This window comes from Solidesulfovibrio alcoholivorans DSM 5433 (assembly GCF_000702665.1).
Classification (GTDB): Bacteria; Desulfobacterota; Desulfovibrionia; order Desulfovibrionales; family Desulfovibrionaceae; genus Solidesulfovibrio; species Solidesulfovibrio alcoholivorans.
Window position 1 is genome coordinate 339984 of record NZ_JNJA01000002.1, and the last position, 56092, is coordinate 396075.

A 56092-nucleotide genomic window follows, 5' to 3' on the forward strand; every position below is an offset into this window, starting at 1 on the left:
TCCCGCTGTCCGTCGTGCCGGAGTTCGCCGAATTCCTGGAGGACTTGAACCTCCACTGCATCGCCCATGCCTACCGCACGGCCCTGCAAAACGCCGGCCGGCTGCCCGGCATCCCGGCTTCGGACGAATTCATCGCCATGGAGCTGGAATTTTGCGACCGCGTGCTGCGCGGGCGCATCACGGGCCGGGACCTGTCCGACTCGGAAGTGGAGATGCAGACCTACTACTTCTTCACGGACCTCGCCGCGCGCTATCCCCGGCTCAAGGACCGCCTCGCCGCCATCCACGCCGACCTTGCCGCCACGCGCATCGAGGTGGCGAGCCACATGCACGCGGGCGACGGCAACTGCCACGTGAACATCCCGGTCAATTCCAACGACCCCGAGATGATGCGGCAAGCCTGGGAGGCGGCGGAAAAGGTCTTCGAGAAGGTCACCCAGCTCGGCGGCGCGGTCTCGGGCGAACACGGCATTGGCATCACCAAGATCGCGTTCCTCGCCGAGGCCAAGATCGAGGCCCTGCGCGCCTACAAGAAACGCGTGGACCCCAAGGGCCTCATCAACCCGGGCAAGCTGACCACGCGCGAGTTGGCCGTCGAGCCCTACACCTTTTCGTTTAACCGCTTGATCCGCGACATCAAGAAGACGGCGTTACCCGACAAGGATACGCTGATTTCGATTCTAAGCGGCATCCAGTTCTGCAACCGCTGCGGCAAGTGCAAGCAGGTCTGCCCGATGTTCGCGCCGGAATACGGGATGCTCTATCATCCGCGTAACAAGAACATCGCCCTTGGCGCGATTATAGAGGCCATCTACTATTCCCAGATCGCGCATGGCGAGCCCGATCCGGCGCTGCTCGACAAGCTGCGCGGCATCATCGACCACTGCACGGCCTGCGGCAAGTGCACGGGCGTGTGTTCGGTGAAGATCGAGTCCGGCAAGGTGGCGCTGGGGCTGCGCAATTTCCTGGACCAGCAGGGCTGCGGCGGGCATCCCATCAAGCACAAGGTCCTGTCGTACCTGGTCGAGGACGTGTCCGACCGCGCGCCCAGGGCGGCCAAGCTCGCGGCCTACGGCCAGCAGTTCCACAACAAGGCCATGCCGCTTCTGCCGCGCTTCTGGCGCGACCGCATCGAGAACCCGGCCCTGCGCGGCCCCAACCCGTCCATCGGGCTGCGCAATCTCTCCGAGCGGCTGGACCTGGACAAGGGTTCCATCTTCATCCCCAAGGAGGGGCGCGAGGCCCCCGAGACGGTGCTCTATTTTCCGGGCTGCGGCGCGTCGCTTTTTTCGAGCGCCATCGGCATGGCGGCGGTGCATCTGCTGCTGCGGGCCGAGGTGGCGGTGCTCATCCCCCACCGGCATCTGTGCTGCGGTTATCCGCTGCTCGCCGCGGGCATGGGCGAGGAGTATCGCCGCAACCGCGAGCGCAACCGCGAGGCGCTGCGCGCGCTGCTCGAAGAGGCGGAGCAACTGGGGCTTTCGCCTTCCCACTGCCTGACGAGCTGCGGCACCTGCCGCGAGGCGCTGGAGGAACACGAACTCAAGACGTTGCGGCCGGACCTCGCGCACATGGATGTCACGCAGTTTCTGCTCGGCCGTCTGGATTTCCCGGCGTCGGGGGACACCACGCCGATCCTCTACCATGCCGCCTGCCACTGCGAGTGGGCCGACGTGCCGAAGAACAAGGCCACGGGTATGTACATGGCGGCCCTGCGCAAGGTCACGGGCCGGCCTGTGGAGCTTTCGCCCAACTGCTGCGGCGAGTCCGGCATGGGGGCGATGACCACGCCCGCCATCTACAACCGGATTCGCGAGCGCAAGCGCGTCACGCTGGCCGAGAACCTGGCCGACGCGCCGGAAACGATGCCGATCCTGGTCGGCTGCCCGTCGTGCAAGATGGGCATCAACCGCATCCTTGCGGAGCTGCGCGACAAGCATCCGGTGCTGCACACGCTCGAGTACCTGGCCGAGGCGCTGGACGGCCCCAAGTGGAAGAAACTGCTGAAAAAAAATGTCAAGGACGCCCGCGTGCGCGGCTAGGCGAACGCGGACATCGCTCCCGTTCGTCAGGCCTTTTCAGGAAGCCCCCTTCGTTGGAGGGGGCTTTTTTTTTTGCGCTGCGGCACGCGCCGCGTATCCTGGTGAGATTCCATGGTAAAATATAAATTAAAATATATTGATTCTTGCCATGCCGCCTGCGATATATCGCATTGTAGAAGAGTGTGGGAAACTGGTCAGTACAGGAGGTGGAACATGGGCATTTTGGAAAAAGTTCTCATAGTCCGCAACGTGGCCAAGAGAGATATGTCCGAACCCTTTGCGGTGGCGGCTGCGTCGCGGCATGCCGCAACGCGCTGGGGCGCGGGATTCGAGACAATGGCCGCTCCGGCTGCGGTTTCGGCTCCTCCGGAGTTGCGGCTGGACACGGCCACGCTGACGCCCAAGGAGATCCTGGATTCGAGTCGGGGACCGGATGTCGTGGGCATCGCCCCCCCCATGGCCACGATGCTCGTGCGGCCCGTGACGGAAAGCGCCCCCGGGCCGGTTTGGGGGCTCGACGCCGTCGGCGCGACGCGGTCGGCTTATACGGGCAAAGGCGCGGTGGTCGCGGTGCTCGATACGGGGATCGACAAAAGCCATCCGGCGTTTTCGGGCGTGGCCATCGAGGAAAAGGATTTCAGCGGCTGCGGCAACGGCGACGTCCAGGGCCACGGTACCCATTGCGCGGGGACCATTTTCGGCGGCTCGGCCAACGGCGTGCGCATCGGCATCGCGCCGGGCGTGAAAAAGGCCCTTGTCGGCAAGGTGTTCGACGACAGCGGCCCGGGTTCCACGGAGATGATCGTCGAAGGGGTGCTTTGGGCCCTGCAGCAAGGGGCGAACATCATTTCCATGTCCCTGGGCCTGGATTTCTCGGGCCAGGTCGCGCATTACGTCGCCGCGGGCATGCCCGTCGAGGCGGCGACCTCGAAAACCCTCGAAGCCTACCGGGCCAATGTGCAGCTGTTCGACAACCTGTTCGCCCTGGCGGTGGACAACGCGGTGTGGGACCAGGGCACGCTGTGCATCGCCGCAGCGGGCAACAGCAGCGACCGCCCCCGTTACGTCATCGGGGCCGGACTGCCGGCGGCCGCGAAGAACATCATCAGCGTCGGCGCCGTGGAGCAGGCCGAGGGGGGGAAATACGCGGTGACGTATTTCTCCAATACGTATCCCCAGATTGTGGCGCCGGGGGCGCAGGTGACCTCCGCCGTACCCGGCGGCGGGCTCGGCGCGAAAAGCGGGACCAGCATGGCCTGCCCCCATGTGGCCGGCGTGGCGGCGTTGTGGTGGGAAACCCTGGCGCAGGGCATGCCTTCCGCGCTGCGGGCCAGGATGGTGCAGGCCAAGCTCCTGGGCACGGCCCGCGGCAACGTGTTCGCGCCGGGCGACGATCCGGCCGATCTGGGCACGGGCCTTGTGACGGCGCCCTAGCGCGCGGCGTCCCGGAGCGCGGCAATGAAGCGGCGCGCCTTTCGCGGGCGCGGCACGCGCGGTGCGGCGGTGTTCCCCCTGGCGGGCGGTCGCGGTTCCCGATGCCAAACGGCACGCGCGTGCCCGGCATCGTGCCGGTGCACGGACAAGGAGAACGATCATGGCTGATTATGCGCAGTTACGGAAAGACTACGCCCATCTCGACAGCCTCACGCAAGCCCAGTTGCAATCCTTCAAGGCGGAAGCCACGGGCCTTGGCGTGCAAGCCGCCATCGCCGGCACCCGGACGGCGGCCTTGGGGTCGGGGCCGCGTCTGGTCGCCGAAGGGGATTCCTGGTTCGACTACATGCCCGGCACGGATTTGATCGATTGCCTGCGCTACTACCACGGCTACGACATCAAGAATTTCGCCCAGGCCGGGGACACCCTGGAGAACATGGTCTACGGCAGCAAGAACACCGGCAGTTTTGCGCCGCGCCCCTGCCAGTTCGAGCTCGTCGCCCAGGCCCTGGCCAAGTACAAGCCCAAAGTCTTCCTGTTCTCGGGCGGCGGCAACGACATCGCCGGGGACGAGTTCGCCGCCTACCTCAACCATACCGCCTCCGGGGACGCGTCCTTTCTCCGTCTGCCTGTCGTGGACTACATGTTCGCGTACTTCGAAAGGATTCTCGTGGCATTGATCGGGAAGGTCAAAGATGCGAGCCCTGGAACCCACATCGTCATGCACGGATACGGCTGCCCCGTCCCGACGGGCAAGGGGGTGGGCATCTTCGGGTTCTGCTTCGCCGGGCCATGGTTGCGCCCGGCTCTGGCGAGCAAGAGGATCGATGTGCAAAAATACGGTTGCGCCATCGTGAAGACGCTCATCGATCGTTACAATACGATGCTCGCGAAGCTCGACGCCGATTGCGCCAACTTCCACCATGCCGATGTGCGGGATCTGGTGAATCCCGATACGGACTGGGAAAACGAGCTGCACCTGACGAATAGCGCCTACGCCCGCGTGGCCTACCGGATCCACGAGATCATCGAGGCGTTGCCGTAGGCGGACTGCGCGCCAGGAGCGCTCTGCCGTCGCCTTGCAAGGGGAAGGGATGTCGCGTAGGTCTCCGTGACCCCTTGCAAGGCGCTGCGGCGTCGCAAGGACGGCAGCCGGCCGACCGGCGGCTGCTCCCGGAAAGCCCCATGCCGCGAATTCTCGCCATAGACTACGGACAGGCCCGCGTCGGGCTCGCCGCGACCGATCCCGGCGGGACCGTCGTCTTCGCCCTGCGCACCGTCGCCTGGGAAACCCGCGAAGCCTTGTTTCGCGAGCTGCTTGACGTTATCACCGAGGTGCGCCCCGCATGCATCGTCGTGGGCTACCCCGCGCGCGCCGGCGGCGACGAAGGCCTCACCGGCCGGCAGGTGCGCAACTTCATCGAACGGCTCAAACGGCGCACGGACATCCCCGTGGACTGCGCCGACGAGGCCCACTCCACGGAAGAAGCGGCCGAACGGCTGCGAGAGGCCGGACTTTCCGGCCGCGAACTGGCGGCCCGGCTCGACGCCGAAGCCGCCGCCGTCATACTGGAGCGCTACCTGCGCGGCGGAGCATTATGCTGCGATCCCTCCTCCTCGGCGTCTGCATCCTCCTGATCGGCCTCGCCGGCCTGATCGGCTACAAGGCTTACGAATTTCTCACCATCCCGCCGGCCAGGCCGGGTGAAACCAAGGTCGTCTTCATCGAGCCCGGCCAGTCCTTCGAAACCACCGCCAAGATGCTCGTGACCGAAGGCGCGCTGCGCGACGCCGACGGTTTCCGGCTGCTCGCGCGCGTCACCGGCAAAGGCGGCAAGGTAAAGGCCGGCGAATTCGAAGTCAGCACCGGCTGGACCCCGACCCAGCTCCTCGACTACCTGACCACCGCCAAAGGCGTGCAACACAAGCTCGCCGCGCCCGAAGGCCTCACCATGCGCCAGATCGCGCGGCTCGCCGAAGAGGCCGGCCTGTGCTCGGCCGGCGCGTTCCTGAAAGCCGCAAGCGACCCCAAGCTCCTGGCCAAATACGACATCCCGGCCCAAAGCGCCGAAGGATTCCTCTTCCCCAACACCTACCTCTTCACCCGCAAGCGCGGCGACGACGGGACCTACGTCGTCGAGGCCATGCTCAAGGAATTCTGGAAACAGGCCGAAGCCGTCTGGCCCGGCGACACCCATCCCAAGGGCAAGGACCTCCTCGCCGCCGTGACGCTGGCCTCCATCGTGGAAAAGGAAACCGGCGTCGATGCCGAACGCCCGCGCGTGGCCGGCGTGTTCGCCAACCGCCTCGCCAGGGGCATGCTGCTGCAAACCGATCCCACCATCATCTACGGCCTCGGCGAAAAATTTGACGGCAACCTCACCCGCGCCAACCTCGAAGACACCGCCAACCCCTACAACACCTACGTGCGCCCGGGCCTGCCCCCCGGCCCCATCTGCTCGCCGGGGCTCAAGTCCCTGCAAGCCGTGACCGCGCCCGAAGTCCATGATCTCTACTACTTCGTGGCCACGGGCGAAGGCGAACACAAGTTCAGCAAGACCCTCGACGAACATATCAACGCCGTGAACAAATACCAGCGCAAGCGCGGCAAGAAGTAGAGAGGGGAGAGACGGGAGAGTAGGGGAGAAGAATGCCTCCGGCGACCTGGAGGGGCCGAGGGCCCCTCCAGGACCACCCCGGTAGGGGGAGGGGCTGGTGCTATGTGGCCGTGTGCACAGGGCATGCGGGGAGGGACGCCATGGAAGGGATCGTTGCGGACATCATGGCCTGGATGGCCGACCGGGCCAACAACGCGCTGTGGCCGGGCTCCGGGCTGCCCGCCTTCGATGCGCCGCTGATCGGCTTCGCCGCGGGCGCGGACCCGCTCTTTGCGTTCCTGCGCGACGACATCGGCCCGGACTTCTACTGGACGCCCGAGGCCGCCTTCGCCGACGCGTTCCCGGACGCTTCCGCGCCGGCCGAGGAACTTTCCGTCATCGCCTGGGTGCTGCCGCAGACAGCGGCCACGCGCGAGGCGCACAGGCAGTGCCGCGAATTGCCGAGTCTGCCCTGGAGCCAGGCCAGGCACTGGGGCGAGAAGGTCAACGAGGCCCTGCGCCGCTTCGTCGTGGACCGGCTGGCCGCACAGGGTGTCGCCGCAACGGCCCCGGTCCTGTCGCCGCAATGGGGACGCGCGCTCTCGCCGCGCTACGGCTTCGCCTCGCGCTGGTCCGAGCGCCACACCGCCCACGCCTGCGGCCTGGGCACGTTCGGCCTTTCGGACGGGCTCATCACCCCGGCCGGCAAGGCCGTGCGCGTGGGCAGCGTGGTGGCGCGGGCGGCCTATCCCCCCACGCCGCGCCCCTACGCCCGCCACGACGCCTGGTGCCTGCGCGCCACGGGCGTCCCCTGCCGGGCCTGCATGAAACGCTGCCCCGTCGGGGCCATCAGCGAAGCCGGCCACGACAAGACCCGCTGCAAGGACTACATCCGGGGCGTCACCGCGCCCTACGTGGCCACCGGGCAGATGCCCGGCATCCCGGTCAACAGCTGCGGCCTGTGCCAGGTGGGCGTGCCCTGCGAACACCGCGACCCGACCGCCCGCAAACGCGAGAAGGCGGCGAGGGAGTAGGAGCGAGGGTGAGGAGAAACGGGGAGAGTGGTGGCGAGGGGGGAGAAACGGGGAGAGTGGTGGCGAGGGGGGAGAAACGGGGAGAGTGGTGGCGAGGGGGGAGAAACAGGGAGAGTGGTGGCGAGGGGGGAGAATGCCTCCGGCGGCCAGGAGGGGGTGACCCCCTCCTGGACCTCCTCGAAAGGGGAGCGGAGTATCGCGCGGGCTTGAAGAGAGAGCGGCAGGCTTGGGAAGGAAGCCGCGAGCGTGGCGGGGCTCAGCCGCCCTGGGACGGCAGGCCGCACTTGTGCTTGTAGTCGATGGCCTTGCGGATGAAAATCGTGGATTCGGCGATGTTGGCGCACTGGTCACAGATGCGCTTGAGGCTGTGGGCCACGAAGGACTGCTGCACCGCGCGTTCCACTGGCCGGGACTCGCGGATCATCTCGCTCGTCACCTCCCGGAAGATGCGCACGTTGAGGTCGAGCGCCGCGGCGTTTTGCGCGATAATCGCCACGGCCGCCTCGGCATTGAGGTCCATGTAGCAGTTGATGCAGGCGCGCATGAGCTCCAGGGCCAGGTCGGCCAGGCGGCGCAGGTCCTCGTGCATGGGCTGGCGCGGCTCGGTGGTGAGGACGACCACCCGCTCGGCGATGTTGACCGCCTCGTCGCCCAGCCGCTCGATGTTGACCAGCATGCGCATGGACCCGACGATGAAGCGCAGGTCCTTGGCCACGGGATGGTGCAGGGCCAGGATTTTCAGGCTCTCCGAATCGACCCGGCACTCGTAGTCGTTGATCTCGCGGTCCGCGTCGATGACTTCGCGGGCCTTGGCGGCGTTGTGCTCAAGCAGGCTGGACACCGCTTTTTTCACGGCGTCCTGGGCCAGATGCATCATTTGCAGGACATCCACCTTGAGCGAATGGATGGCGTTGTCGAGCGGGGTTTCCACGTCACACTCCGGGTTTTCCCCAGGCTTGGCGGCCTTGGGATCGCGATTCCGTCAACCCTTTTCGTCCCTTGTTACGGGCGACAGTGGTGTGACAGAATTGTGACGATTCGGACAAGGCGTGTCAACAAGTCCCGTGGGCGCGGCCAGCCGGGTAATGCTGCGACGTCTGCGTTACGACAAGGTGTCGCGGTCCCGCACGCCGACCAGGTAGAGGATGCTGTCCAGGCCCAGGGTGGAGATGGCCTGTCCCGCGCCTTTTTTTACCACGGGCTTGGCGTGGTAGGCGATGCCGAGGCCCGCGATGCCGAGCATGGGCAGGTCGTTGGCCCCGTCGCCCACGGCGATCACCTGTTGCAGGGAGAGTCCTTCCCTGTCGGCCAGCATGCGCAGGATGTCGGCCTTGCGCGTCGCGTCCACGATGTCGCCGAGCACCTCGCCCGTGAGCTTGTTGTCCTTGATTTCCAGCTCGTTGGCGAAGACGTAGTCGATGCCCAGCCGTTCCTTGAGGCGGTTGCCGAAATAGGTGAAGCCGCCGGAGATGATGGCGATCTTGTAACCGAAGCGCTTGAGGTTGGCGATGAGCCGCTCGGCCCCGTCGTTGAGCGGAATGCGCGCGGCCACGGTCTCCAGGGTGGCGGCGGGAAGCCCCTGCAACTGGCGCAGACGGCGGCGCAGGCTTTCCTTGAAGTCGATCTCGCCGCGCATGGCCGATTCGGTGATGGCGGCCACGGCCTCGCCCGCGCCCGCCGCCTTGGCCAGTTCGTCGATGACCTCGGCGGCGATCAGCGTCGAGTCCATGTCGAAGGCCACGAGCCGGCGGTTGCGGCGGAAGGCGTTGTCCTCCTGGATGGCGATGTCCACGCCGAGCGCCCCGGAGATGGCCAGGAATTCGCTTTTGAGCGCCGTCAGGTCCTCGGGCGTGCCGCGCACGGAAAATTCCACGCAGGCCATGCGCGGCTGGTTGGCGCCGGAAAGCGACGCCCGGCCGGACAGGCGGGTGATGACGTCGATGTTGAGCCCGTTGTCCGCGATGACGCCCGTGACCGCGGCGATCTGCTCGGCGGTCAGCCTGCGGGCGAGCAGCGTGACGATGCGCCGGTCCTTGCCCTGCGCGTCCACCCAGGACTCGTAGCTCGCCGCGTCCACCGGGGTGAAGGACAGGTTGACCCCGAGCTTGTGGCCGCAAAACAGCAGGTCCTTCAAAAAGGGCGTGGATTCGCCGCCGCTCGGGGCCTTGACCAGGATACCGAGGGAAAGCGTGTCGTGGATGACGGACTGGCCGATGTCCAGGACGTCGGCTTTGTGGCGGGCCAGTTCGGCGGTGACGGCGGCGGTGAGGCCGGGCTTGTCCAGGCCGGAGACGCGGATGAGGATGATTTCAGGCTCGTGCATCGGGAGCCTATAGCGCCCGGGCGCGCGGCGGGCAAGATGGAGCGGGCCGGATGGCGGCGTGCGGTCGCGGACGCTTTTGCCCTTTCCCCCCTCAGCGCTTTCGGGTATAGTCAATACGAGGCGTCGTTGCCTCCGATGAGGCGTCGATCCCGTCGCCTTGGCCGTGGGTCGGACGACCCCCGCCGGACACCATGACACAGGAGGAGAAGTGGCCAAGAACGCGTATACATTCGCCAAGAGAGCCAAGGAACTGGCCAAGAAGAAAAAGAAGGAAGAAAAACAGCAGCGCAAGACCGAGCGCCCGGACGTCGAGGAAGGGCCGTACTTCGACGAAGCCACCGGACAGGTCGTCTATCCCGAGGCCCGGTCCGAGTCCGAAGATGATGCCGTTGCGCCCGGGGCGAATGCCGCCGCGGACGAGAAGGCCGGCTGACCGGCCGGCGCCAGCCTGACGCCCGGCCCGCCTTTTCCGCCACCCGTGCCGTCTCCCGGGTTTCGCCGGACGCCGTCAGGGCCGCACGCCCTGGCGACGCCTGTTTGCTTCTTTCCGGCGACCGCGACGAGGCCCGCACGGGCGGCCGGCCCGGGCCGGTTACGGCAACAGGAACGACGGCGTTTTTTGCCGCATGGTGCGAAAATCCTGCCGTCCCGAAACCTGGGTCAGGCAGTCGTTGCTCTGGCGATCGAGAATGCGCTCCAGCTCGCCCGTGGCCACCGGCGCGCAGGCGGCCAACAGCAGGGCGAGCAGCGCGACCAGTATGCGTGGCATGGCGCGAGCCTCCCTTGGGGGGCGATTTTGCCGCCCCGACGCTATAATGCAGCATCCGTGCCCGCCCGAAGCTCCCCCGGCCCGATTGCCCGGCTCCGGCTTTTGCCGTAAGGTCCGCACCTCACCGCAATAACGGAGAAACATGCCATGCCTGACGCCCCGTTTCCCGAATATACGCTTTTCATCACCGGCCCGACCTACGTCCGTCCCGAAGTGCGCGCCGCCGGGGCCTGGCCCGAATACGGCCACCGCGACAGGGAAAACGCCAAACGCTTCGAGCCGATCTTCGCCGACCTCGCCGCCATCGCGGCCCTGCCGGACGACTACAGGACCATCCTTTTCCTGGGCTCGGGCTCCACGGCCATGGAAGCGGCCGTGCGCTCCCTGGTCGCCGACGGCGAGACCATACTGCACGTGTCCATGGGCGCGTTCGGCGACCTGTGGCACAAGATTTCGCTGGAAAACGGCAAGAAGGCGGTCCTGCTCGCCGTCGAGCCCGGCCGCGCCGCCACGGTCGAAGCCGTGGAAGCGGCCATGGACGCGCACAAGCCCGCCGTGGTCGCCGTCACCCACAACGAGACCTCCACGGGCGTGACGAACGACGTCGTGGCGCTCGGGCGCGCGATCAAGGCCCGGGGCGCGCTCGCCGTGGTGGACGGAGTGAGCATCTTCGGCGGCGCGCCAAGCGGCATCGCGGCGTCCGGCTGCGACATGTACTGCACCGCCACGCAGAAATCGCTGGGATTAAACGCCGGCTTCGGCATCGGCTTCGTGAGCCCCGCCGCCATCGACAAGGCGCATCACGTCACGGCCCGGGGGCATGCGTCCGACATCCTGGCCCACCTCGGCCGCGCGGCCAAGTTCCAGACCCAGTCCACGCCCAACGTCAGCCTCGGCAACCAGATGTGGCTGCAACTGGAATACATCGTGAAGGAAGAGGGCATCGAGGCGCGGTTTTCCCGCCACATCGCCATGCGCGAGCAGACCGAGGCTTTTGTGCGTTCGTTGCCCGGGTACGGCCTGTTCGCCGAGGAAGGCCACCGCTCGCCCACCGTGACCACGGTCGTCGTGCCGGGCGGCATGACGTTTTTCGATCTCAAGGCCGTCAAGGAAGCCATGCGCGCCAAGGGCTACCTGTTCGACCCCGGCTACGCCAAGCTCAACGAGGATTTCGAGGCCGTGGGCAAGCGGCCGATCTTTCGCATCGGCCACATGGGCGACATCACCCCGGCCATGCTCCAGGGCTTTCTCGACGCCCTGGGCGAGGTCCTGTCCAAACGCTAGAAAACGCTAGATCGCCGCAGGCCGGCGCGTCACGCGCCGGCCTTTTCCACGAGACTGCGGATGCGGCACACGCCGCAGACCTCCGCCGACGACGGATAGCCGCACCGCGCGCAGGGCTGCAATATCGGCCCGGCGTCGTTTCCTTCCCCACGAAAATACTGCCTGCCCTTGGCCAGAAACGCCTCGTAAAAGGCCGTTTTCTGGCCGGGGCTCGTGTATTCCAGGTCGGACAGGAGCCGTTTGTGGCTCGTGAAGCTGGCCCCGCCGGAGTAGGGGCAGGCCGCCTTCCAATGGTCGATGCCCTTTAAGAAGCAGTAGGCCGCGGTTTCGAATTCGGTGAGCCGGTAGAGCGGCTTGATCTTGCGCACGAAGCGCCCCTCGGCCGGCAGCGACGGCCCCTGCCCGCCCAGGTAGGCCTCGTCCCAGCGCAGCACGTTGGCGAAAAGCCGCGCCGTCTCGTCGTCCAGGTTGTGCCCCGTGGCCAGGGCGGCATAGCCGCTTTCGTAGGCGAACCGGTTGAAATAATGCCGTTTGATCTTGCCGCATACGGCGCAGATGGGGCGGTGCACCGCGTCTTTGACCTTGGGGATGGCAAGTCCCAGGTCCGCCATGCGCAGCACGTGGAGCGCAAATCCGTTTTCCCGGCAGTACGCCTCGGTGCGCGCGCACACCGGGTCCGAGGAGTCCGGGATGCCCAGGTGCACGTGCAGCCCGGCCACGTCGTGGCCGAGGTCGGAGAGTACCCGCAAGAGCGCCAGCGAATCCTTGCCGCCGGAAACCGCCACCAGCACCTTCTCGCCCGGCGCGATCATGGCGTGGCGCCGGATCGCCGTCTCCACCTGGCGCTTGAAGAACAGCTCGAAACAATCGGGGCAAAACCCGGCATGATGGCTCGGCAGCTTCACCGCCGCTGTCTCGCCGCAGCGTTTACATTTCATAAGATCCTTTGAGGGAGGGCGAGGAGAACCGGGGGGGAAACCCCTTTTTGAAAAAAGGGGTTTCCTCCCCCGGACCCCCACCTTCCCCAAAAATTTTTAAAGGGAGGACAGGTGTTGCTTCTTAGCATACTGTCCTGGTCGGAATATTTAAGCCTTCCCCCCCTTACGGGGTGGTCCAGGAGGGGCCCTCGGCCCCTCCTGGCCGCCGGAGGCATTCCTCTTTCTTCTCCCCTTTCTCCTTCACCTTCCCTATCCGCGCGACACGACGGGGCGGATGGCGACGTGGTCGCCGGGGCGCAGGTGGCGGTCCGGGGTGAGCAGTTCGCCGTCGCGGATGACCAGGGCGTCGTTGACGCGCAGGTGAAGTTTGTTGAGCAATTGGAGGACGGTCTTGATTTTTTCGAAAGTGGCTGGCGTGTTGTTCGTGCCCAGTGTTACGGTGATCATGGGCCGCAGGTGTAGCCTGCGGCGCGGTTGGAATCAAGGCGAGATACCGGGGAAAACGGTTGACCCGGCCCGGGCTTTTCAGCATAACCTTGAAGTCGAAAGACGCGTGCATTCGATCACTTTATGCCGTGGTACAAGGAGTTTAGCCATGAGCGGGAAGATTTTGGTCGTCGACGACGAGAAACATATCCGGATGCTCTATCAGGAAGAGCTCGAAGGGGAGGGCTACGAGGTCGTGACCTCCGACGGCGAGGAAGAGATTCTGCCGCTGATGGCCCGGGTGTCGCCGGACGTCGTGGTGCTCGACATCAAGCTCGGCGGCAACCGCTCGGGCCTCGACCTGCTCCAGGAGATACGCGGCAAGGACCAGAGCATCCCCGTGATCCTGAGCACGGCCTACGACAGCTTCCAGCACGACCTCAAATCCATCGCCGCCGACTACTACGTGGTCAAGTCCGTGGACCTCGGGGAACTCAAGAACAAGGTCGCCCTGGCCATGGAAAAAGCCGGCTGAGGAGCCGCCGTTTCACGGACATGCGCCCCGGACGCCCAGCCGGCTCCGGGGCGCGCCGCCAGGCCGTCTCCGGCCCGCCGCCCTTGCCCCCACCAGCCGTTCGTGCTAGCCGCCTTGCCCATGTTTCCAGAAATTTCCCAGACCATGCAGGAGATCGCCCTGCTCGTGGTGCCGGTGCTCATGGCCGTGACCTTCCATGAGGCGGCCCACGGCTATGTGGCCAACTGGCTCGGCGACCCCACGGCGCGCCTGGCCGGACGGCTGACGCTGAATCCCATCAACCACCTGGACGTGCTCGGCACGCTGGCCTTCCTGCTCACGCGCATGATCGGCTGGGCCAAGCCCGTGCCCGTGGATCCGCGCTATTTCCGCAATCCGGTGAGGGGCATGATGCTCGTGGCCCTGGCCGGTCCGGCCATGAACTTCCTGCTCGCCGTGCTGAGCGCCCTGGCCGTGCGGGGCATCGAATACCTGGGCCGCGGCGTGGCGCAGGGGACGCTTGCGTACAGCGTCCTCGAGCCGCTGCTTTACATGTGCGCGGCCGGGGTCACGGTCAACATCGCGCTCGGCATCTTCAACATGCTGCCCGTGCCGCCGCTCGACGGCAGCAACGTGCTCGCCGCCTTCCTGCCGCCGCGCATGGCCATGCGCTACCAGAGCTTCGGCCGCTGGGGCTTTCTGCTGCTCATCCTGCTGGCCGTGTTCGGCGTGCTCGGCAAGCTCATCGGCCAACCGGTGGCGGTGTTGTCCCGGATGCTGCTCTAGGCGGGGGAACCTCCCTTCGCCTTTTTTCCATACCCTTCACGAGGAAACGGATCATATTGCCATGAGTGAGAACACCCCCAAGGAAAACAAGCGGATCGTCTCCGGCATGCGCCCCACCGGCCCCCTGCACCTGGGCCACTACTTCGGCGTGCTGAAAAACTGGGTCGAGCTCCAGGAAACCCACGAGTGCCTTTTCTTCGTGGCCGACTGGCATGCGCTGACCACGGAATACGCCGACCCCAAACGCATCAAGGGCTTCGTGCCGGAACTGGTCAAGGACTGGGTGGCGGCCGGGCTCGATCCGGAAAAATGCGTGCTGTTCCAGCAGTCCCAGGTCAAGGAGCACGTGGAGCTGCATTTGCTGCTGTCCATGCTCACGCCCGTTTCCTGGCTCGAGCGCTGCCCCACCTACAAGGACCAGCTGACCGAACTTGCGGCCAAGGACCTGACCACCTACGGCTTCCTGGGTTATCCGGTGCTCATGGCCTCGGACATCCTGCTCTACAAGCCGGCCTTCGTGCCCGTGGGCCAGGACCAGCTGCCGCACCTGGAACTGACCCGGGAGATCGCCCGCCGCGCCAACCACCTCTACGGGAACTTCTTCCCCGAGCCGCAGGCACTGCTGACGCCCGACGCCAAGCTGACGGGCCTCGACGGGCGCAAGATGAGCAAGAGCTACGGCAACGCCATCGGCCTGTCCGAGGACCCGGCGAGCATGAAGAAGAAGGTCATGAGCATGCTGACCTGCGAAAAGCGCGCCCGCCTGACCGACCCCGGCGATCCCAAGGAGTGCAACCTTTTCCCCTACCACGAGCTTCTGACCGACCCGGCGCGGCTGCCCGAGATCGTCGAGGGCTGCACCCACGCCACCTGGGGCTGTGGCGACTGCAAGAAGCTGCTCGTCGAGTCCATGACCGCCTTCCTGGAACCCATCCGCGACCGGCGCAAGGCCTTCGACGCCAAGCCCGACCTCGTGCGGGAACTCCTGGAAAAGGGCAACGCCGCGGCCCGGCAGCGGGCCTGCCGCAACCTGGAAGCGTTCCGCAAGAAGCTCAACCTCAATTTTTAGGGAAGCGTCGGCGCGTCGGTTCGACGCCGCGCGGCTGCCGCGCCGACAGCCTTTTCGGGAAAGGGATTTCTCCTCAGGGAGAAATCCCTTTTTGTTTTTGCCCGTGGCGAAGCGAATGCGTTGCGGCAACAGGTCTGCGGAACAGTCACGCGTCGTCCCGTTCCTTACCTTTGCCCCGTGCGTGGTTGCGGTCTGGACAAGCGCAGCACGCGCCTGTCCACCGTGGCGAACAGGATGCCCGCGATGATCATCCCGCCGCCGACGATGTGGAAGGACGCGATGGACTCCCCGAGCAGCCAGGCCGATTCGACGGCGGTGAAAAGCGGCAGGCTGTAGTAGACCATGCCCGCAAGCACCGGGCCGATGCCCGCGATGGCCCGCGTCCAGAGGACGTAGGCGATCGTGGAGCAGCCGATGCCCGCATAGGCGATGCCCGCGACCACGGGCACGGTGAGCGCCGGGGCGGGCAGGACGGCGACTTCCACGGCGAGCCCCGGCAGCAGGAACACGAGGCCCAGGGCGAAGGTGGCGGCGTTGTACCCGGCAAGGGACAGCCCCTTGGGGCGGTTGCGCACGAAAAGCGAATAGAGCGCGAAGCTGGCCGCGCCGGCAAGGGCCCAGAGGTCGCCGGGGTTGAAGCGGACGGCCGCCAGATGCTGCCAGTCGCCCCGGGAGAGAAGCGTCAGGACGCCGCACAGCACGACGCCCATGCCCGCCAGCCGCCGCCAGGTGATGGGTTCGGCGTAGAGGATGCGGGAAAGCAGCATGATGATGACCGGCGCCGTGGGCACGAGCAGGGCCATGTTGAGGCTCTGGGTCGTCTGGCCGGCCTTGTAGACGAATGTGTTGAGCAGCGTGACGCCGAGCAGGCCCATGACCGAAAGGTGCCGCCAGTGGCGGCGCATGAGCGGCCAGTCGGCGCGCAGGTGCGGCAGCGCCCAGGGCAGCAGGCAGGCCAGCGCCAGCAGCCAGCGCCAGAAATTGAGCTGGATGGGCGCAATGGCGTGGGCGATGCCGCGGGCCACCACGAAATTGCCGGCCCAGACGACCGTCGCGGCAAGGGCGGCCAACAGGCCGGTCAGAGAAGGCGACATGGTGCGGCTTCTGGCGGGGAACTACTTGAGCGAGCCGATCTTGCCGAACTTGGTGGATTCGGCGCGGTAGAAGACGTTTTCGATGACCTTGTCGTTGCCCACATCCTTGTAGTCGATGCGCACGGGTGAGCCGTCCTCCTTCACCTTGCGGAAGAAGTCGGCGATGTTCTTGAACTTGTCCGAACGCAACCCGGGATCGACCACGAAGAATCCCTGGCTCGTCACGATGGTCAGGACGTTTTTCGTTTCCTGGACCTCTTCCACCAGGGCGGTGGTCTTTTTGTACTTCACCGCGAGGCTGTCCTCGGTCACGAAATCCATCACATAATATGCGGCCACGATGAAAAGCAGGAAGGAAAAAAGCAGGAGCACTTTTCCCTTGTTGACGGCGAAATCGCCGATGACCTGTCGCAGCCGTTCAATCTTGGTCTTGTCGATCATGGGGCCTCGTTGCGCCGGGTGCGCTTGCCATGCTCCCGGGCCGTTTCACGGCGAAGACCATACCACTCCTTGGCGAGGGAAAAAAGAGAAGAATCCGGGGCAATCCGGCAGCGTAGGGGCCGCGTGGGCGACACGGGCCCGCCGACGGCGCGCCGCGCGGAGCCTTGTCGGCCCTTTGCGGCGCGTCCCCAGGCAAAGGCTACGGTTCGATTTTCGTGCCGAGCATCTCCAGGAATTTGCGCATCCATTCCGGATGGGCCGGCCAGGCCGGGCCGGTGACGAGGTTGCCGCTGACCACGGCGTTGGTGAACGTCGCGTTGGGGCCGACGTAGGTGCCGCCGGCGCGTTCGATATCCGGCTGCACGGCCGGGTAGGCCATGCAATTGCAGCCGGAGACCACGTCCGCCGCCACCAGCACCTGCTGGCCGTGGCAGATGGCCGCGATGGGTTTTTTCGCCGCGCCGAAATGCTTGACGATCTCGATGACGCGCGGGTTGAGCCGGATGTATTCCGGCGCGCGCCCGCCCGGCACGACCAGGGCGTCGAAGGACTTCTCGTCCACGGCGTCGAAGTCGTAGTTGAGCTGGAAGTTGTGGCCGGGTTTTTCGCTGTAGGTCTGGTCGCCCTCGAAGTCGTGGACCGCCGTGCGCACCGTTTCCCCGGCCTTCTTGCCCGGGCACACGGTTTTGATGTCGTGTCCGACCATGACGAGCATCTGGTAGGGCACCATGACTTCGTAGTCTTCGACGTAGTCACCGACGAGCATCAGGATCTTTTTGACCGCCATCGCTTACTCCTTGTGCGGTTTCGCCCGCCGCCGGAAGCGGCGGCGGACCCGGCGCGACGCCAACGGCCCGTGGACCGCCCGCGGGCTATTTGGCGCAGTTGCACCGGTAGAATTTGCGGTTGCAAAATTCCAGGCAGGTGTCCCGGGTCTGTTGCACCTTGGCCGCGCACGGGCCCGGCACGTCGGCTTCGAGTTCCATGGCGCGCTGCTTGCACGACGCCTGGCAGGCGGCCATGTCCTCGTGGTAGTCCGTGGCCACCGCCTGGAACACGCCGCAGACGCGGGAGGCGCAGGCCGAGACCGCCCCGGCCGGATCGGAGCGGCAGGATGCTTCGAATTCCTGGGGCGTGATGATCGGCAGGGTATGTTTGGCGCAGCCCCACGCGCCAAGGCAGCAGCAGGCGAGCAAGAGCAGGCTGAAAGGTCGCGGCATGACGGCATCCCCCCCTGGCCCGGGCGGGCAAGGACTTTTTCGAGATTCGCCGCCGTTGTACCTGCTCGGCCGTGTCCTGACAAGCCGGCCTTGCGCGAGGCACGCAGGGGCCGTAGAAATGGGGCCGCGCCGCTGCCCGGCGCAGCAGGGGATTGCCGACCATGGGGCCACGCCGCAAACGACCGCCCGCTTCACCGCCGCGCGCCGCGCCGCTGCTCCCCTGGCATCCCTGCCTGCCGGCCTATGCCGCGGGCATCCTCGCCGTGGCCTTCCCTTTGCCCGCGCTGTGCGGTTTGTTGCTGCTCGCGCTCTTCCCCCGGCCCGCCCCGGGCCGGCCGCGCCTGCTTGCGCTCTGCCTGGCCTTCGTTTTCGGCTATGCCGCCGGATTTCTCGCCATGCCGGCAGCGCCAAAGGAAGTCCCCGCGTGCGTCGCGGGGCGCAAGCCCTGCGCCGTCGCCGGCCGGGTGGCCGCCGTGGAGGGCCGCCCCGGGGGACGGCTCGGCGTGGTCCTTGAGGACGCGACGGTCACGGAGGGCGCGGCAGGGGGCGCGCCCCTGCCCGGAAAGCTGCTGCTGACCATCGACCGTCCGGCCTTTCGCCCCGTGCCTGGCGCGCGTCTTGGCGTCACGGCCCGCGTGCGCACGACCGGTGGCTTCGACAACCCCGGGGGGGCGGATTTCGCCTTCAGCCGTCGCCTGGAGGGGATTTTCTGGCGCGCCTACGTCCGGGGCGACAAGGGGCAGGTCGCGCTTCTGGCGCAAAGCCGCGACGGCCCGGCGCGCTGGCGCGAGGCGCTGCGGGAAAAAACGGCAGCGCTCCTGGCGGCGCGGGAGGCGCCGGACGCCGCCGCGCAGGCGGGGCGGGCCATGGTCCTGGCGCTTGTCTTCGGCGACCGCGCGGGCCTTTCCGCCGCGGACGTCGATCTCGTGCGCCGGGCGTCGCTCGCACACACCCTGGCTCTGTCCGGCATGCATGTGGGGTTCGTGGCCGCCATGGGCCTGGCCCTGACAGTGTTTGTGGTCCGGCTTTTTCCCGGCATCTGCCTGCGTCTGCCCCGGCCCCACCTGGCGCTTTTGCTGACCGGACCGCTGGTTGCGGCCTACTGCTGGCTGGGCGGGGCCTCGCCGAGCCTCATGCGCGCGGCGCTCATGTTCGCCGCCTTCGGGCTCATGCTGGCGCTGCGTCGCGACAAGGCGCTGCTCGACGGCCTGTTCCTGGCCCTTGCCGCCATCCTTTGCTTCGCGCCCCTTGCCGCCTACGACCCCCGGCTCCAGCTTTCGGCCCTGGCCGTGGCCGGCATCGGCGTGCTCTGGCCCCTGCCGCGCCGGCTGCGCGGCAACGCGGCGCTGGCGCGCGTCACGCGCCCGCGCGTCACGCGCCCGCGCGTGCTCGCCTGGGCCGGCGGCATCCTCTGGGCCAGCATCTGCGCCGAGGCGGCGGTCCTGCCCCTTGTCGCACGGCTCTACGGCGACGTCACGCCGAGCTTCTGGGTCAACCTCTTCTGGCTGCCCGTGCTGGGCACGCTGGCCATGCCCCTGGCCCTGGCCGGCCTTGCCTGCGCGGTCGTGCCGGGCGGGGCGGTCCTTGGCGGCTGGCTGCTCGGCGGCGCGGCCGCGTGCTGCCAGGGGCTCATGCGCGCGCTCGATTTCCTGGCCGGCCACGGCCTGCTGCCCGTGGCCGCCATCCTGCGCCCGACCTGGCCCGAGGTGCTCGGCTGTCTGGGCCTTCTCGCCGGGCTCGCAGTGGCCCTGGCCGGGGGGCGGCGCGCCACGGCGGCCCTGGCCGCGAGCCTGTGCCTGCTCGTCGCCCCGACGTTCTCTCGCGTCGTCGTTGACCTCGACGGCGCGGTGCGCCTGACCGTCCTCGACGTGGGCCAGGGCCAGTCCGTGGTCCTGGAACTGCCGCGCGGGCGCAGGTTCGTGGTGGACGCCGGCGGGCTTTACGGCGATTTCGACGTGGGCCGCCATGTCGTGGGCGCGTTTCTCACCGACGGCCGGCCGCCGCGCATCGACGCCGCCTTCGCCAGCCATCCCCACGCCGACCACGTCAAAGGCTTCGTCTCGCTGCTTGCGCGTTTCGAGGTGGGCGCGTTTTTCGACAACGGCGGCACGCCCGAGGGCGCGCTCGCCGCGCCCATGGCCGCGGCTTTGGAAGCGCGGCGCATCCCCCATGCCTCCCTGGCCGCGGGCGACGCCATCGACCTCGGCGACGGGCTGGCCCTTGCCGTGCTGCACCCCGGCCCGGACGACGACCGCTCGGGCAACAACGGTTCGCTTGTCCTGCGCCTGACGCGAAACGGCCGGGGACTGGCCGTCATTCCCGGCGACGCCGAGCGCGGCGTGCTCTCGCGCCTGGCCGCCTCGGGCGCGCAGCTTTCCGCGGACGTGCTCGTCCTGCCGCACCACGGCTCGGCAACGGGCCTTTCCCGGCGGTTTCTCGCCGCGGTTTCGCCCCGGGCGGCCATCGCCAGCTGCGGCGACACCTGGGCCTTTCCCGCGCCCAAGCTCGTGGCGTTCCTGCTAAAACGCGGCTGCCGCGTCTATGCCACCCGCAGCGACGGGGCCGTGACCGTGACCTTTCCCGCTGGCGCGGCGGTCCCTGTCGTGCGAACCCGCCATGATGCCGGCGAGGGGGACGCCGAAACGCCGTTTGCCATGGCGGCCGGCACGCGGTAACACCCGCGCCATGCGCGAAACGACGCCCCCGAAATCCTCTCCCGAGGTCCGGGCGGCCCGCTTGTCCCTGGGGGTCGCCGTGGCGCTGCTGCTCGTCAAAATGGCGGCCTGGCTGCTCACCGGTTCCGCGGCCATCCTTTCCGACGCCCTGGAATCCATCATCAACGTCGTGGCCGCGGCCTTTGCCGTACTGAGCGTCACCGTGGCCGACTCGCCGCCCGACGAGCGCCACCCCTACGGCCACGGCAACATCGAATACTACGCCGCCTGGCTCGAGGGCATGCTCATCCTGCTCGCGTCCATCGGCATCTTCTACGAGTCCTGGGACAAGATTTTCCATCCCGCGCCCATGCCCAACCTCGGCGCGGGCGTTGCCCTGCTCGCGGCCGCGGGCGGCGTCAACCTGTGGCTGGGCATGCGGCTCGTGCGCCAGGGACGCAGTTCCGGGTCGCTGACGCTCGAAGCCGACGGCAAGCACGTGCTCACGGACGTCTATACTTCGGCCGGCGTGTTCGTGGGCCTGGGGCTGGTCTGGGGCACGGGCTGGCTGTGGCTCGATGGCCTGGTCGCCTGCCTGGTCGGGGTCAACATCGCCTGGGCCGGAGTGGGGCTCGTGCGCCGCTCGGTTTCGGGCTTCATGATCGAGTCCGACCCGGTGTTGCTCGAACAAATCTGCTCGCTGCTCCGGGAAAACCGCCAGCCGGCCTGGATCGACATCCACCGCCTGCGCGCGATCAAGGCCGGCCGGCGTGTCCATGTGGACCTGCACCTCATCCTGCCCCGCGACATGACCCTGGCCGAGGCTCACCGGCATGTGGACGCCATGGAGCAACTGCTGCGTTCGCGCCTGGGGCCCGAGGCCGACGTCATGATCCACGCCGACCCCTGCGTCGACGCCCGCTGCCCGGTGTGCGAGGCCGAGCCGTGCGACCTGCGCGACAGCGCCAACTCGGCCACGCCCGTGTGGACGCCGCAGACCACGGGCGAGCCGAAAAAAGGCACTTGATCCCGGCAGGTCCCGGCGTCGCGGGAACCCTCTTTACAGGCCCGGGGCGCGGCGCTACCGTCGCGCCATGAAGCTGCGCGCCCTGGTCGTGGACGACGAAAAGCCGGCTCGCGACGAGCTCGCCTACCTGCTCGGCGCCCACGCCGACATCGAGGTCGGCGAGGCGGACAGCGCCCGCGCAGCCCTGGCCGCCATCGAGGCGGACAGGCCCGACCTCGTGCTCCTCGACATCCGCATGCCCGGCCAAGACGGCTTCGACGTGCTGCGCCAGGCCATGGACTGCGCCCATGTGCCCCTTTTCATCTTCGTGACCGCCTACGACCAGTACGCCGTGGCCGCCTTCGAGCAAAACGCCGTGGACTACCTGCTCAAGCCCGTCTCGCCCGAGCGCCTGGCCGTGAGCCTCGAGCGCGCCCGGGGGCGGCTGGCCGCGGGAAAGGCCCGCGAGGCCGAGGCCATGGCCGCGCTTTTGGCCGGGCTTGGCTGTGGCGGCGGCAGGGCCTGCGCGCGCGTCGCCGTGGAGCGCCACGGCCGCATCGCGCTTTTGCCCGCGGCGGAAGTCTTTTGCCTCGAGGCCGACGACAAGGGCGTCAACGCCCTGACCGACCAGGGGCGCTTTCCCTGCCACGGCCTGCCAACCCTGTCCCGGGCCGAGGAGCGTCTGGCCGGACTGTCCTTTTTCCGCGCCAACCGCGCCGCGCTGGTCAACCTCGAGCGCGTGGCCGAACTCTCGCCCTGGATCGGCGGCAAGTACCTGCTCGTGCTCGGCGACCCGCAGCGTACGGAAGTCACGGTCAGCCGCAACCGCGTGCGCGAATTCAAGGAGCGCCTCGGGCTGTAGGAGGGGAGCGGCATGAATCTCGACATCTTCGTTCCCGCCGTTCCGGACCTGTTCCTGAACCTGTCCCAGCGTTTCGGCCTGCTGCTCGCCGGCGGCTTCGCCATCATGACGCTCGCCCCGTTCGAGCGCATGCGCACGGGACGGGAAAGGGCCCTGTGGAGCATGCTCGCCGTCACGGTCCTTTTTGGCATCTTCGGCATCCTCGGCACCTATACCGGCAACTACGTCTTCCATTCCTACGCCAACCTGCGCGCCATGGGCGTGATCACGGCCGGGCTCTTCGGCGGCCCGGTGGTCGGCATCGGGGCCGGGCTCATCGCCGGCGGCCACCGTTACCTGATCGACGTGGGCGGGTTTTCGGCCCTGCCCTGCGCCCTGGCCACGTTCCTCGAGGGCACGGCCGCGGGGCTCATTGCCCGGCGCTATCCGGGCAAGTCCCTGGACTGGGGCGTGGCCATGGCCCTGGGCATCGTGGGGGAAACCGTCCACATGGGCCTCGTGCTCGCGCTGTCGCGGCCCTTTGCCGAGGCCGTGGACCTCGTCGAGGTCATTGGCGCACCCATGATCGTCATCAACGCCATGGGCGCGGCCATCTTCGTCAAGGCGCTCGGCGTGCAGCGCCGGCTGCGCGAACTGCGCGACTCGACCGAGGCGAGACGCATCCTCTCCATCGCGAGCAAGACCGTGGCCCACCTGCGCGGCGGCCTCACCCCGCAGTCGGCCCAGGCCACGGCGGCAATCATCCTGGCCGAGACGGGCGTGGCCGCCGTGGCCGTCACGGGCGTATCCGCCATCCTGGCCCATGTCGGGGCCGGCGAGGACCACCACCGCTCCGGCGAGCACTGGCGCACCCGGGCCACGCAGCAGGCCATCGAGTCCGGGCAGGCGCTTTTTCTCCACGATGCGGAATCCATCGGCTGCGCCAAGGCCGGCTGTCCGCTGCGCGAGGCCATTGTCGTGCCCCTGCGCAAGGGCGCGGAAATCCGCGGCTGCCTCAAGCTCTACGGCACCAAGGACCGCCCCCTGGACACGCCCCTGTTCGAACTGGCCAAGGGCTTGGCCGCGCTTTTTTCCACCCAGCTCGAACTGGAGGACATCGGCATCGCCAACCAACTGCTGGCCCACGCCGAAATCCGCCGCCTCCAGGCCCAGATCAACCCGCACTTCCTTTTCAATTCCCTCAACACCATCGCCTCGTTTTGCCGCACCGCGCCGGGCCAGGCCCGGGAACTCCTGCTCGACCTCGCCCGCTACATGCGCCGCAACCTGGACAGCTCGCGAGGCCTCGTGCGCTTGTCCGAGGAAATGGACCAGGTGCGCTCCTACCTGGCCATCGAACAGGCCCGCTTCGGCGAGCGCATCCGAAGCGAGATCGACCTGGAGCCGGGCTGCGAGCAATGGCTCGTGCCGCCGCTGATCATTCAACCGCTTGTGGAAAACAGCGTCCGCCATGGCCTGCAAGGCCGGGAGGAGGGCGGCCGGGTGCGCGTGGCCGCGCGCCGCGAAAACGGCCACCTCTGCGTGGCCGTGGAGGACGATGGCCTGGGCATGAGCCGCGACGTGGTGGACGTCATCCTTTCGCCGCGCTCCCTCGAATCCCTGGCCGAGGGCGTGGGCGCGCGCAATTCCAACCAGCGCCTGATCCAGCTCTACGGCCCCGAGTACGGGCTGCGCGTGGACAACGCCCCGGGCCGGGGCAGCCGGATCACCTTCCGCGTGCCCGCCGCCGGCCCGGCCCCCGAGGCCCTGTCAGCCAGCCCCTGAAATCGTCGTTTCAGCCCCTCGATTATCCCTTTCGCGTGGGGGGCATTGTTGTCGGTTTTCCCCGGTGGCATCACGGGGCCGAACTCGGCAACAGGCCGTCCCCGAGACGGGCGGTCAAACACGGGAGGCTGGTATGAACGCCCTGACCCTGGTCTTTGCCGCCCTGTGCATCTTCGCCATAGGGTATCGCTTTTACGGACTTTTCTTTGCCAAGAAAGTCCTCGGCGTCAACGACTCGCGCCTGACGCCGGCGATCACCATGGCCGATGGACAGGACTACGTGAAGACCAACAAGTTCGTCCTTTTCGGTCACCACTTCGCGGCCATCGCCGCGGCCGGACCGCTCATCGGCCCGGTGCTCGCCGCGCAGTTCGGCTACATGCCGGGGGCGCTTTGGATTCTCGTCGGCTGCGTGCTGGCGGGCTGCGTCCACGATACGGTGGTGCTGTTCGCCTCGGTGCGCCACAAGGGCCGTTCCCTGGCCTACATCGCCAGCAAGGAAGTCGGCAAGGCGACCGGCGGCGTGGCTTCCGTGGCCGTGCTGTTCATCCTCATCCTGACCCTGGCCGGCCTGTCCCTGGCCGTGGTCAACGCCATGCACGACAGCCCCTGGGGCTCGTTCACGGTCTTCGCCACCATCCCCATCGCGCTGATCATGGGCGTGTACCTGCACAAGTGGCGCGACGGCGACGTGCTCGGCGCGTCGGTCATCGGCGTGGCGCTCATGTTCATCACCATCCTGGTCGGCCCGTACGTGGCCGAGAGCCCGTTCTGGCGGCCCATTTTCGACCTGCCCCGCCCGGCCATCGCGCTCACCATCCCGCTCTACGGCTTCGTGGCCTCGGTGCTGCCGGTATGGCTGCTGCTGTGCCCGCGCGACTACCTGTCCACCTACTTAAAGGTCGGCACCATCTTCGCCCTGACCGTGGGCATCTTCTGGGTGCACCCGATGTTGCAGATGCCGGCCCTGACCCAGTTCACGGGCGGCGGCGGCCCCATCATCGGCGGCGCGGTGTTCCCGTTCCTTTTTATCACCATCGCCTGCGGCGCGCTTTCGGGCTTCCACGCCATCATCGGCACGGGCACCACGCCCAAGATGCTCGACAGCGAGCACAACCTGCTCTTCGTCGGCTTCGGGGCCATGCTCATGGAAGGCTTCGTGGCCATCATGGCGCTGGTCGCGGCCTGCGTGCTCATGCCCGCCGACTACTTCGCCATCAACACCGTCCCGGCCGTGTTCGCCAAGCTCGGCATGACCCCGGTGGACCTGCCCGCCCTGGCTTCGGCCGTGGGCGAGAACATCCAGGGCCGTCCCGGCGGCGCGGTTTCCCTGGCCGTGGGCATGGCCCACATCTTCTCGTCGATCCCGTTCATGAGCCACCTCATGGGCTACTGGTACCACTTCGCCATCATGTTCGAGGCCGTGTTCATCCTCACGGCCGTGGACACCGGCACCCGCGTCGGCCGCTTCTTCCTCCAGGAAATGATCGGCCAGGTGGTGCCCAAGTTCCAGGAAAAGCACTGGTGGCCCGGCATCATCAGCACCTCGGCCATCTTCACCTTCGCCTGGGGCTATCTGGTCTACACCGGCGACATCTCGACCATCTGGCCGCTTTTCGGCATGTCCAACCAGTTGCTCGCCGCCGTGGGCCTGCTCATCGGCACGACCATGATCATCCGCATGGGCAAGGCGCGCTACGCGGCCCTGACCGCCGTTCCGGGCCTGGCCATGGTCGTCATCACCGGATGGGCCGGCTATCTCCAGATCGTCAACACCTACCTGCCTGCGGGCAAGTACCTGCTGACCTTCCTGGCCATCGTCATCCTGGCGCTCATGGCTATCGTCATCGTCGGCACGGTGCGGCGCTGGATCGAGCTGCTTGAGATCAAGAAGCCCGTGCAGGACGCCTACGGCGACACGGTGCTGGAAATCGTCGGGGAATAGGTTCCCGCGACCTGCCTGCGACGGCGAAAACGTCCGGTGCGGCGATGCCGCACCGGACGTTTGCCGTTTTGCGGCGGGAGATCAGTCGCTGTCCCGGGGCGCGGCGAGCAAGCCGCTCAGGGTGCCAAGAAGCGTGGCTTTGCGCACGGGTTTGGTGAGGAACGCGTCGCAGCCGGCGGCCAGCGCCTTGCGCTCGTAGTCGGCGAAGGCGTGGGCCGAGAGCATGAGCACCGGCGTGCGCGGTGCGCGGGATACGGCCTCCACCCGCCGGATGGCTTCGGTGGCGGCGCAGCCGTCCAATTCGGGCATTTCCATGTCCATGAGCACGATGTCGAAGCGCCCTGGGGCGAACCGTGTCAGGGCCTCGACGCCCGTGCTGGCGAAGGCGATGTCGTAGGGCTCCTTGTCCAGGAACAGGCGGACCATTTCCCGGTTGGCCAGGGAATCCTCGACCAGGAGCAGGCGGCGTCGGCGTGCAAGCGGCGGCGGTGTTGGGGAGGTCGCGCTTTCGCGCCGGGACGCATCGTGCTTCTCGCCGGACAGCGACGGCAGGGTGCAGGTGAAGCGCGAACCCTGCCCGGGCACGCTGTCCACGGAAATGGCTCCGCCCATGCGCTCCACCAGGCTTTTGCAGATGGCGAGCCCCAGGCCCGTGCCGGTGGGACGCCTGCCGGCACGGGCCTGGGTGAAGGGCGCGAAAATACGGTCGCAGTCCTCGGGCGCGATGCCGACGCCGGTGTCCGTCACATCGAGCCGCAGGCCCGGCGCGCCCGAAGGCGCGCCGGGTGCCCCGCAGCGCGTGGCCTCGAGGGCGATGCCGCCCGCTGCCGTGAATTTCACCGCGTTCCACAGAAGGTTGAGCAGCACTTGGCGCACCCGGTCCGGGTCGTTGACCATGCGCGCCGGCAGTTTTGCGTCCAGGCGTACGGTGAAGGACAGCCCCTTTTCCTCGACGGCCACGGCCATCATGTCCCGCACCTGTCCGACCAGCGCCGCCGGGTCGAAGGACTGCGGTCGCAGTTCGAGCTTGTTGGCCTCGATCTGGGAGATGTCGAGGATGTCGTTGATGAGGTGGAGCAGCACCTGCCCGGCGCTTTCCAGGGAAGTGAGGTAGCGCGCCTGCTCGGGCGCGAGGGCGGTTTCGCGCAGGAGTTCCGCCATGCCGAGGATGATGTGCATGGGCGTGCGGATCTCGTGGCTCATGTTTGCCAGAAATTCGGTCTTGGCCCGGTTGGCGTTCATGGCCGCGTCCCGGGCTTCGGCCAAGCGCTGTTCGTACTGCTTGCGCAGGGTCAGGTCGCGCGCGGCGACCAGGGACAGGGTGCGCCCGCGTTCGATGAACGCCACGCCGTGGACCTCGGTGGGGAAGGTCGTGCCGTCGGCGCGCCGGGCCAGTCCCTCGAAGCGAAAGGGGCCCGGCTGCATGTTTGCCCAGATGCCGTGCAGGACCTCGGCAGGGCAGGACACCTCGAAATCCGTGACGCAAAGGCGCGTGAGCGTCTCCCGGTCGTAGCCGAGCAGCAGGCAGGCCTGGTCGTTGAAGTCCAGGATCTTGCCGGCCATGTCGTGCAGGAAGACCGCATCCGGCGTGTTCTGGGCCAGCATGCGAAAACGGGCCTCGCTTTCCCGCAGCGCCTGCTCGGCCTCCTTTTGCGCGGTGATGTCCGTATTGGCCCCGGTCAAGCGCGTCACGCGGCCCGAAGCGTCGCGTAGCGCGCCGCCCCGGCACAACATCCAGCGGTAGGTGCCGTCCTTGTGGCGCAGCCGGAATTCCAGGGTGAAGGAGGTGTTTTCTCTCCCGGCGCACTCCTCGAGCGCCTGCGACACCCGCGCCACGTCATCGGGATGCATCCGCTCCCAGTACGCTTTCAGGTCGGGCGGTGTCTCTCCCTGGGCGAACCCCAATTGTTCCAGCCAGCGAGCCGAAAAGGAAACCTCCCCCGTGTCCGGGGTCCAACTCCAGGCGCCGTCCGTCTGCGGCAGGACTTTGGCGAAGTCCGCTTCGCCGTCCTGCCCACGGTGGTCTGCGGCAAAACCGCATGTGTTGGCGGCATCCGGGGAACCCTGAGAATCCGGCGCAGGCGCGGGGCCTGATGTCGGAAGTGTTGCTTCCGACGCCTCGGGATCAAGAAGCGGCGCTGCCGCGGGGGGCGGTATTTTTGCCATGGGCGACGGGGACGGGGAAACGGGGTGAACGCCGATGGGCCATCGGTTTGCATGAGAAGTGCACGCCGCCTTTACCTTGCTTGAGGCTATCCCATCCTGATTCGGGAAGCAAGTTCGTATCTACGATATCTAGGCGAGAAAGTTACATATTCATGGATCGTCCCGACATGCCGTCAGAACTCTTGGAAGCTATCGGCAGGATGGCGGGGGAAAAATAGTGGTACAAAATATTTTTTCGTGCTACTAGCCAAGCCCAGTGAAAGGGCATAGTGTTGCCTTGCTGCCGTGCCGGGTCCCTTGGGCCTGTCGCGAAGGCGCACAACAAAACCGCTGTCTGCTGGCAAGGGGGTGACCCCGCGCCGAGGATACCGCCATGAACCACGACGCAACCCATGCCTTTTTTCGCCTCCGGCGGGAAAAGGCTTTTTTTATGGTCAAGGGAGGACGTTCATGAACAGACGCATCGGCGTGATCGGCATCGTCATCGAGGATCCCAAGCATACCTCGGAGAAAGTCAACGCCGTGCTGAGCGAACACGGCGCCATGATTCTCGGCCGCATGGGCATCCCCCGTCCCGAATACCACGCCGGCGTGGTGGCGCTCATCATCGAGGGCACAACCGACGAGATCGGTTCGTTAACAGGCAAGCTCGGGAATCTCCCCGGAGTCACGGTCAAATCCGCGCTCACGTCCAAGTCCTTGCACAAGGAGCAAGATCATGATTGACGAATCCCAAAGAACTTCCGACGCGTTCATCGACGACGCGCGTATCGCGGCAGCGCTTGCCAACGCCAAAACGGCGGCGGGCGATCCGGCCAAGGTCGGGGCCATTATCGACAAGGCCCTGCTGTACAAGGGCCTCACCGCCGAGGAAGTGGCCGTGCTTCTCGAAGTTGAGGACAAGGCCTTGCTCGAGCGCATGTTCACGGCCGCCAAGACGGTCAAGGAAGCCATATACGGCAAGCGCATCGTCCTGTTCGCGCCGCTGTACCTGTCGAGCTTTTGCGTCAACAACTGCGTCTACTGCGGCTACAAGCGCAGCAACAAGGAGCAGCTGCGCAAGCGCCTGACCATGGACGAGATCAAAAACGAGATCGAGATCCTCGAATCGCTCGGGCACAAGCGCCTGGCCGTGGAAGCCGGCGAAGACCCCAAGAACTGCCCCATCGAATACGTCACCGACGCCATTCGCGCCATCTACAGCATCCGTGACGGCAACGGCTCCATCCGCCGCGTCAACGTCAACATCGCCGCCACCACCATCGAGGATTACAAAAAACTCAAGGAAGCGGAGATCGGCACCTACATCCTTTTTCAGGAAACCTACAAGCGCGACCGCTACGCCGAGCTCCATCCCTCCGGCCCCAAGCACGACTACAACTGGCACACCACCGCCATGGACCGCGCCATGAAGGCCGGCATCGACGACGTGGGCATCGGCGTGCTCTACGGCCTCTACGACTGGAAATACGAAACCGTGGCCATCTTCCTGCACGCCGAACACCTGGAAAAAACCTTCGGCGTCGGCCCCCACACCATCTCCGTGCCGCGCATGCGTCCGGCCGGGGCCGTCAACCTCGACACCTTCCCCTATCTCGTGCCCGACGAGGCCTTCAAAAAAATCATCGCCATCATCCGCCTCGCCGTGCCCTACACCGGCATGATTCTCTCCACCCGCGAAGAGCCGGATTTCCGCGACGAACTCATCGACTGCGGCATCTCGCAAATCAGCGCCGGCTCCTGCACCGGCGTCGGCGGCTACCAGAAAACCGTCGTCGAACACGAGTCCACCCACAACACCAACAACGGCCAGCAGTTCGAGCCAAGCGACCAGCGCTCGCCCAACGAAATCATCCGCATGCTCTGCCAGCGCGGCTTCGTGCCGAGCTACTGCACCGCCTGCTACCGCCAGGGCCGCACCGGCGACCGCTTCATGTCCCTGGCCAAGGACGGCACCATCCAGAACGTCTGCCTGCCCAACGCGCTGCTCACCTTCAAGGAATACCTGATCGACTACGCAGATCCTGAAACCAAGGTCGTGGGCGAAGAACGCATCAAGGAAGCTCTCGGCACCATACCCAAGGACGGCATCCGCGAACTCACCGCCCAGCGTTTGCATGACATCGAATGCGGACGCAGGGATTTGTTCTTCTAGGGAAATCGCGTAAGACACGGCACATGCCCGTGCATGAGGTCCCGGCCGGCCGGAAGTGGCGCATTCCCTTCCGGCCGGCCGCGTTTTCGGGGCAGGGATCGCGGCCGGCGTCTCGCGCTGGCAAAGGAGGTCGCTTCATGATGTGTCCGCTCTGCGCCGCTCCAACCGGGACGACAAGAGGTTATGGCAGGACCTTTTACGCGTGCCCCCTCTGCGGGCATCTCTTTACGCGCGATTACGACGAAACTCAGTTGCGTCGGGGCATGGGCATGGAAGGGTCGTGGTCCGGGCCAGGGGGCGGGGGGTATCGCGAGTACTGCCTCGTCAAAATCCTGGAGCAGTTATGCGGCATGAAGTCGTTTCTCCTTTTCGGAACCGGCAACACGCCGACACTGGCCCGCCTATTGGCCGAAGGGGTCGATGTCGTGGGTTGCGATATTTCGCCGGACGTCGTGGCCTATAAAAAGAGCGTCCACGGCGAGGAGCGCTTTGATCAACCCGACGCGTTGCCCGGGGGGAGGCTGTTTGACGGCATCGTGGCGGTCGAGGTGATCGAGCACTTTGTCAATCCCCTGGAATCGTTCGGCTTACTGTTTAGCTGTCTCGCCCCGGAAGGAATCGTCGCCGGGACGACGGATTTTTATCCGGGAGGGCCGATCGAGGATGCCAACAGGTATATGTCCCATAAGGGGCATGTGGCATACTGGTCCCAGGCGAGTCTGCAAACTGTCGCGGCGCGGTTCGACAGAAGCGTGACCGCCTTCGAGATGGTGCGGCCGGGATCGATTCTGCCCGATGAAAAGTTCCGGCTGCTTTGGCCGAACAAGCGCGTGTTTTTTATGCACGGCCGGGGAGAGAATGGAAGGCGGCTGCGCGCGTTGCACCACGACATGGATATCCTGGATATCAACATGCCCTAGGAGAGAATAAGCGAAGAGGAAGAATGCTCCGGCGGCCGGGGGGGATCATCCCTCCCGGCCGCCTCTTCGTTGCGCCAACGCCAAGCCTCCCGGTGCCCGCATCCTCCCCCGCGCCACGACGCCGAACGGGGGGACCGGGGGGAGTGACTCCCCCCGGCGGGGTCCGGGGCAAAGCCCCGGCGGGTGCAGGGCAGCGCCCTGCCGGGGTCCGGGGCAGCGGCCCGGTTCCCTGGCTAGTTCCCGAGCAGCGAGGCGGCGACGTCTTTGGCGAATTGTTCGAGGAGCTTGCTTTGGGCGGCGGCGAGGCTTTCGTAGTCGGGCGCGGCGACGGATTCGCGGTATTCGTTGGAGCGCCAGGCGACGTTGTTGCCGTCGGCGTCGAGGATGGACCAACTGGCGCGCAGCACGGTGTCCTGGCCGAGCATGCCGTCGAAGCGGGCGACCTGGATGACGATCTGGCGGTCGGGGTGTCCGCCGGTAGGCCAGGGGTAGGTGACGAGCGGTTTGGCGCACACGAGCCCGGCGAGGTTTTCGGTGAGGATGCGCTGGAAGTTTTCGCGCGGGGTTTCGATCCACTGGTCGAATTCGGCCAGGTGCATGCGGTTGCCGCCGGACCGGGTGACGATTTGCGACCGGTCGAGGTAGGCGGGAAAGTCCACGGGGCCCACGCCCACGGACATGCAGGGTCCGGCGGGCGCGGCATCGCTTTTTTGTGGCGTGGCGTTGAGGGAATAGAAGTGGGTGGGCGCGGATTTGCCGCAGCCGGCGAGGGGCAGCATGCCGACTGCGAGGGCCATGGCCACGATGCCGTTGCGGACGGCGGATTTCGTGTTCATTTGCGGGGAGCTCCCTTGCCCTGGATGAGCGCTTCGGGGTGACGTTCCAGGAAGTTTGCGAACTCGCGTATGGCGCGCGCGGCGTTGGTGATTTCGGCCAAGGCCCGGTTGAGGTCGGTGATCGTGGGCGAATTGGAGTTCACGATTTTCTGGAAGTTGTTGATGGCGGACCGGCTGTCCTTGAGCGTGGTGTCGAGGGAGCCGAGCGTGTTCTTGGCCGCGCTGCTGAGGCCCTCGGAGCGCGTGTCGAGGTGTTTGGCCAGATCGCCGAAGTTGGTAATGGCCTCTTCGAGGTTTTGGGCGAGGGGGCCGACCTTGTCGCGGATGTCCTGGAGCAGCGTGTTGCCGGTGTTGAGGGTGGCGTCGATTTTGCCCGGCAGCGCTTTGAGTTGCGGCGAATTGACGAGGGTTTCGATGCCGGTGACCGCACCGATGAGGCGATCGACGAGTTCCTGGAGCGGCAGTTGCTTGATGGTCTCGGTGAGCTTTTCAAAGGTCGAGGGCACGGTGGGGATTTCGGCGATGTCGCTGTGCCCCACCAGCCGCAAGGGGGTGTCCGGCATGAGGTCCAGGGAAACGGCGAGTTGCCCGGTGACGAAGCTCTGGGTCACGAGCTGGGCGCGCAGTCCTTTGTCCACGAGTTGCGCCAGGAGGTTGCCGGGATTCTCCTTGCGGGCATCAGCCAGCGACATGTCTTTTTCCCCGGGTTTGCCTGTGAGCTTGATCTTGCCGCCGAGGATTTCCACGACCACCGGGATATAGAACTTGAGGTGGGTGGGGTCGGCCTCGATGCTGATTTCCTTGACAGAACCGATGGGCACGCCGCGGAAGACCACGGGCGCGCCGACCTCGAGGCCGCCCACGGAGTTGGGGAAAAACATGATGCAGCGGTAGGTCTTGGTGAAAAACGTGCCCGAGCCCAGGGCCACGATGGCTCCAAGGGCCAGTGCTATGGCGCCGAGGACGAAGAGGCCGATTGTGGTTTTGTTGGTTTTGGCGCTCATGCGGAGGGTTCCTTTCGCCTGTTGCCGTTTGCGGCGGGCTATTTCTCGCCCCTGGTCAGAAAGTGGCGCAGGTTGGGGTCGGTGGTGTGGGCCAGCAGTTCCTTGGGGTTGCCGCTGGCGCTCATGGTCCGGGTTTCGACGTTCAAAAAGACCGAATTGTTGCCGATGGCGAAGATGCTGGCCAGTTCGTGGGTAACGACCACGAAGGTGGCGCGCAGGCTCTCGCGCAATTCCAGGATGAGTTCGTCGAGCAGGTGGGCGCTCACCGGGTCGAGGCCGGCCGAGGGCTCGTCGAAAAAGAGAATGTCCGGGTCGAGCGCCATGGCCCGGGCCAGCCCGGCGCGCTTGCACATGCCGCCGCTGATTTCCGACGGGTAGAAGTCCTCGAAGCCGGCGAGGCCGACCAGGGCGAGCTTGAGCGAGGCCAGTTCCCGGATGTCCCTGGGCTTGAGCCGGGTGTACTGCGACAGGGGCAGGCCGATGTTTTCGGCCAGGGTCATGGAGCTGAAAAGCGCCCCGGACTGGTAGAGGATGCCGGTGCGGCGCAGGATGGCGTCGCGCTTCTCTGGCTCCGAGTCCCAGAGGCTGCCTTCCCGGTAGAGGATCTTGCCCTTGGCCGGCTCCTTGAGGCCCACGAGTACGCGCAGCAGGGTGGATTTGCCGCAGCCGCTGCCGCCCATGATGATGAAGACGTCGCCGCGGTTCACGGTGAAGTTGAGGTCGCGCATGATGATGAAATCGCCATAGGCCATGGTCAGGTTCTCGACCCGTATGGCCGGCGTTTCGGCGGGCGCGGCGGCGTTGGTGCTTGCTTCCATGGGTTACACGCCGATGATGTTGCAGGCCACGGTGATGATGGCCGTGGCGATGATGATGGCGAGGATGCTCGTGACCACGGCCGAGGTGGTGGCCTGGCCCACGCCCAGGGCGCTTCTGCCGCAGCGCATGCCGCGGTAGCAGCCGGCCATGGCCACGAGGATGCCGAAAATGGTGCTGTGTACGAGCCCTATCCAGAAATTGGCCAGGGGCACGGATTGCCAGGTGTGGGTCAGGTACTGCACGGGATTGATGTGGAGCATGAACACCCCGACGATGAAGCCGCCGAGGATGCCCATGATGTCGGCGTAGATGCACAGAAGCGGCATCATGATGACCAGGGCGATCATGCGCGGCAGCACCAGGAACTGGGTCGGGGAGAAGCCGAAGGTGCGCAGGGCGTCGATTTCCTCGTTGACCTGCATGGTGCCCAGTTCCGCGGCGTAGGCCGCGCCGGTGCGGCCGGCCATGATGATGCCGGTCATGATGGCGCCCATGACGCGCACCATGGCGATGCCGACGATGGTGGAGACGTAGATCTGCGCGCCGAATTGCGAGAGCTGGATGGCTCCGACGAAGGCGAGGATGAGGCCGACGAGGAGGCTTATGAGCGAGACGATGGGCAGGGCTTCGACGCTCGCCTGGTACAGCAGCGCCACGAGCCCGGAACGCTGGAACACGGCCTTGCCCCGGAAAAGGGCCAAACAGGCGAGCGTCACGTCGCCGACGAAATCGAGCAGGTTGATGATCGCCTGGGAGACGGCAATCCCCAGGTCGCCCATGCGTTCGAGAAAGGGCGCGCGCCGGGTCTTGCGGGCCGCCCCCTGGCGTTCGGGGACCTTGCTGGCCAGTTCCAGCAGGCTGGCCACACCGGCCGGGAGCCCGGAGAGATCGGCCTCCACGCGGCGCTCGCCGGCCAGGGCCAGGACGGCGCGGCAGTGGGTGAGAAACAGGCTGTCCCAGGCGGTGACGCCGGCCGCGTCGAAGCGCAGGCGCGTCGGTGGCGGCGTGGCGGCCAGGGCGTCGCGCACGGGGCGCGGGTCGGGAAAAGGGATGTCCTTGCGCCACGCGCCGCTGAGACGCAGGGTGAGCGTCCCGGCATCCTTGAGGATTTCCAGACGCGGGGCGTCGGCCGGGGCAGAAGGGGGCGTGGTGTGCGTCATGGGAAAAGGAACCGCCGGGGCATTATTGCGCTACCGGTGCATCGATGGGCCGGAACGGGGCGGCTGTCAAGCGACAAAGCGGCTACGGCAGGAAAACCGTGACCGCCTTGTCGCCGGAGGGGCCGTCTATTTGGCCGCCGGGTATTGGCGCAGGCATTCCTGGTCGCACAGGTCGCTGCCGCGGTCGAGCATGTAGCCGCAATCTTGCAATTGGTAGCCCTGATAATAGAGGCGATTGTAGACTTGGCTGCACGCCGTGCGACACGCGCCGGAGGTGGCGTACTTCTGAGTAATGACGTTTTCGAACTCCTGGCAGATGCTCATGTCGGAATCGCAGGGATCGCGCCCCGGGGGCGTGATGCAGTTGCCGAAGAACATGGAGGGCGACGCGGGTTTCATCGGAGCGCATCCGGTCACGGTGATGCACAGCAGGGCCATTGCCAGGGTGTAGTGGAGAAATCGCATGCCGTCCTCCGTTGCAGGTTGGTGGATGCCGTCTACTTCGGCTATTCCTGCCTAGCATAGGGAGACTGTGAAACGCCAGTCCCGAGCGGCGGTGGAAGGCGATTTTTCTACAGGCGCGTCAAAAGGCGCAGGAGGGCGGGGCCGTAAAGGATGTAGGCCATGGCCCCGAAACAGAGAAACGGGCCAAAGGGGATGGGCATGGACCGGCCCCGGCCCTTGCCGAGCACGTAGAAGGGGCTGGCGAGCAGCGCGGCGAGGCTGCCCACGAGCACGGCGTAGGGCAGGCCGAGCACGCCGCACGCGCCGCCGATGGAGAGCATGAGTTTGACGTCGCCGCCGCCCAGGCCGTCGACGCCTTTGGCCAGGCGGAAGCCGGCGGCGAGCAGCCAGAAGACGCCGAAGCCCGCGACCGCGCCGATGACGGCCTGCATCGGCCCGATGTCCGGGCGCGTCGCGCCGATGGCGATGCCCAGGGCCGCGGCCGGATAGGTGAGGAAGTTGGGCAGCAGGTAGATCTGGAAATCGATGCCCGAAGCCACGATATAAAGCCCGCCCAGGGCCAGGTAGGCGACGAACCACCAGCTTGGGCCGAAGGCCGCGGCCGCAAGCGCGGCCCAGGCCGCCGAGGCCAGTTCGATGAGCGGATAGAGCGCGGAGATGCGCTCCCGGCAGGCCGCGCAACGGCCGCGCAGCAGCAGGTAGCTCACGAGCGGCAACAGTTCCCACCAGGCGAGGGGATGGCCGCAGTGCGGGCAATGGGACGCCGGGCGCACGATGGACGTACCGGCGATGCCGCGCGAGACGCACACGGAATAGAAGCTGCCGAGCACGAGTCCGAGCACGGCGGCGAAGGCCGGAAAAACATAGGGGAAAAGGGCGGGCGAGAGGAATTGCGGCATCAGGCTCTTTTGTCCGTCCCGCCCCGTGGCGTCAAGGCGCGCGTGCCCGTCAGCGGGGCCTGGTCGCCTGGCGGCGGTCGTAGACGGCGCGGATGGCCCCTTCGAGTTCCTCGGTGGGGCAGGGCTTGAGCAGATAATCGGCCGCGCCGCCGGCGATCATGACCGAGGCGATATCGACCGAGGCGTGGCCGGTGAGTACCAGCACCTCGGCCTCGGGACAGGCCGCGCGCAAAAGCGGCAAGGCCTGCTCGCCGGAAAGCCCGGGCATCTTCACGTCGAGCACGACGACGTCGCAGGGTGCCTGCGCGAGAAGAGCGAGCGCCTCCTGGCCGCCGCCGGCGGTGCGCACGGAAAAGCCGTGGCGGCTGAGGAGCTTGGCCAGGGTGTCGCGGAAACGTTCCTCGTCGTCGACGATCAGTACGCGGATGGGGTCGGCCATGGGATGCTCCGGAGTATTATGTTGGCGTTACAGGGGCAGGGTCACGGTGAAGGTCGCGCCCTGTCCGGGTTGGCTCTGCGCGGATAGCGATCCGCCCAGGCGCGCCACGATGCCGTGGGACACCGACAGGCCAAGGCCGGTGCCCTTGCCCGGCTCCTTGGTGGTGAAAAAGGGGTCGAAGATCTTGGTCATGTTTTCCGGCGGGATACCGCAGCCGGTGTCGCGCACGGCCACGGACACGCGCCCGTCCTCGCGCCGCGTGACCAGGGTGATGCAGCCGCCCTGGGGCGTGGCGTAGAGCGCGTTGGTGAGGAGATTCAGGATGACCTGGCGCAAAAGCGGCACGTCCGTGCGCACGGGCGGCAGGTCCGGGGCGTAGTCGCGCAGGATCGCCACGCCACGGCCCTTGGCCTCCTTTTCCACGAGCAGCGCCATGTCCTCGATAACCTGTTCGATGGCCTCCTCCTGGAGCACGGGCTCCACCTTGCGCGCGAAATTGAGGAGCTTGTGGGTGATCTGGCGGCAGCGGTCCACCTGTTTGGCGATCTCGCGCAGGCTGTCCCGGGCGTCGGCGAGGTCCTCGTCCGGGAGGCCCTTGCAGCCGGCCGTGAGTTCGCGGGCCAGGTCGAGCTCCTGGGTGATGATGGCCAGGGGGTTGTTGATCTCGTGGGCGATGCCCGAGGACAGTTCCCCGATGGCGGCGAGCTTTTGCGAGTGGAGCAGGCGCAGGTCCATTTCGCGCAACTCTCCTTCGCCGCGCCGGATGCGCCGGGCCAGCGTGAGCGCCGAGCCGATGCAGATGGCTCCGGCCACGAGCGCCAGCACCACGTCGATCTCCGGCGGCGTGAGGAGCGTGGCGAGCACGGCCGCGCCGGCAAGCCCGGGCGCGAGCACGGTATGCGGCCACAGCGGCGGAAAGACGAACCCGTCAGGACCGGCTTCGGGCTTCGTTGAGCTCTTTGCGTTCATGGGCCTTTTTGGCCTTTTCCAAAAGTTCCCCGAAATCCACGGGTTTGAGCACGTAATCGTAGGCCCCGAGCGACATGCCCTGCATGCCGGCCTCGACCGAGGCGTGGCCGGTCAGGATGATGACCTCGACCAGGGGGTGACGCTTTTTGATTTCCTTGAGCACGGCCAGCCCGTCCATGCCCGGCATGCGCATGTCCAGGATGACGACGTCGAACGCCTCCGCGTCGAGCTTGGCCAGGGCCTCGGGGCCGCTGGACGCGGCCGTGACCGGGATCTGGCGGTAGGTGAACCGCTTGACCAGGGTCTCGAGGAAATCGGCCTCGTCGTCCACGGCCAGTACGCGCAATCCCATTCGTCCCTCCCGCGGGCAAGGTGTTCGTGTCGCAATTCCGCGCGCCGTTTCGGGCGGCGCGCCGTGCCCCGGCCGGACGTCGCCGGGTCAGGCCCCGATCGGCAGCGCGATGTGGAAGGTCGTGCCCTGTCCTTCCTTGCTCGTGACGTGGATGTGCCCGCCGAGCTTTTCGATGATGCTGTAGCTGATGGTCAGCCCGAGGCCCGTGCCCTCGCCCACCTTCTTGGTGGTGAAGAAGGGGTCGAAGATCTTTTCCAGGGCATCCTTGCTCATGCCCTTGCCGGTGTCGGCGATGGCGATGTCCACTTCGCCGGAGTCGGGCAGGTGGCGCGTGGTCACGGTGATCGTGCCGTTCTTGTCGATGGCGTCGATGGCGTTGTCCATGATGTTGAGGAAGACCTGCTGGAGCTGGGAGGCGTCGGATTCGATGCGCGGCATGTCCTTCTGGTAGTCGCTGATGAAGGTGATGCCGCGGAAGCTGGCCTCGTTTTCCAGAAACGACCGGGTCTGGTCGAGCAGCAGGTTGACGTCGAGGTCCTCCTGCGTCGGCTCCATGCGCCGCGCGAATCCGAGCAGGCGGTGCGTGACGTCCTTGGCCCGGCGCACGTGAAACTCGATCTTGGACACCGCGTCCTCGAATTCCTGGAAATTCGGGCTGGCCTTGATGTCCTCCTCGCTTAAGAGGTCGCGCATCCAGCCGGCTTTTTCCATGATGATGGCCAGGGGATTGTTGACCTCGTGTGCCACGCCCGCGGCGAGCTTGCCGAGCGCCGCCATCTTGCTCGACTGGGTGAGCGACGCGTCGAGCGCGGCCTTCTCGCGTTCGGCCCGCACCAGCGCGCTCACCGTGCCGCTCGCGACCCAGACCGCGCCGCCGACGATGAGCAGCGACCCGCCGGCGAGCAGCAGGATGAGCAGCCAGCGCGCGCGCATGATGGGCAGCATCTCCTCGCGCGGGTCGTCCTTGACCACGAGCAGCCAGTCTTTGTGGTTGAGCCAGGTCATGGCGTACAGCGACGTCTGGCCCTCGATGGTCAGGCTTTCCACGCGGGTGCCGGAAAAGCGCGGGATGTTGGGGAAATCCAGGGTGTCGAACATGGCGTGGCCGAAACGCGGCTTGGTTTGCAGCACGTGGTCCGCGGCCAGGATGAAGGCGTCGCCGGTCTTACCCAGGTGGATGCTGCGCACGAGCGAGTCGAAGATGTCGGAATCGATGGCCGCGCGCAGCACCCAGGTCTTGTCCCCTTCGCGGCGGCTGACCGCGATGTTGAAGTGGGGGTACTTGCGAAAGCCCAGGAACACGTCGCTGACGTGGATGCCCCGGGCCATGACCTTGTGGAACCATTCCTCGCGGCTGTAGTCGATGCCCTTGAGCTTGTAGGGGCCGACGTAGGCCGTGCAGATGCCGTTCTGGTCGATGACCTGCAAGTCGAGGAAGGACTTGCTGTGCATTTGCAGCACGCCGAAAATGTGCTCCAGGTAGGATTCGCGGGAAAGGTCGCCGTAGGATTCGGTCAGGGCCAGATTGGAGAGCTGCGCCACGCGCTCGGCCAGGTAGAGGTCGATGGTGACCTTCTTGTTTTCGACCAGGTTGCTCAAGCTCTCGTAGACCTTGTCGAGGTAGGTTTCGTAGAAACGGTTGTAGAGGCCAAGTCCCAGGCTGAAGAGCGGGATGAAGGAGAAGGCCAGTGTGATGGCGATGAGCTTGAGGCGCAGCTTGCTGAGTTCGTCCTGGATCATGCGGTTGCCTCGCTGGTTGCGGCCGGCTCGTGGCAGCATAGCCCGAACCGTTCGCGATGCCTAGCGCGTTGCCTCAGGCCGCCTCGGCCAGGGGCACGGTCACGGTCACCTGGCTGCCCCGGCCGGGAGCGCCGGCGATGCGGATGCTGCCGCCGTGGTGTTCCACCACGGCCCGGGAGGCGGCAAGGCCGATGCCGAGCCCGGGCATCTTGCCGGTGAGAGAATCGCCGAGCTGAAGGAATTTTTCAAACACCGCCTCGCGCATGGCCGACGGGATGCCCCGTCCGGTGTCCTCCACGGTGATGGCGGCCATGCCGTCCTCGCGCCGCACGCGGCAGGCCACGTGCCCGGCGTCGGTGAACTTGACGGCGTTGGAAAACAGGTGGCGCAACACGTAGACCATGCGCTCCCGGTCGCAGCGCAGCGGCGGCAGGTCCGCCGGGATGTCGCGCAAAAATTGCAGCCCTTTCTCCGACATGACCGCGAGAAATGGCTCCACGGCGCGTCCGACCACGTCTTCCGCGGCCACGGGCCCCATGTCCAGGTCGGTTTCGCCGGATTCCAGGGCGGCCAGTTCCAGCACGTTGTCGATCAGCCCCGTGAGCCTGTGCCCTTCGTCGAGCATGATGCCGCAGTTCTCGCCAAACCGCGCGCATTCGGCGGCCAGCTCCGGGTCCCTGGCCCCGGCCTCTGCCAGGGGGCCGCGCTCCAGGCGTTTCTTCATGACCTGGGCGAAGCCGACCATGGAGGTGAGCGGGGTTTTGAGCTCGTGGGAGACGAGGCTTAAGAAATTGGATTTGACGCGGCTCAGGTCCTCGGCGCGTTTGCGCGCCTTGCGCGCCTGCCGGGCTTCCTCGGCGGCCTCGCGTTCCTTGCGGGCCAGATCGAGGATGGTGGCCACGAGGTGCTTTTCCATGCGCCCGATGTCCTCGGCCAGGCTGCGGAATTCGCCGGAGAAGGCGGCGGGGTCGAGGTTGGTCTGCTCGCCCCGGGCCACCCGCCGCGCATGGCGGCCGAGCACGGACAGGGGCGTGGCCACGGAGCGGAACACGCCCCAGGCGGCCAGGGCCACGGCCAGCACGACCGCGGCCTGGATGGCCGTGGACGCGATGGCCGCGTCGCGGGCGATGGCTGCGCGTTCGGCTTCGTAGTGGCTGCGCAGGCCCTCGGTGACGGGCTCGAGCGCCCTGGCCGCGGCCACGAAGGCGGCGCTCGGCGAGCCGGCGAGCTCCACCCGGCCGGCGTAGGCGCGCAGGGCGTCGAGGTATTCGTCGATGCGTCCGGCCGCTGCGGCGTCGTGTTCGGCGCGGGCCAGGGCGGCCAGTTGCGCGGCCTCGCCCTCCAGGCGGGCGAGGCTTGCCGGCGTGCCCGAGGCCAGCCAGCGTTTTTCCTGGGCGCGCAGGCGGGCGAGCCCCCGCGACAGGGGCGGAATCGCGTCTTCCAGCCGGTCCAGGGCCTGGGAGCGTTCCAGGAACAGGGCCGCCGGCGCGTCCATGGCCGGCGCTTCGGAATTGCCGGCCAGGGCCGTGAAGGCGGCGAGGTATTCGCGCAGAAGGCGCAGGGCCGCTTCCCGCTCGGCCGCGTTGCCCGGGTCGAGGGCGCCGAGGGCCGCGATGGCCGCGGCCGCGGCCTGCTGGTGCCTGCGCACGGCGGCCAGGGAGGCGGCGTCGTGGCGCAGGAAGTAGTTTTTTTCCTGGCGGCGCATGGACAATACGTCGAGGGTGGCGGAAACGGCCAGCCGTTCCAGCTCCAGGGTGCGCTCGATGCGCCGCGATTCCAGGAGATCGACGAGGAAAATGAGGCAGAATCCGGCAAGAATGCAGCCGAAGAGGGCGAGCAGCTTGTGTTTGACGCTTACGGCGCCAAGCCTTTCCCGGATTGTCGGCACGACCGTCTCCCTGCCCCAGCGGGCCGATGGCGGTGGGCGTTGCGTCCGGCTGGTCGCAGGCGCAGCGCGACGCAGAAAAAGCATAGCCTATCCCACCCTGTCGCGCCAGCGGATTGTTACGTGTTTCACATGGCTGGGCACAGGCAAGGCGGGAGTCCCGAAGCGGCTGCCGCCGCTTCGGGACCGGTTGGGGAGGGGCGGGAAAAGAGGGAGGGGTTTACTCGATGTCCTTGAGGAATTCGCCGTAGCCGTCGCGCTTCATGTCCGCTTCGGGCACGAAGCGCAGGGCGGTCGAGTTCATGCAGTAGCGAAGCCCCGTGGGCTTGGGGCCGTCGGGAAAGACATGGCCGAGGTGCGAGTCGCCGTGGCGGCTTCTGACTTCGATGCGCGTGGCGAAAAGGCTCTTGTCCTCGCGGGTGACGACGTTGTCCGGGACCAGCGGCCGGGTGAAGCTCGGCCAGCCCGTGCCGGAATCGTACTTGTCGCGGGAACTGAACAGCGGTTCCCCGGACACGACATCCACGTAGATGCCGGGAGCCTTGTTGTCCCAGTAGGCGTTGCGGAAAGGCGGCTCGGTACCCTCCTTTTGCGTCACGTCGTACTGCTGCGGCGAGAGCCGCTTGCGCAGTTCCGCGGTATCCGGCTTGCGGAAGTTTTTCCAATCGCCGGCAGCAGCGGTCGCCGCCGCGCCCGCGTCCGCGTCCTTGCCGCCCCAGGCCTGGTCCAGGAATTGGTCGCGCCCGGAAAAGCGGCGGTAGGTCTCGTATTGGAGCTTGTGGGTCTTGTAGTAGTCCTGGTGGTAGTTCTCGGCGTTGGTGAAGAACGTAAACGGCAGTACGGCGACGGCCAGGGGCTTGTGGAAGCGGCCCGAGGCGGCAAGGTCCGCCAGGGCGTCCTCGGCCTCCTTTTTCTGTGCCGCGTCGTGGTAGAAGATGGCCGGCCGGTACTGCTTGCCGCGGTCGGCGAACTGGCCGCCGGCGTCGGTGGGGTCGATATGGCGCAGGAACGTGTCGAGCACCTGCCGGTAGCCGGTGCGGGTCGGATCGTAGAAGACCTGGACCGCCTCGTAATGGCCGGTCCGGCCGGAAGAGACCTGCTCGTAATCGGGATGGGGCTCGTCGCCGCCGGTATAGCCGGAAACGACCTCGAGCACGCCGGGCAGCTTTTCCATATCCGACTCCACGCACCAGAAACAACCGCCGGCCAGGGTGGCGACCTGCGTGTTCGGGGCATGGTTCGTGGGCATGGCGTTCTCCGTTCGGGATTCGGGTTGCGCCGCCGCAAGGGCGGACGCGGCCGCCAGCAGGCAGCCCGTCAGTATGGCAAGGACGCGCAAGGTCCGTTGGAATCGGTTCATGACAACCTCCCCTGGCGACGCCGCATGAGGCGGTGCGCCTGCGTGGGGTCATGAAAAACATTATCAAGAACCGGGCCACGGCCTCGGCAATCATTGTGGTGTAATTGTAGAATAAATTTCAAAGAGGTTCTGTGCGGGCGCTGTGGATTCCTGAAAAAAAGGAGCTGGCGGGCAGGAAAGAACAGTGCGGCAGGCAGGATGCCGGGGGCGTCCCTGCCGGCGGGATCACGTTTCGCGGTCTGCGCCGGAAAGCCCGAGTCCGTGCTTGCGCAACAGGCCGTACAGGCGCGATTGGCTGAGCCCCGAGAGATCCATGGCCGCGCGCACGTTGCCGCGGACGGCGGCGATGAGGGCGGCCAGGTATTCGCGCTCGACCCGGTCGTGGGCGTCGCGCTTGTAGGCGTTCCAGTCCGGCAGGGCCGGCGCGGTCGCTGCCCGGGGGGAGGGCGCGGGCGCGGCGACGGCGGCCGGTGCGGCCGGTTCTTTCCGGCCACGGGCCACGCGGGAGCGCACGAACCGCACGCGCAGGTCCCGGGGCAGGTGGGAGGGGAGCAGTTCCGACTCCAGCGGCGCGGCGGCGCTCAGGGCCTCGAGCACGTGGACGAGCTCGCGGATGTTGCCTGGCCAGCCGTATTGCCGGAAAAGCTCGAGCAATTCCGGGGCCGGGGTCTTAAGCGGCAGCCTGCCGGCGCGGCAGATGCGGGTGAGGTGGTGTTCGGCGAGCTCCGGCAGTTCCTCCGGCATGTCGCGCAGGGGCGGCAGCAGGATGGTCACGGAGCGGATGCGGTAGTAGAGGTCCTCGCGGAAGGACCCGGCCGCGACCATGGCCGCGAGGTCGCGGTTGCTCGCGCATACCAGCCGGAAATCCACGGCGATCTCGCGGTTGTCGCCTACGGGCCGGTAGGTGCGGCTCTCGAGCAGCCGCAGGAAGCCCTTTTGCATCTCCAGGGACATCTCGCTGACCTCGTCGAGGAAGAGCGTGCCGCCGTGGGCCCGGGCGAGCAGGCCCGGCTTGTCGGCCGAGGCCCCTGTGAAGGCCCCTTTGCGGTGGCCGAACAGTTCGCTCGGCAGAAGCGATTCGGTCAGCCCCGCACAGTCCACCACCACGCACTCGGCTTCGGACCGGGAGCTGTTTTCATGGATGGCCCGGGCGAAGAGCTCCTTGCCCGTGCCGGTTTCGCCGAGAAGCAGCACGTTGGCCTGGCTCCTGGCGGCGCGCCCCATCTGGCGCAGGGCCCGCTCCATGGCCGGGCCGCCGCCGATGATGCCGGCGCGGCGCACGGGCAGGGAATCCTGTTTCTTTTCGCGGAAACGCAACGCCCGCAGGCAGGCCAGGCGCAACGCCTCCTGGCTGGCCGTCTTCTCGATGTAGTCCCATGCGCCGCTCATAATGGCCAGTTCCGCGCCGTCGGGATCGCCCGCGCCGGTGATGATGACCACTTCCGGCTCGCCGGGCAGGGCCCGCAACCGGGGCAGCAGGTCGAGGCCGGAGCCGTCGGGCAGGCGCACGTCCAGGAAGATGAGGTCGAAGTCGGCTTCGCCGGCCGCGCGGGCGGCGGCGTCCAGGGTGCCGGCCCGCGTGATGGCGTGGCCTTCGGCGGCGAGCAGCCGGGACAGGAATTCCCGGAAGAAGGCGTCGTCGTCGATGACCAGAATGCGGGCCATGGCCGGGTCCTTGCGTTTACGTTGCCCGATCGGCAAGCAGGGGATGGGAGCGGACGGCGGCCAGTACCGCGGCCAGTTCGCGGTCGGCCACGGCGTGCCTGGTGCGGCAGGGATCGAGCGATCCCGCGCCGCAGGCCTCCTGCACCGCCTTCATGGCCGCGTGCAGGCGCGTGGCCCGGATCGGGCCGGCCATGCCGGCCAGGTCGTGGGCCAGGGGCGCGGCGGCGGCGACGTCGCCCCGCTCCACGGCCCGGGCCAGAGCCAGCCGCTTGGGTTCGGCCAGCTCAAGGAACAGCGAGAGCATTTCTTCGGCGAACTCCCTGTTGCTCTCCCGGGTGAACGCCTGCAGATCGAAGCCGCCCGCATCCTCGGACGACGCGTCGGCATGCCGGGGCGTGGCGGCCAGGACGCGCGCGATGGCCACGGCGATGTCCGCGCTGCTGGCGGGCTTGGCCAGGTGTTCGTCCATGCCGGCAGCCCGGCAGCGGTCGCGGTCCTCGCGGGAGGCGAACGCCGTCAGGGCCACGATGGGAATGCGGGCGTCGTTGCGCGCGCCGGCCCGGCCTTCCCGGATGAGGCGGGTCAGGGCCAGCCCGTCCATGTCCGGCAGTTGCACGTCCATGAAGACGAGGTCGAAAGGTTGGCTGGAAAAAAGCGTGACGGCCTGGCCGCCGTCCTCGGCCGCGACAGGGTTGTGGCCCATTTTGCGCAGCGCGTGCAGCAGATAGAACCTGTTGATCTCATTGTCGTCGACAATCAGTACGGAAAGGGAAGGCGTGCCCTCATCCGAACCGCGTGCGTTCATGCATTCCCCCATACCTGCGCGCCTTGCGGAAGGAATTCCGTCTGGCGCGTCGTGCTTGGATCGCATGCAACTAGCACAAAACAGCCGGGGATCAAAGGGGGACAGGCCGTTGTCCCCCGGCCGGTCCCTGCGCAAGGGGATTCGCGGGCCAGGCCGGCCAGTTACCAGGACAACAGATCGGTCAGGGGGGAAAGGAAGCGGTAGAGCGCCCATTCGTCCACGGCTAGGCCGTTGTCGAACACGCACGTGCCGACTTCGCCCGATCCCGTGTCGCCGATGACGAGCGTGCCGCCGCTTTCCACGCAGAACGTGGAGGCCGGGTTGGGCAGGCCGACAAGTTGTGCCTGGGCGACGGGGCAGGCGCAGGCGAGCAAGCCGCAGAGCACGGCGAGAAGCAGAGCGTGGCGCATGGCGTCTCCTCCTGTGTGCGGGGGCTTCGGCCTGCGGCGTGCGGCCCGCAGGCGGGTCAGACCTCCGGTTCGACGGTTTCGGCCCGGGGAAAGACGGCGAGTCTGGGGCTCCCCGGCACGGGTTGCCCCTTGCAATAGGCTTCGACGCGGTGCGCCCGGCCGTCCCTGTACTGCGGCGGCGTCATCCAGACAAAGCCGGAGTGGCCGTCGCCGAACCCCGCCGCGCAGACGTCCGGGCGGAACTGGTCCGCGGCGACGACGTAATCGTGGCCGTCCACGACGAGTTTGACCTCCTGGCGGGTCTGCGGCGCGTGGGAGTCCCGCACCCAGCCGAGGATGCGGTCGGGCTGCGGTGGGTCGAGATGGCCGATGACGCCGCCCGGCGCTTCGAGCACGAAACGCATGCCGTGCAGGAGCACGGAAAATTCCACCGGCCCGGGAGGGCCGAAGCTCACGAGGCGATGCAGCAGTTCGTCCTTGGCGATGTCGGCATCCATCACGCACATCTTGTTGTAGTCGTCGATGGTATGCCGCTTTTCGCCCCAGGCCGTCCTGCCTTCGGCGGCGAGGGGCGCTTCGCGGGTAAGCGCCGGGGCGAGGCGGATGAGCAGCAGCGACAGGGCCTGCCGGGCGACGTTCGCATAGCCGGGACGGTCCTTGGCTGCGGTCACCGGCAGGATTTCCGCGGCGATGATCTCGCCCGCGTCCACCTGGGAGGACATGACGTGGAAGGTCGCCCCGAAGGTCTTGGCCCGCTCGTAGCAGGCCCAGGCTTCGGGAGCCGTGCCGGGATAGTCCGGCGACCCGGGGTGAAAATTGTAGGCTCCCTGGGAAAAGGCCGCCAGGCAGTCCTGCGGCACGATCACGTGGGAGAGGTAGGAGAGCAGACGCGCTTTGGGCCCCATGCTTCCGATGGCCTCCCGCAGACCGGGAAGGTCGACGACGTGGCGGATGGCGACGCCCATGCCGTGCGCGCCGAGAACCTGGCACAGCGAAAGGGCGTCTTCGTTGGGGGAGAGCAGGACGATGTCGAAGGCCATGGCGTTTCTCCGCCCCGGCCTGGAATCGGGCCGGGATTGCATGCAACGTGCAAAATAGGCGGCGCGGCGCATGCGGTCAAGCCATGCCACCGTTTCGCCGCCGGCTATTTCCTCACTTTCTCGAATGTGATCTGCCCGGAACCACCGCTGGAATAGCGCAACGCCGTGACATGGCCCGAGTCGTCGAACACCAGGTTGAAATTGTGGACGCTTCCCACTGCGTCCGTGCCGTCGTAGATAGCGTACAACAGCCGTCGCATGGAAATGGTCTTGTTGTCCTTGTTCAGGATGACGCCGTCCGGTCCCTTGCTGATGCGCAGCGTGCCGAGCGTCGGATGTTTGTACGTGCCCACGGCCAACTGGTCCGTATCGACCGTGCCGCCAGCTTCGGACGCTTGCGAAGAGACGGCGGGCCCTGGCGCGACAGGCGTCGCTGCCGCCTTCTCCGGCGAGGCGGTCGGCGTGGGAGCGGCGGCTGCCGGCGCCGCGATTACGGCCGGCGGGGTCGCCGTAGGCGCCAGGGCGGCGGCGGGCTGGCTGTCGGCCGGCGCGGGACGCGGTGCGTCCGTTGCGACTGTCGGCCTGGGGGCTGCCGGCGGCCGTGCGGTGGCGGGCAGGCGCAGGACATTTCCGGCGGACAGGCGGTCCGGATGGGGGAGGTCGTTGGCCTGTTGGATCGCCTCGGTGCTGACGCCGAGCCTGCGGGCGATACGGCTTAACGTATCCCCGCGCTGGATGGTGTAGGTGCCGGCGTCGTTGCCGGCAGAGGGCTGTGCCCAGGAAGGGGCGGCGACAGCCGCGAGGCCCCCGAGAAGCAGGGCGCACAAGGCGCGTCGGCTTGGCATGTCTGGAATCCGTGTGCTGGTTGAAAGGACGGCAAAGACGCGTTCCCGACCGATTTTGGCAAGCATAGAAAAAAGCGCCTGCGCTGACAATGCGAAAAGGCTGGCGTTCCCGCCCCCTACGCCCCGCGACTTGCGTGATGGGGCTTGCCTTCCGGCCGGTTAACCCTTACCTGGAGACGTGTCTGGGATGTCGTTATTTTGGCGCCCCGGTGGAGTGAAGACGTCGTCCGGATCGGATTGCCCTGGCGTCCCGGCTGGCCTTGGCCCCGGGGCGTCCCTTCATTTCAAGGCAGGACCGCCGGTCCCGCGCCGTTCCTCGGGGCCGGCCGCGCGGCCAAGCGCCCGTCCCCATCCCCGGTCTTCCCCGAAACCTCGTCCCCGCCGTGGCCGGCGTCCCCTGAAAAGACGGCGGGACGAGGCACCATGCTTCGGCTACGGCGGCCCGCGCGTCCGGCAAGGTAGAAGAGACCCTCTATGGATAACCCGCAAGGCAACGAGACCAGCGAAGCCAAGGGCGGCGCGGCCTCCCTGGGCGGCTTCGGCATGACCCTTTCCGACAAGGAAAAAAAGAACCTCCTGACCTTCCTTTCCATCGGGGTCATCCTGGTGGAGTTCGCCGTCACCATCGCCGCCGTGTGCTACGGCATCATCAACTCCCAAAAACTCCCCGACGGCACCGTCCAGTTCCGTTTCCCCTGGATTCCTTACGGCGTGGCGCTCATCCTCGCGCCCGTGGCCATCATGTTCGTCGTCAACATCATCGGCATGGGCTTCACCCGCTTCTTCAAGGGCGAACCGGCCATGGACGAGGAGCACCTGCGCTACATGCCGGAGCGGCTGCGACGCCTCGTGAGCCTCTCGCGCGGCCTGCCCACCGTCATCCTGCTCGGCGGCATGATTCTGCTCGGCGTGGCGCTGTATTACCTCGACGCCGTCATCCAGATGCTCCTGCGCATCGGCGACCATGTCGAGGTCATCGCCCCCTGGGTCATGCTCGGGCTCGTCGCGGCCTGGTGCCTGAGCTACCTCGTGCGCATGTGGTTCATCTACAAGACCCGGCGCATGCAGGAGGAATACGCCTTCCGCAGGGAGGTGCTCGAACGCACCGGCATCGTCATCGTCGACGGCCGCAAACACATCGCCGCCGATGGCCGCGTCATCGGCGAGCAACCCGCATTGCCCGGCCGCATCATCGATGTGCTGCCGCCCGGCGAATCCGACGCGGACAAGGACACCAACCCATGAGCGCCGCTCCCGATACCCTGCGCGAAACGGTCCGCCGGACGCTCCTGCGCCGCGTGGCACGCACCGACGACGCCGGCCGCGCCGAGGCGCTGACCGCCTTCATCGGACTGTCCCGGCCCGGCATTGACCCGGAGGCCGCGAGGATCATCGTCGAAAAAACGCCGCGCCTGTTGCCGCAACTGGCGGAGAAGTGGATCGGCATGTTCGTGGACCGGCTCTTCGAAACCGTGCCCCTGGACCAGATATCCCTGCTGTGCGACGGCAGCGAGGAAAACGAGGCCGCTCTGGCCCTGGCCTACGTCATGTTCCTCGAATCCGAACGCATGGAGAAGCAGATGGCCGCGGATCTGGCCGCCTGCGACCTGCCGCCCGGCGAGGACGGCAGCGACCTCGCTGCGGATGTCCTGCGCCGTCTGGCCAAGGCCGAGGAAAAACATCGTCAGGCCGCCCAGGCCAAGGCCTCGGCATACAAGCGCTCGCGACGGGATTTGAATTAGGGAAGAAAGACGGAAGAGGCCTCCGGCGGCCAGGAGGGGATGCGCCCCTCCTGGACCTCTCCGGCCGGGGATGGGGAAGCGGCGGGAGTTTTCCCGCCTTTTTTGTTTTCAATGTCTGGCCCGGCCTTGGGGGCTTTTCCTGCGCGTATCGCGTCCCTGCGCCGGGGCGATGGTCGGGATTGGGACTTGACAATTGTTCGACGTAGAACTAATTCTGTCCCATGCGAACGGAACACGTGGTTGCCCTTGTCAGCCGGATTCGGGAATCAGCCAATGCGCTGCTCGTTTCGGAATTGACGCGCTTGGGGCACCCGGACCTCGCACCGTCGCACGGCGCGATTCTTGGTGCCCTGTACGACCGGGGGGAACTGTCCATGGGAGCGCTGGCCCAGGCCATCGGCAGGAAGAAAAACACGCTGACCGTGCTCGTCAGGAAACTGGAGCGGGCCGGATACGTGCAACGGACCGTTTCGCCCGGAGATTCGCGCGTCTCCATGATCGCCCTCACCGTCAAGGGGGAGGCCTTTCGGAAGGATTTCGGCGCGATATCGCGCATGCTGCTTTCGCGGGTCTGGGGCGACATGGAGCAAGGGCAACGGGAAGCGCTGGTGCGGGGGTTGGAGCGGATCCTGGCCAATCTGGGCTGATTTTTTTTGAGCAAACTGTTCTACGTAGAACAAATAGGGAGAGTCCCATGCGTGAGATCATCGATTTCCTGACGGCCAACAGCACGGTTTTCCTTGCCACGTCGGACAAGGGGCAGGCGCGGGTCCGTCCCTTCCAGTTTCAGTTCGGGCAGGACGGCCGCTTGTGGTTCTGTACGGCGCGGCACAAGGAGGTCTTTGCCCAGCTGCAGGCCGACCCGAGGCTCGAGCTGGCGAGCACCGCCAAAGACATGGCAACACTGCGCCTGTTGGGCCAGGCCAATCTTGATGACGATATGGCGGTGAAGCGCCGCATCCTTGAGAACAACGGTCTTGTGCGTTCGATTTACGGCGCGGCGGACAATCCGGATTTTACCGTGTTCAGCGTCGATCACGGGACGGCCGTCATTTTCGACTTCAGTGGGAATCCCCCGAAACAGTACGAGTTTTAATGTCTCCAACATGCCCCCAGGCTGCACCAGCCCAGCCGTATCCCGCCTATGCGAGATACCCTTCGCGTTCGAGGTAGAGCAATACATCCTGGGCGGCCTGTTCGGGGGTGAGGCGCGTGGTGTCCAGGCGGATTTCGGGGTGTTCGGGGGCTTCGTAGGGGTCGTCGATGCCGGTGACGCCTTTGACGACGCCGGCCCGGGCCTTGGCGTAAAGCCCTTTGCGGTCGCGTTGTTCGCACACGGTCAGGGGGGTGGCCACGTGCAGTTCCACGAACCCGCCGTGGGGCGCGACCAGGGCGCGGGCTGCGGCGCGGGCTCTGGCGTAGGGGGCGATGGGGGCGCAGAGGGCGATGCCGCCGTTTTTGGTGATCTCGCTGGCCACGAACCCGATGCGCGTGATGTTGAGGTCGCGGTGTTCCTTGGTGAAGGTCAGCTCGCTGGAGAGGTGGCGGCGCACGATGTCGCCGTCGAGGAGTGTGACCGGCCGGCTGCGCAGTTCCATGAACTTGACGTAAAGGATCTTGGCCAGGGTGGATTTGCCCGCGCCGGAAAGCCCCGTCATGAAGATGGTGAATCCCTGGCGGGAGCGCGGCGGGAACACGGCGCGCAGTTCGGCCGCGATTTCGGGCGGGGTGAACCAGTCCGGGATGTCCAGGCCGAATTCCAGGCGGCGGGTGCATTCCGCGGGCGTGATGTCCTTGACCGTCATGCCGGGTGCGACGCTCGCACGCGGCACGTATTGCGCTTTTTCCTCCACGTAGTCCATGGCGGTTTCCGGGATCATGACGATGCCGGTTTCTGCTTCGCTGTCAGCCACGAGTTGTTGTGCTTTTCCGGTGGGATAGATGGGGGAGGCGTCTGCGGCCATCGGGTCGGCGTGGCGCAAGGCGACGAGGGTGTGCGTGCAGCCGTGGTTGCGCTGGATGAGGGCTTCGAAGAGCGCCTGGCGGGGACCGGCCTGGAGCGACGGCAGGGGCAGCAGGTTGAGCAGCAGCAAGTTCTCGGGAAAGCTTCTGGCGAAAAGGCCTGCGCAGCGCACCCCGGCGAAGTGACCCGGTCCGCCGGCCAGGGCGTCACCGGCCGAATGCAGCAGCAGGATGCTGCCTTCGATGTCCGCCGCCGCCTGGCGCAGCATGGCGTGCTGGCGGTTGTGGAGCAGGGCGTGCGCCTGGAAGCCGAGCACCCGCCGCCAGCCGCGCCGCCGGAAAATGGACTGCACGGCGGCCGGGGTGCGCCGCAGCTCCGGAAAATCGGCATGGGATGGCAGCGCGATGCCCGCAATCGCGCCGCCGATGCGCCAGGGTGCGGTTTCCTGGGCATAGGCCACGGCCCCGGGGTGGCGGTCGATATCCGACAGGCCGAAGAGGGCCGAGGCTTCCCGGCGGGCGTCGGCCTGCCAGGTTTCACTTACGGTGAGCACGGCGAGCATGAACCCTTCCTGGTCGCGCAGGGCGAGATTTTCACCGGGAACGAGGCTTGCGGCCAGATCAGCCGGCGCATCGAGGCTCACGGGCATGGGGAAGAGGCGGCCGTCGGCCAGGCGCATGCTTTCCAGCACGGACGCGGCGTCGGCGCGGCCCATGTACCCGGTCAGCGGGGAAAGCGCCCCGGAAAGCAGCAACTCGAGCAGTGCCTGCTGGCGTGGGGAGAGGCTCAGGGATTTGAAGGAAAGGGACTGGGTCTTGAGCGCCCCGGCCTGCTTCGCCTGTAGGAGAAGGTGTTGCGCGCACGTGTCCATGTTGCTTCCTTTGGCGTCGCATTCGGACAGGGGCTCCGCGCGGCGTATTGCGTGTCGGCGTTTCGTCACTTGCGCTCGCGGCCGGGGTCAGGCGAACATGGCGCACACGACGTCGAGGTGCGATTCGGCCATGGCCACGAGTTCCGGCAGTTCCCGGGCGTCGATGGCCGCGATGCGCCAGGCTTCGGGCATAAAACGCGGCACGAGGCGTTCGCCGCTGCCGCCGGAAAGCGTCGCCCCCGCGATCATGTCCGCCACGCCGATCAGGGCCGCTTCCATGGGTTCGTCGCCGGAAGCAGGGTCGTGGTGCCGCCACACGGCCTGTTCCAGGCTTTCAGGAAACCGCCATTTGCGCAGCAGCAGGCCGCCGAGCGTGGCGTGGTCGAAACCGAGCAGCTCCCGTTCCGCATCGACGAGCAGGCAGCCCGTTGCGGCGGCCCGGTGCAGGGTGGCCGCGGCCGCGGCGGGCTGCTGCTTGAACAGTACGAGCCGGCCGATGTCGTGGAGCAGGCCGGCCACGAAAAAACGTTCCGGGCTCGGGTCGCCCTGGTGCGTGGCCAGGATCTTGGCCACGAGCCCCACGCCCACGCTGTGCCGCCAGAATTGCCGCATGTCGATGCACTGCGCCGGGATGTCCTTGAAAAGCGGCAGCACGGACACGCCCATGGCCAGGGTGGAGAGCTGGTTGAGCCCAAGCAGCATGACCGCCCGGGTCAGGGAGTCCACGGGACCCGGCGGCAACCCGCCCGACACGCGCATGGTGCGGGCGTAGAAGGCGCTGTTGACGAGCTTGAGGAGCTTGGCCGTCAGGCTCGGGTCCTTGCCGATGACCGCCGCCGCCTCCTCCACCGTGGAATCCTGGTCGCTTAACACCTCGCGGATGCGCATGAAGACTTCGGGCAGCGAAACCAGCACCGGGTCGTCGGCCAGGATGCGTTCCGGCGTGAGCGTCGGCGGGGGCGTAAACGCATGGGCCGCCGGCAGCGGACAGGGGGAAGGCGGGGCGGCGGCGCGGGCCAGGGCCAGTTCGCGCAAGGCGGCGACGATGGGCTGCCCCACCGGCAGGTGCGCGAAGCGGGCGCGCACGGCCGTTGCGGCGTCCGGCTGGGACGACGCGGCCGGCGCGGCATCCTCGGCAGCGACGGTGATGTCCTGGACATGCCAGCCGCGCAGGAGGCGGAGGTTGCCCTCACTGAGCGTTGCACCAGCCGTCAGCCGGTAGTCGCCGCCCGGGCTCTCGGCGTCGGCGGCCAGCACCATGCCGGCGCGCGCCTTTGAAAGGGGAATGGTCGGCATGGACGTTCCTCGTTTGCCTGCTTTGCTGCCGCGCGTGCGGAAAATAAGGGGCTGCTCCAGCCCCCGCATCGGTCGGATGTTTTTTCCGTCTAGCACCGCCGCGTCCGCCGGGCAAGGGCGCGCCGGCAAAGGGGGTTTTCCCGGGGCGCGCCTTGGCCTATAAAAATGGTCCGGAAGCACGCGGCGACCCCGCCGCCCTCCGGCAGGAGGCAGCATGATCGCATTTCCGCTCATCACCGGCGACGGCCAGCTCGTGTCCATGGGCGACGTCCATTTTAGCGACGCCCTCGGCGCGCCCCAGGCCTATGGCCTGATCCGTTTTTCCCACACCAGCGATGCCCTGCGCGGCCTCGTGCGCGACTTGCGCGACCGCGCCGCCCGCGACGGCGCGGCGCTGACCGATTTCATGGACATAAGCGGCCGCAGCGGCCATTCGCGCATCGGCCTCGACATCGAGCTGACGGGCGAGCCGCCGGAAGTCTCGGACAGCGCGCGCACCGTGGAAGTGCCTGTGGCGCTTTCGGCGCTCAACGCCGCACTGGCGGAATCTCTGGCCGACCTGCGCTGCCTGTGCGCGGACGGGGGGGTGGATTTCGGGCGGCTTTTCATCGCGCGCGGCCCGGCGCTCTCCCGGGAGGAGATCGGGGAGGCCATGGACCGGGGCTGGCTCCTTTTGCCCGAGCGCCACCGCATCGACCCGGACGGGGTGGTGGAGATTCCCCTGGAGAACGTGCGCTACGTCCTGTCCTCGCGCCTGCTCGGCGTGGGGCGCAATTTCTCGGAGATGGTGGTCAAGGGCAAGCACGGGCTGACCATTTTCCAATGCCCGTCGCCGGCCGGGCTGCCGGCGCGGATGGGGCCACGGGAGTTCCTGGTCGGGGCGGTGCGCATCGCCCTCGGGCCGTATGTGGCGTTCATCACGCGCGAGACTTCGGCCCCGGGCGTTTTCCACCTCGCTTCGAGGCTGCTCGACGGCATCCGCACGTCGGGCATCGCCACGCCGCGCCAGGTGGAGCTCTACAACGGCGACGACGAGCCCGTGTCCACGCGCGACCTTGCCGTGCGCCTGCGCCTCTATCCCGCCGACCCGGCCCTGACCGGACTGGCCGACCGGGTGTTTCTGCCCGGCAAGGCCCGGGAAGTGCTGGCGGCGGGCGTGGATTTCGCCGACCTGACCGACGTCTTCAACCCCGAGGTCGCCCGGGGCTTTTTCGACGAGGTCACGGCCGTCCCGGGCCAGGGCGGCATCTACGGCCGCATGCTCATGCCGGGCAAGACCATCGCCATCCCCTGGGAGCAGGAGGAGGGCGAATGGCTCCAGGAATTCCAGTGGCGGCTCGTGTACGAGTACGCCCGGGGCAACGTGCCCGAGGGGGTCATGGAGGGCGAGGAGATTCCCAAGCGGGTGCGGCCGCTGCTCGACGCGCTCAAGTACGTGGGCGGCGAACAGAAGCTCTCCAAGGTCTTCGTCGCCGAGGCCCTGCCGCCCGTGGACACGCTGCGGGTGCTCAAGCGCAACGGCATCGGCGTGGTGGTGGCCCGGGGCATGGGCTGCGCCGTGGGCGAGAGCTGCCGGTTGCCGCACTTCCGCATGGACCAGACGCTCTACGAGGAGCTCGTGCGCCTGGAAAACGAGGGCATGCGCTTCTACCTGCTGCTCGAAATCAACGGTGAGGCGCAGGTGCGCGAGTTTTTCCGGGGGCTTTGGGTGACGCGGCCGGGCAAGGAGCAATTGCCGCGCGTGCACACCACCATGGCCATGTTCGGCTCGTCCGTGGACGTGCTGGGGCCGGTGCTGGCCGCGCCCATCGCCGATTTCCTGCGCCGGCTGCGCGACCATCCGCGCCTGGGCGAGGGCTTCGGCGTGGCCCACGGCTCGGGGCCGGGGGTGATGCGCATCGTGGACGACGCGGCCGCGGCCCTTGGCATCTACCGCATGGGTGTCGGGATCAACGCCGAGGAGATCGGCCAGCACACCAACTTCGCGCCCGAGGCCGTGGCGCAGTTCACGAACCTCGCGCTCAACACGCGCCAGGACATCCTGGACCGGCGGTCGCTTTTCAAGATCTTCAACCTGGGCGGCT

53 protein-coding genes (2 of these 53 only partly in view) are annotated in these 56092 nt (G+C 67.0%); 24 read left to right on the plus strand and 29 right to left on the minus strand.

What is annotated here, in order from left to right:
- The 6 genes from Q368_RS0104765 to Q368_RS0104790 all read left to right on the plus strand — a co-directional run.
- A protein-coding gene (locus Q368_RS0104765) for an FAD-binding and (Fe-S)-binding domain-containing protein (RefSeq protein WP_029457731.1) crosses the window boundary here: on the plus strand, positions 1–2042 show its 3' portion. 1483 nt of this gene lie to the left of the window's left edge; the window shows 2042 of its 3525 coding nt (coding positions 1484–3525); the start codon falls outside the window, past its left edge; it ends in the stop codon at positions 2040–2042.
- A gap of 213 nt (positions 2043–2255) precedes the next feature.
- Positions 2256–3476: a S8 family peptidase gene (locus tag Q368_RS0104770; RefSeq protein ID WP_029457732.1), complete on the plus strand. Its 1221-nt coding sequence runs from the start codon at positions 2256–2258 to the stop codon at positions 3474–3476.
- Positions 3477–3636: 160 nt separating this feature from the next.
- Positions 3637–4521 carry an SGNH/GDSL hydrolase family protein gene (locus tag Q368_RS0104775; protein ID WP_029457734.1) on the plus strand — a complete coding sequence of 295 codons (885 nt, stop codon included), beginning with the start codon at positions 3637–3639 and terminating at the stop codon, positions 4519–4521.
- Between the two features lie 140 nt (positions 4522–4661).
- Positions 4662–5114 (plus strand): Holliday junction resolvase RuvX, encoded by a 453-nt coding sequence (ruvX, locus tag Q368_RS0104780; RefSeq protein WP_029457736.1) that lies wholly within the window; start codon positions 4662–4664, stop codon positions 5112–5114.
- On the plus strand, positions 5075–6094 hold the full coding sequence (gene mltG, locus Q368_RS0104785) for an endolytic transglycosylase MltG (RefSeq protein WP_029457738.1): 1020 nt from the start codon (positions 5075–5077) through the stop codon (positions 6092–6094). The genes ruvX and mltG overlap by 40 nt, the downstream gene beginning before the upstream one ends.
- A 140-nt stretch (positions 6095–6234) precedes the next feature.
- Positions 6235–7107 (plus strand): hypothetical protein, encoded by an 873-nt coding sequence (locus Q368_RS0104790; protein ID WP_029457740.1) that lies wholly within the window; start codon positions 6235–6237, stop codon positions 7105–7107.
- A 256-nt stretch (positions 7108–7363) separates the two neighbouring features.
- Here the strand turns inward: Q368_RS0104790 and phoU are convergent, their stop codons facing one another.
- Both phoU and serB read right to left on the minus strand, forming a co-directional pair.
- Positions 7364–8038, minus strand: a complete 675-nt coding sequence (gene phoU / locus Q368_RS0104795) for a phosphate signaling complex protein PhoU (protein WP_029457741.1) — start codon at positions 8036–8038, stop codon at positions 7364–7366.
- A 171-nt stretch (positions 8039–8209) separates the two neighbouring features.
- A complete protein-coding gene (gene serB, locus Q368_RS0104800; protein ID WP_029457743.1) occupies positions 8210–9430 on the minus strand; it encodes a phosphoserine phosphatase SerB in 1221 nt (406 codons plus the stop codon).
- Between the two features lie 208 nt (positions 9431–9638).
- Here serB and Q368_RS0104805 point away from each other — a divergent pair, with 208 nt between their 5' ends.
- Entirely contained in the window at positions 9639–9863 is a 225-nt protein-coding gene (locus tag Q368_RS0104805) for a hypothetical protein (protein WP_029457744.1), read from the plus strand.
- A 159-nt stretch (positions 9864–10022) separates the two neighbouring features.
- Here Q368_RS0104805 and Q368_RS26590 read toward each other — a convergent pair whose 3' ends face one another.
- The gene (locus tag Q368_RS26590) at positions 10023–10199 is read right to left on the minus strand and encodes a hypothetical protein (protein WP_169740590.1); all 177 of its coding nucleotides are present in this window, start codon (positions 10197–10199) and stop codon (positions 10023–10025) included.
- A 147-nt stretch (positions 10200–10346) separates the two neighbouring features.
- Here Q368_RS26590 and Q368_RS0104815 point away from each other — a divergent pair, with 147 nt between their 5' ends.
- The gene (locus tag Q368_RS0104815) at positions 10347–11483 is read left to right on the plus strand and encodes a pyridoxal-phosphate-dependent aminotransferase family protein (RefSeq protein ID WP_029457746.1); all 1137 of its coding nucleotides are present in this window, start codon (positions 10347–10349) and stop codon (positions 11481–11483) included.
- A 29-nt stretch (positions 11484–11512) separates the two neighbouring features.
- On the opposite strand, the gene Q368_RS0104820 is transcribed toward Q368_RS0104815, so the two are convergent.
- Together Q368_RS0104820 and Q368_RS0104825 are read right to left on the minus strand one after the other, a co-directional pair.
- The gene (locus Q368_RS0104820) at positions 11513–12421 is read right to left on the minus strand and encodes a PP-loop family protein (RefSeq protein WP_029457747.1); all 909 of its coding nucleotides are present in this window, start codon (positions 12419–12421) and stop codon (positions 11513–11515) included.
- Positions 12422–12670: 249 nt separating this feature from the next.
- A complete protein-coding gene (locus Q368_RS0104825; protein ID WP_029457749.1) occupies positions 12671–12868 on the minus strand; it encodes a MoaD/ThiS family protein in 198 nt (65 codons plus the stop codon).
- A 148-nt stretch (positions 12869–13016) separates the two neighbouring features.
- Between Q368_RS0104825 and Q368_RS0104830 the strand changes: the two genes are divergently transcribed.
- The 3 genes from Q368_RS0104830 to trpS all read left to right on the plus strand — a co-directional run bounded on the left by Q368_RS0104830 (position 13017) and on the right by trpS (position 15216).
- Positions 13017–13382 (plus strand): response regulator, encoded by a 366-nt coding sequence (locus Q368_RS0104830; RefSeq protein ID WP_029457751.1) that lies wholly within the window; start codon positions 13017–13019, stop codon positions 13380–13382.
- Between the two features lie 120 nt (positions 13383–13502).
- The gene (locus tag Q368_RS0104835; protein ID WP_029457752.1) at positions 13503–14147 is read left to right on the plus strand and encodes a site-2 protease family protein; all 645 of its coding nucleotides are present in this window, start codon (positions 13503–13505) and stop codon (positions 14145–14147) included.
- 61 nt (positions 14148–14208) lie between these two features.
- On the plus strand, positions 14209–15216 hold the full coding sequence (trpS, locus tag Q368_RS0104840; protein WP_029457755.1) for a tryptophan--tRNA ligase: 1008 nt from the start codon (positions 14209–14211) through the stop codon (positions 15214–15216).
- 164 nt (positions 15217–15380) lie between these two features.
- Here trpS and Q368_RS0104845 read toward each other — a convergent pair whose 3' ends face one another.
- From Q368_RS0104845 to Q368_RS0104860, 4 genes are all read right to left on the minus strand, one after another.
- Positions 15381–16310: a DMT family transporter gene (locus tag Q368_RS0104845; protein ID WP_029457757.1), complete on the minus strand. Its 930-nt coding sequence runs from the start codon at positions 16308–16310 to the stop codon at positions 15381–15383.
- Between the two features lie 21 nt (positions 16311–16331).
- Positions 16332–16751 (minus strand): hypothetical protein, encoded by a 420-nt coding sequence (locus Q368_RS0104850; protein WP_029457759.1) that lies wholly within the window; start codon positions 16749–16751, stop codon positions 16332–16334.
- A 199-nt stretch (positions 16752–16950) separates the two neighbouring features.
- A complete protein-coding gene (locus tag Q368_RS0104855) occupies positions 16951–17538 on the minus strand; it encodes a DJ-1/PfpI family protein (protein WP_029457760.1) in 588 nt (195 codons plus the stop codon).
- 85 nt (positions 17539–17623) lie between these two features.
- Entirely contained in the window at positions 17624–17971 is a 348-nt protein-coding gene (locus Q368_RS0104860) for a hypothetical protein (protein ID WP_029457762.1), read from the minus strand.
- 161 nt (positions 17972–18132) lie between these two features.
- On the opposite strand from Q368_RS0104860, the gene Q368_RS0104865 reads away from it, so the two are divergent.
- The 5 genes from Q368_RS0104865 (at position 18133) to Q368_RS0104885 (ending at position 26202) form a co-directional block, all read left to right on the plus strand.
- Positions 18133–20646 (plus strand): ComEC/Rec2 family competence protein, encoded by a 2514-nt coding sequence (locus Q368_RS0104865; protein WP_084158679.1) that lies wholly within the window; start codon positions 18133–18135, stop codon positions 20644–20646.
- 10 nt (positions 20647–20656) lie between these two features.
- Positions 20657–21652 (plus strand): cation diffusion facilitator family transporter, encoded by a 996-nt coding sequence (locus Q368_RS0104870; protein ID WP_029457766.1) that lies wholly within the window; start codon positions 20657–20659, stop codon positions 21650–21652.
- 67 nt (positions 21653–21719) lie between these two features.
- Complete coding sequence (locus tag Q368_RS0104875; protein WP_029457767.1) at positions 21720–22493, plus strand: LytR/AlgR family response regulator transcription factor; 774 nt, start codon at positions 21720–21722, stop codon at positions 22491–22493.
- Positions 22494–22505: 12 nt separating this feature from the next.
- Positions 22506–24257, plus strand: a complete 1752-nt coding sequence (locus Q368_RS0104880) for a LytS/YhcK type 5TM receptor domain-containing protein (RefSeq protein WP_029457769.1) — start codon at positions 22506–22508, stop codon at positions 24255–24257.
- A gap of 133 nt (positions 24258–24390) precedes the next feature.
- Entirely contained in the window at positions 24391–26202 is a 1812-nt protein-coding gene (locus tag Q368_RS0104885; RefSeq protein WP_029457771.1) for a carbon starvation CstA family protein, read from the plus strand.
- Between the two features lie 81 nt (positions 26203–26283).
- On the opposite strand, the gene Q368_RS22945 is transcribed toward Q368_RS0104885, so the two are convergent.
- A complete protein-coding gene (locus Q368_RS22945) occupies positions 26284–28368 on the minus strand; it encodes a PAS domain-containing hybrid sensor histidine kinase/response regulator (protein ID WP_084158680.1) in 2085 nt (694 codons plus the stop codon).
- Positions 28369–28818: 450 nt separating this feature from the next.
- On the opposite strand from Q368_RS22945, the gene Q368_RS0104900 reads away from it, so the two are divergent.
- The 3 genes from Q368_RS0104900 to Q368_RS23730 all read left to right on the plus strand — a co-directional run bounded on the left by Q368_RS0104900 (position 28819) and on the right by Q368_RS23730 (position 31443).
- On the plus strand, positions 28819–29094 hold the full coding sequence (locus Q368_RS0104900) for a TM1266 family iron-only hydrogenase system putative regulator (RefSeq protein ID WP_029457775.1): 276 nt from the start codon (positions 28819–28821) through the stop codon (positions 29092–29094).
- Positions 29087–30523: a [FeFe] hydrogenase H-cluster radical SAM maturase HydG gene (gene hydG / locus Q368_RS0104905; RefSeq protein WP_029457777.1), complete on the plus strand. Its 1437-nt coding sequence runs from the start codon at positions 29087–29089 to the stop codon at positions 30521–30523. Before Q368_RS0104900 ends, hydG begins: the two co-directional genes overlap by 8 nt.
- A 137-nt stretch (positions 30524–30660) precedes the next feature.
- Positions 30661–31443, plus strand: coding sequence for a class I SAM-dependent methyltransferase (locus Q368_RS23730; protein WP_029457778.1), 783 nt, complete (start codon positions 30661–30663; stop codon positions 31441–31443).
- Positions 31444–31676: 233 nt separating this feature from the next.
- On the opposite strand, the gene Q368_RS0104915 is transcribed toward Q368_RS23730, so the two are convergent.
- From Q368_RS0104915 to Q368_RS0104995, 17 genes are all read right to left on the minus strand, one after another.
- The gene (locus Q368_RS0104915; protein ID WP_029457780.1) at positions 31677–32279 is read right to left on the minus strand and encodes a PqiC family protein; all 603 of its coding nucleotides are present in this window, start codon (positions 32277–32279) and stop codon (positions 31677–31679) included.
- A complete protein-coding gene (locus Q368_RS0104920) occupies positions 32276–33283 on the minus strand; it encodes an MlaD family protein (protein WP_029457782.1) in 1008 nt (335 codons plus the stop codon). Before Q368_RS0104920 ends, Q368_RS0104915 begins: the two co-directional genes overlap by 4 nt.
- Positions 33284–33321: 38 nt before the next feature.
- Complete coding sequence (locus Q368_RS0104925) at positions 33322–34101, minus strand: ABC transporter ATP-binding protein (protein ID WP_029457783.1); 780 nt, start codon at positions 34099–34101, stop codon at positions 33322–33324.
- Positions 34102–34104: 3 nt separating this feature from the next.
- Positions 34105–35262, minus strand: coding sequence for an ABC transporter permease (locus Q368_RS0104930; RefSeq protein ID WP_029457785.1), 1158 nt, complete (start codon positions 35260–35262; stop codon positions 34105–34107).
- A gap of 126 nt (positions 35263–35388) precedes the next feature.
- Positions 35389–35727: a hypothetical protein gene (locus Q368_RS26740; protein WP_029457787.1), complete on the minus strand. Its 339-nt coding sequence runs from the start codon at positions 35725–35727 to the stop codon at positions 35389–35391.
- Between the two features lie 107 nt (positions 35728–35834).
- Positions 35835–36626 (minus strand): prepilin peptidase, encoded by a 792-nt coding sequence (locus Q368_RS0104940; RefSeq protein WP_029457789.1) that lies wholly within the window; start codon positions 36624–36626, stop codon positions 35835–35837.
- Positions 36627–36675: 49 nt separating this feature from the next.
- Positions 36676–37065, minus strand: coding sequence for a response regulator (locus Q368_RS0104945; RefSeq protein WP_029457790.1), 390 nt, complete (start codon positions 37063–37065; stop codon positions 36676–36678).
- Positions 37066–37092: 27 nt separating this feature from the next.
- A complete protein-coding gene (locus tag Q368_RS0104950; RefSeq protein ID WP_029457792.1) occupies positions 37093–38034 on the minus strand; it encodes a sensor histidine kinase in 942 nt (313 codons plus the stop codon).
- Positions 37994–38386: a response regulator gene (locus tag Q368_RS0104955; RefSeq protein ID WP_029457794.1), complete on the minus strand. Its 393-nt coding sequence runs from the start codon at positions 38384–38386 to the stop codon at positions 37994–37996. Before Q368_RS0104955 ends, Q368_RS0104950 begins: the two co-directional genes overlap by 41 nt.
- An 87-nt stretch (positions 38387–38473) precedes the next feature.
- On the minus strand, positions 38474–40126 hold the full coding sequence (locus Q368_RS0104960) for a sensor histidine kinase (RefSeq protein WP_029457796.1): 1653 nt from the start codon (positions 40124–40126) through the stop codon (positions 38474–38476).
- 73 nt (positions 40127–40199) lie between these two features.
- Positions 40200–42014: a sensor histidine kinase gene (locus tag Q368_RS0104965; protein WP_245611283.1), complete on the minus strand. Its 1815-nt coding sequence runs from the start codon at positions 42012–42014 to the stop codon at positions 40200–40202.
- A 217-nt stretch (positions 42015–42231) separates the two neighbouring features.
- A complete protein-coding gene (msrB, locus tag Q368_RS0104970; protein ID WP_043785046.1) occupies positions 42232–43371 on the minus strand; it encodes a peptide-methionine (R)-S-oxide reductase MsrB in 1140 nt (379 codons plus the stop codon).
- 225 nt (positions 43372–43596) lie between these two features.
- Positions 43597–45036 (minus strand): sigma-54-dependent transcriptional regulator, encoded by a 1440-nt coding sequence (locus tag Q368_RS0104975; RefSeq protein WP_029457800.1) that lies wholly within the window; start codon positions 45034–45036, stop codon positions 43597–43599.
- A 16-nt stretch (positions 45037–45052) separates the two neighbouring features.
- Complete coding sequence (locus Q368_RS27255; RefSeq protein WP_029457802.1) at positions 45053–45841, minus strand: response regulator; 789 nt, start codon at positions 45839–45841, stop codon at positions 45053–45055.
- A 161-nt stretch (positions 45842–46002) separates the two neighbouring features.
- A complete protein-coding gene (locus Q368_RS0104985; RefSeq protein ID WP_052360025.1) occupies positions 46003–46251 on the minus strand; it encodes a DUF333 domain-containing protein in 249 nt (82 codons plus the stop codon).
- A 56-nt stretch (positions 46252–46307) separates the two neighbouring features.
- Positions 46308–47291: a formyltransferase family protein gene (locus Q368_RS0104990; RefSeq protein WP_029457805.1), complete on the minus strand. Its 984-nt coding sequence runs from the start codon at positions 47289–47291 to the stop codon at positions 46308–46310.
- A 104-nt stretch (positions 47292–47395) separates the two neighbouring features.
- The gene (locus tag Q368_RS0104995; protein WP_084158683.1) at positions 47396–48202 is read right to left on the minus strand and encodes a LysM peptidoglycan-binding domain-containing protein; all 807 of its coding nucleotides are present in this window, start codon (positions 48200–48202) and stop codon (positions 47396–47398) included.
- 408 nt (positions 48203–48610) lie between these two features.
- Between Q368_RS0104995 and Q368_RS0105000 the strand changes: the two genes are divergently transcribed.
- The 4 genes from Q368_RS0105000 to Q368_RS0105015 all read left to right on the plus strand — a co-directional run bounded on the left by Q368_RS0105000 (position 48611) and on the right by Q368_RS0105015 (position 50974).
- The gene (locus Q368_RS0105000) at positions 48611–49381 is read left to right on the plus strand and encodes a hypothetical protein (protein ID WP_029457808.1); all 771 of its coding nucleotides are present in this window, start codon (positions 48611–48613) and stop codon (positions 49379–49381) included.
- Positions 49378–49878: a hypothetical protein gene (locus Q368_RS0105005; protein ID WP_029457814.1), complete on the plus strand. Its 501-nt coding sequence runs from the start codon at positions 49378–49380 to the stop codon at positions 49876–49878. Before Q368_RS0105000 ends, Q368_RS0105005 begins: the two co-directional genes overlap by 4 nt.
- A gap of 221 nt (positions 49879–50099) precedes the next feature.
- A complete protein-coding gene (locus tag Q368_RS24400) occupies positions 50100–50525 on the plus strand; it encodes a MarR family winged helix-turn-helix transcriptional regulator (protein ID WP_029457816.1) in 426 nt (141 codons plus the stop codon).
- Positions 50526–50572: 47 nt separating this feature from the next.
- Positions 50573–50974, plus strand: a complete 402-nt coding sequence (locus Q368_RS0105015) for a pyridoxamine 5'-phosphate oxidase family protein (protein WP_029457818.1) — start codon at positions 50573–50575, stop codon at positions 50972–50974.
- A 46-nt stretch (positions 50975–51020) separates the two neighbouring features.
- Here the strand turns inward: Q368_RS0105015 and Q368_RS0105020 are convergent, their stop codons facing one another.
- Both Q368_RS0105020 and Q368_RS0105025 read right to left on the minus strand, forming a co-directional pair.
- Positions 51021–52712 (minus strand): bifunctional sulfate adenylyltransferase/adenylylsulfate kinase, encoded by a 1692-nt coding sequence (locus Q368_RS0105020; protein WP_029457820.1) that lies wholly within the window; start codon positions 52710–52712, stop codon positions 51021–51023.
- 87 nt (positions 52713–52799) lie between these two features.
- Positions 52800–54008, minus strand: coding sequence for an HDOD domain-containing protein (locus Q368_RS0105025; RefSeq protein ID WP_029457822.1), 1209 nt, complete (start codon positions 54006–54008; stop codon positions 52800–52802).
- A gap of 214 nt (positions 54009–54222) precedes the next feature.
- On the opposite strand from Q368_RS0105025, the gene Q368_RS0105030 reads away from it, so the two are divergent.
- A protein-coding gene (locus tag Q368_RS0105030) for a hypothetical protein (RefSeq protein WP_029457824.1) crosses the window boundary here: on the plus strand, positions 54223–56092 show its 5' portion. The gene runs 401 nt beyond the window's last position; only the first 1870 of its 2271 coding nucleotides appear in the window; it begins with the start codon at positions 54223–54225; its stop codon lies off the right edge, out of view.

Bases quoted from the DNA above. Each gene is read 5' to 3' on its own strand.
- Q368_RS26740 (WP_029457787.1), bottom strand. From the start codon at position 35,727: ATGCGATTTCTCCACTACACCCTGGCAATGGCCCTGCTGTGCATCACC.
- serB (WP_029457743.1), bottom strand. From the start codon at position 9,430: ATGCACGAGCCTGAAATCATCCTCATCCGCGTCTCCGGCCTGGACAAG.
- Q368_RS0104820 (WP_029457747.1), bottom strand. From the start codon at position 12,421: ATGAAATGTAAACGCTGCGGCGAGACAGCGGCGGTGAAGCTGCCGAGC.
- Q368_RS0104900 (WP_029457775.1), top strand. From the start codon at position 28,819: ATGAACAGACGCATCGGCGTGATCGGCATCGTCATCGAGGATCCCAAG.
- Q368_RS0104880 (WP_029457769.1), top strand. From the start codon at position 22,506: ATGAATCTCGACATCTTCGTTCCCGCCGTTCCGGACCTGTTCCTGAAC.
- Q368_RS0104790 (WP_029457740.1), top strand. From the start codon at position 6,235: ATGGAAGGGATCGTTGCGGACATCATGGCCTGGATGGCCGACCGGGCC.
- Q368_RS0104860 (WP_029457762.1), bottom strand. From the start codon at position 17,971: ATGCCGCGACCTTTCAGCCTGCTCTTGCTCGCCTGCTGCTGCCTTGGC.
- Q368_RS23730 (WP_029457778.1), top strand. From the start codon at position 30,661: ATGATGTGTCCGCTCTGCGCCGCTCCAACCGGGACGACAAGAGGTTAT.
- Q368_RS0105015 (WP_029457818.1), top strand. From the start codon at position 50,573: ATGCGTGAGATCATCGATTTCCTGACGGCCAACAGCACGGTTTTCCTT.
- Q368_RS0105000 (WP_029457808.1), top strand. From the start codon at position 48,611: ATGGATAACCCGCAAGGCAACGAGACCAGCGAAGCCAAGGGCGGCGCG.
- Q368_RS0104815 (WP_029457746.1), top strand. From the start codon at position 10,347: ATGCCTGACGCCCCGTTTCCCGAATATACGCTTTTCATCACCGGCCCG.
- msrB (WP_043785046.1), bottom strand. From the start codon at position 43,371: ATGAACCGATTCCAACGGACCTTGCGCGTCCTTGCCATACTGACGGGC.
- Q368_RS0105020 (WP_029457820.1), bottom strand. From the start codon at position 52,712: ATGGACACGTGCGCGCAACACCTTCTCCTACAGGCGAAGCAGGCCGGG.
- Q368_RS0104835 (WP_029457752.1), top strand. From the start codon at position 13,503: ATGTTTCCAGAAATTTCCCAGACCATGCAGGAGATCGCCCTGCTCGTG.
- Q368_RS0104945 (WP_029457790.1), bottom strand. From the start codon at position 37,065: ATGGCCGACCCCATCCGCGTACTGATCGTCGACGACGAGGAACGTTTC.
- Q368_RS0104775 (WP_029457734.1), top strand. From the start codon at position 3,637: ATGGCTGATTATGCGCAGTTACGGAAAGACTACGCCCATCTCGACAGC.
- Q368_RS0104990 (WP_029457805.1), bottom strand. From the start codon at position 47,291: ATGGCCTTCGACATCGTCCTGCTCTCCCCCAACGAAGACGCCCTTTCG.
- Q368_RS0105005 (WP_029457814.1), top strand. From the start codon at position 49,378: ATGAGCGCCGCTCCCGATACCCTGCGCGAAACGGTCCGCCGGACGCTC.
- Q368_RS0104940 (WP_029457789.1), bottom strand. From the start codon at position 36,626: ATGCCGCAATTCCTCTCGCCCGCCCTTTTCCCCTATGTTTTTCCGGCC.
- Q368_RS0104870 (WP_029457766.1), top strand. From the start codon at position 20,657: ATGCGCGAAACGACGCCCCCGAAATCCTCTCCCGAGGTCCGGGCGGCC.
- Q368_RS0104950 (WP_029457792.1), bottom strand. From the start codon at position 38,034: ATGAACGCAAAGAGCTCAACGAAGCCCGAAGCCGGTCCTGACGGGTTC.
- Q368_RS0104850 (WP_029457759.1), bottom strand. From the start codon at position 16,751: ATGATCGACAAGACCAAGATTGAACGGCTGCGACAGGTCATCGGCGAT.
- Q368_RS0104920 (WP_029457782.1), bottom strand. From the start codon at position 33,283: ATGAGCGCCAAAACCAACAAAACCACAATCGGCCTCTTCGTCCTCGGC.
- Q368_RS0104865 (WP_084158679.1), top strand. From the start codon at position 18,133: ATGGGGCCACGCCGCAAACGACCGCCCGCTTCACCGCCGCGCGCCGCG.
- Q368_RS27255 (WP_029457802.1), bottom strand. From the start codon at position 45,841: ATGAACGCACGCGGTTCGGATGAGGGCACGCCTTCCCTTTCCGTACTG.
- Q368_RS0105025 (WP_029457822.1), bottom strand. From the start codon at position 54,008: ATGCCGACCATTCCCCTTTCAAAGGCGCGCGCCGGCATGGTGCTGGCC.
- Q368_RS0104830 (WP_029457751.1), top strand. From the start codon at position 13,017: ATGAGCGGGAAGATTTTGGTCGTCGACGACGAGAAACATATCCGGATG.
- Q368_RS0104915 (WP_029457780.1), bottom strand. From the start codon at position 32,279: ATGAACACGAAATCCGCCGTCCGCAACGGCATCGTGGCCATGGCCCTC.
- mltG (WP_029457738.1), top strand. From the start codon at position 5,075: ATGCTGCGATCCCTCCTCCTCGGCGTCTGCATCCTCCTGATCGGCCTC.
- ruvX (WP_029457736.1), top strand. From the start codon at position 4,662: ATGCCGCGAATTCTCGCCATAGACTACGGACAGGCCCGCGTCGGGCTC.
- Q368_RS0104845 (WP_029457757.1), bottom strand. From the start codon at position 16,310: ATGTCGCCTTCTCTGACCGGCCTGTTGGCCGCCCTTGCCGCGACGGTC.
- Q368_RS0104955 (WP_029457794.1), bottom strand. From the start codon at position 38,386: ATGGGATTGCGCGTACTGGCCGTGGACGACGAGGCCGATTTCCTCGAG.
- Q368_RS0104995 (WP_084158683.1), bottom strand. From the start codon at position 48,202: ATGCTTGCCAAAATCGGTCGGGAACGCGTCTTTGCCGTCCTTTCAACC.
- Q368_RS0104855 (WP_029457760.1), bottom strand. From the start codon at position 17,538: ATGGCGGTCAAAAAGATCCTGATGCTCGTCGGTGACTACGTCGAAGAC.
- Q368_RS24400 (WP_029457816.1), top strand. From the start codon at position 50,100: ATGCGAACGGAACACGTGGTTGCCCTTGTCAGCCGGATTCGGGAATCA.
- trpS (WP_029457755.1), top strand. From the start codon at position 14,209: ATGAGTGAGAACACCCCCAAGGAAAACAAGCGGATCGTCTCCGGCATG.
- Q368_RS22945 (WP_084158680.1), bottom strand. From the start codon at position 28,368: ATGGCAAAAATACCGCCCCCCGCGGCAGCGCCGCTTCTTGATCCCGAG.
- Q368_RS0104975 (WP_029457800.1), bottom strand. From the start codon at position 45,036: ATGGCCCGCATTCTGGTCATCGACGACGACGCCTTCTTCCGGGAATTC.
- Q368_RS0104875 (WP_029457767.1), top strand. From the start codon at position 21,720: ATGAAGCTGCGCGCCCTGGTCGTGGACGACGAAAAGCCGGCTCGCGAC.
- Q368_RS0104960 (WP_029457796.1), bottom strand. From the start codon at position 40,126: ATGATCCAGGACGAACTCAGCAAGCTGCGCCTCAAGCTCATCGCCATC.
- Q368_RS0104825 (WP_029457749.1), bottom strand. From the start codon at position 12,868: ATGATCACCGTAACACTGGGCACGAACAACACGCCAGCCACTTTCGAA.
- Q368_RS0104925 (WP_029457783.1), bottom strand. From the start codon at position 34,101: ATGGAAGCAAGCACCAACGCCGCCGCGCCCGCCGAAACGCCGGCCATA.
- Q368_RS26590 (WP_169740590.1), bottom strand. From the start codon at position 10,199: ATGCCACGCATACTGGTCGCGCTGCTCGCCCTGCTGTTGGCCGCCTGC.
- Q368_RS0104770 (WP_029457732.1), top strand. From the start codon at position 2,256: ATGGGCATTTTGGAAAAAGTTCTCATAGTCCGCAACGTGGCCAAGAGA.
- Q368_RS0104885 (WP_029457771.1), top strand. From the start codon at position 24,391: ATGAACGCCCTGACCCTGGTCTTTGCCGCCCTGTGCATCTTCGCCATA.
- Q368_RS0104930 (WP_029457785.1), bottom strand. From the start codon at position 35,262: ATGACGCACACCACGCCCCCTTCTGCCCCGGCCGACGCCCCGCGTCTG.
- Q368_RS0104985 (WP_052360025.1), bottom strand. From the start codon at position 46,251: ATGCGCCACGCTCTGCTTCTCGCCGTGCTCTGCGGCTTGCTCGCCTGC.
- hydG (WP_029457777.1), top strand. From the start codon at position 29,087: ATGATTGACGAATCCCAAAGAACTTCCGACGCGTTCATCGACGACGCG.